Source organism: Fischerella muscicola PCC 7414, from assembly GCF_000317205.1.
In the GTDB taxonomy this organism is placed as follows: Bacteria; Cyanobacteriota; Cyanobacteriia; order Cyanobacteriales; family Nostocaceae; genus Fischerella; species Fischerella muscicola.
Genome location: NZ_AJLK01000030.1, coordinates 1 through 57,671 on the forward strand (window position 1 = coordinate 1; position 57,671 = coordinate 57,671).

A 57,671-nucleotide genomic window follows, 5' to 3' on the forward strand; every position below is an offset into this window, starting at 1 on the left:
CTAACCAATGTACCAGACGTACCATGGCACGTCTGGTACAACAATCAACAACCAACAACCAACAATCAACAATCAACAACCAACACCAATGAACCTTGTTCTTTTTCCATCCCACTTCTACAGAAAGTCTATTCCTAGATTGTTGGCGAATTTGTATAACAAAAAGACGGCAATTATGGCAGCATTGGTAGAGGGGAAACAAACAGAGGATAAGAGCAAAACAGGAAGGAATGGGCAAATTTTCCTTTCGTGTCTCTACTTCCCCAAACCCTCTGTGAACTTTACCCTAAAAGCTAATGCCATCTAGTTACGACGGCAATATGCCTTAGCTACGCATTACTATCGGTTTGAAAAAGGTTAAATCAGTGAACAGCGAACAGTGAACAGTTATCAGGCTTATGAGTGGGGGTATTACCCGCAGCCAACGCCTGACATCAATTGGTGGGGAATTTATATTCAGTAATGAATACTGATAACTGATGACTGATAACTGTTAAAGACTAAAGGGTAAAGGCATTTCAACTCCTTTCCCCCTTATCCCTTTCCTTTTACCCCTTTACCCTTAATTTATGGAAATGGAACCGTCAGCCTCACCAATCTTGGCATTCAACTGCAAAAACATACTATCTATTCTTACCTTCAAGTATTAAATGAACCCAGAAAGCTCAGAAACTTACATAAATCATCCAACTTGGGGTTTGCTCTATAGGATCTGTATGGTGGATGAAAACCAAGAGTTATTCACTACACTGTATGCTCAGCGCCTATTTTTTTTAGTAATATCCGATGCTAAAGGTGTCAAATTTCAGCCCATAGGACGTACTGAAGCGAGAATGCTGCTAGAAAATCGCCTGCGTAACCTACGTCGTGCTGGACAAGCCCAGGAGTACGATCAGTTGCAGAGTATCTTCCAACGCACCTTCCAATGAGTGGCTCGATTAGTGAACGTATTAATACTGTGCGCGCACAACTACCACCTTCAGTTCGGTTAATAGCTGTCACCAAGCAAGTCCCAACTGATGTAATTCGTACTGCCTATGCTGCGGGAATTCGAGATTTTGGTGAAAATCGCATTCAAGAAGCGATCGCAAAACAAGCTGAGTTACAAGACTTAGCTGATATCACTTGGCATTTTATCGGACACTTGCAAAGCAATAAAGCCAAAAAAGCCTTAGAAAATTTTCAGTGGATTCACTCAGTAGATAATTTGAAGCTGGCACAGCGCTTGAACGAGTTGGCCCAGCAAATAGGTGTCAGTCCCTATGTGTGTCTGCAAGTCAAAATCCTTCCTGATCCTAATAAATCGGGTTGGAGTGTACCTCAACTTTTAGCTGACCTACCAACATTGAATCAATACAAAAATTTACAAATTCAAGGTTTGATGACAATTCCGCCTTTAGGATTAAATGACCAGGAAATTATGGCAGTGTTTAATCGCACACGCGAACTAGCACAAGAAATTCGGGAACAAAACTGGCCCCATATTCAAATGCAACATTTGTCGATGGGAATGTCAGGTGATTACCAACTAGCCGTAGAAGCAGGTGCAACGATGGTGCGTTTGGGAACAATCTTGTTTGGAGAACGTGGTAACTAAATTGGGGTAGGGGATTGGGATCTATAGATTCAGTTCAGTGAACAGTTATTACACCTATGGTGGGGATCAAACAATTTTCGATTGATCCCACATATGAAGTTTGGGGCTTCCTCATCCAAATTATTAGTCAGAGTCCCCACCACCAACACCTTCTAATTAGTGGAGGACTTATACTTAGTAATAAAACTGCCAACTGCTCACTGGAAAATTCGTAGGGGTAGATTTTCAAGCCTATCTCTACGATTTTTTTCGACTTTCTCGCTTTCGTCCTATAGGATTCCTTTCCTATTTGATTTTGGAGCAGAACTCAGTATTGTTCCCCGTACCCCATTTCCTGTTCCCTGGCTCAACTAAGAGTGTTCCTCAACTAAACCAGATTCCTATAGTTGTAAATAAATAAAACTTTTAGCTTTATTTTCTTTAATTTCAAGAAGAGCAACTTTAGCATTTGCTCTTCTTGAAATTGTTGCAAAAAAAATTCTCAAAGATGCTGGTCTAGCAAGTAACCCAGGATATAGTATAAACAAAAGCAAACACATAAGAAATTTGGGGTTGCAGCAACTTTGCATTCAAAAATAGTTAGGCTATAATCTTGACTCATTATTGCGTACAAACTAAATACAGACGTTCTAGGGGGGCGTCCGTCAATAGTTTGTGCCGTAGTATATGCTACAAACAACTTATAGAATTGCAAAATAGTCCGCCCTACATATAGCGGCATAGATTGGCAGCATTAGTTGCTGCCACATCCTTTGAAGGTGATTTGCACCAGGAGCGTAACACTATGAACAATATCTTCTCCAAACTGAGAGACTTTGTTGGTTTAAATGAGCCAGTAGAATACGAGTATTATGAGGAAGAACCAGAAGCAGAAAGCTATCAGAATCTATATCAGGAACAAAATCAACAGTCCGTACCCCAAGAAACTACCTCTGCAAATCGACGTTGGCGTGAACCAATGCCTACAATGAATGCAAATCCAGATGTAGCAACTGCTTCTGCAAAAACAATGAATAATGTTATTGGTATGCCCGGTGCTATTAACGGTATTTCAGAAGTTTTAGTACTAGAACCACGTACTTTTGAAGAAATGCCACAAGCGATTCAAGCGTTACGAGAGCGAAAGTCTGTGGTATTAAACTTGACAATCATGGACCCGGATCAAGCACAGCGAGCTGTTGATTTTGTTGCAGGCGGCACTTACGCGTTGGATGGACACCAAGAACGTATTGGCGAAAGCATCTTTTTGTTTACACCCAGTTGTGTGCAAGTCAGCACTCAAGGCGGAGTTCTACACGAAGTACCCCAACCACCAGTCCGTACCCCCCGCCCCGCACCTGGCAATCAAACCTGGGGCAATGAACCCAATCGCATGGTACAATAAACTAAATTTAGTCTAAAGTCAATAGTCAAGAGTATACAGTTTGAAAGTTAACGCTCTTGATTATTGACTATTGACTAATGACGAATGACTAATGACAACTCATAAATTTGGATTAATTGGTGGCGGGGTAATGGGAGAAGCTTTATTATCCCGCCTTGTTGCTCGCTCGATTTATCACTCATCAGAAGTGATAGTTAGTGAACCACAGCCCACACGCCAAAAATTTTTAGCGCATCAGTACAATGTGGCTGTGACAGGTGATAACCGTGTAGTTTTCAGCCAAACAACCGAAGTGATATGCTTGGCTGTCAAACCGCAAGTTTTCAGTGCGATCGCTCAAGAATTGGCAGATGTTGTTGATAAAGGGCATTCACCACTAGTAATTTCTGTCTTGGCGGGTGTAACTTTATCTAAATTAGAAGCAGCTTTTCCCCAATTGCCAGTTATTCGAGCCATGCCCAATACCCCAGCAACCATAGGTGCAGGTATGACTGCGATCGCTCCAGGTGCTTATACCCATAGCAAACACCTGGAAACAGCAAGGCAGTTGTTTTCAGCGGTGGGGGAAGTAGTAGAAGTCCCGGAATCGCTGATGGATGCAGTAACTGGTTTATCAGGTAGTGGTCCAGCTTACGTAGCGTTAATGGTAGAAGCACTTGCAGATGGAGGAGTCGCTGCTGGTTTACCCAGAGCTATTGCCTATCAACTCGCTTTGCAAACAGTCTTGGGAACTGCTCAGTTATTACATGAAACCAAACTCCACCCCGCAGAACTCAAAGATCGTGTTACCAGTCCCGGCGGAACTACAATTACTGGCATTGCCCAATTAGAACGCTCAGGATTCCGTTCTGCTCTCATTGAGGCAGTTAAAGCTGCTACCATCCGTTCTCAGGAGTTGGGGAAGTGAGAGGTGGGGAACTCACCGGCCCCCACGACCGTAGGGAGTGGGGGCCGGTGAGTTCCCCAATCCCCAATCCCCGATCCCTAATGCCCTACTTGCCAAGGGTTCATATAATATAGTAAAAAGTCCGGTTGCAATTGTGATTGAGTGAATTATTCTGCACTGTCTTCAGAAGTAGACCCCAGTTCTGTATTTCCTTTTGAACTGGATAAATTCCAGCTAGATGCGATCGCCTCTCTAAATGCTGGACGCTCTGTAGTGGTTTGTGCGCCAACAGGTTCAGGTAAAACCTTGGTTGGAGAATATGGTATTTATCGTGCCTTGGCGCGAGGAAAAAGGGTATTTTACACTACCCCCCTGAAGGCACTTTCTAACCAAAAATTACGTGACTTTCGTGAACAATTCGGCTTTGACGCAGTTGGATTGTTAACAGGAGATGCTTCCATCAATCGGGATGCGCCTATTGTAGTTATGACTACAGAAATTTTCCGTAACATGCTTTACGGCACACCCATTGGGCAAGTTGGTATCTCCTTAACAGACGTAGAAGCAGTAGTGTTAGATGAGTGCCACTACATGAACGATCGTCAACGGGGAACTGTTTGGGAAGAATCGATTATTTATTGTCCCCGCGAAATTCAACTGATCGCTCTGTCAGCAACAGTTGCCAATAGTGAACAACTCACCGACTGGCTCAATCAAGTCCACGGCCCCACTGATCTCATCTACTCCGATTTTCGTCCTGTTCCTTTGGAATTTCACTTTGGTAATCTCAAAGGGGTATTTCCACTACTGAATGACGATAAAACCCAAATTAACCCTCGTCTGCTCAAGCGAGGCAAAAAAAAAGAGCTAGAAAAGGGCAAAGGCAATCGCAGACCAGAAGCACCTAGTATAAATTTTATTCTCAGTCATCTCCAGGAACGAGATATGCTGCCAGCAATCTACTTTATCTTCAGCCGTCGCGGCTGCGATAAAGCAGTGGCAGAAGTCGGTGATATATGGCTGGTGAACGAGCAAGAGGCACAGCAGTTACGGCGACAGATTGACGAATTTTTAACCCGTAACCCAGAGGCGGGGCGTTCCGGCCACATTGCTCCCCTTTACCGGGGTATCGCCGCCCACCACGCCGGGATTTTACCCGCCTGGAAAGTACTAGTAGAAGAACTATTTCAGCAAGGACTAATTAAAGTAGTATTTGCCACAGAAACGCTGGCAGCAGGAATTAACATGCCTGCTCGCACAACAGTTATTTCTACCATATCCAAACGTACCGACACCGGACACCGGATGTTGACAGCTTCTGAGTTTCTGCAAATGGCAGGAAGAGCTGGACGTCGAGGGATGGATAAAGTAGGTCATGTGGTGACATTACAAACTCCCTTTGAGGGAGCAGAACACGCAGCAGCTTTGGCAATCAAAAAACCAGACCCCTTGGTGAGCCATTTTACTCCCAGTTACGGCATGGTACTGAATTTGCTGCAAATCCACACTCTTGATGAAGCCAGAGAACTCATTGAGCGTAGCTTTGGTCAGTATCTAGCAAATGTGCATCTCCAACCAAGGCAACAATATATTGCTCAGTTGCAAGCAGAATTAGAGCAAATTAAAACGCAAATTGCTACGGTTGAAGAAAGCGAAATAGCTAGTTATGAAAAACTGCGACAACGCCTGAAAGTAGAACAAAAGATATTAAACACACTGCAAGAGCAAGCAGACGAAGGGCGACAAGAAGAATTAACAATGATGCTCAGTTTTGCTGTGTCAGGGACATTACTTTGCCTTAAGGGTAAATACTTAACAATGTCTCTACCAGTAACCGCAGTGTTAATAGGCAAAACCCAAGGTGCTAGCCAAACACCTTACTTAGTTTGTTTAGGTAGAGATAACCGTTGGTATGTGGCAACTACAGCAGATGTAGTCAACTTATATGCAGAATTACCACGAATTGATGTACCCCCTGACTTGTTACCACCTGCACAGATGTCTTTAAAGCCAGGACAGTCTTGTCGTGGTGACGAAGAAAGTATGGCCATTGCTAGTCAAATTCCCGAACCAGAGGAGTCTCTACATATGGCACCCGAAGTCGCAGAACAACTCCGGGTGGTTGCAGCCTTGCGGGAGCAAATAGAAGCTCACCCACTGCATAAAACTGGCAATGTCGGTACTATTTTCAAACGTAAGCTACGCGCTGCCGAACTAGAAGCAGAAATTCAAGAGTTGCAAGCACAGGTAGAGCAACAGTCCCAACGGCATTGGGAAGAGTTTCTTAACCTGATTGAAATTTTGCAATACTTTGAATGCTTAGATAACTTATTACCTACACAATTAGGACAAATTGCAGCAGCAATTCGGGGCGAAAACGAATTGTGGCTTGGTTTAGCCTTAGCCAGTGGAGAACTTGATAACCTTGATCCCCACTGTTTAGCTGCTGCTGCTGCTGCTTTAGTGACAGAAACCCCGCGTCCAGATAGTAAAGTGCGCTTTGATCTCAGTGATCAAGTTACAGAGGCCTTAGCGAAATTACGCGGAATTCGCCGTAAGATGTTCCAATTACAACGCCGATATAACGTCGCTTTACCCATCTGGTTAGAATTTGAGTTAATCGCCTTAGTTGAACAATGGGCACTAGGGATGGATTGGGTTGAACTGTGCGACAATACCACTTTAGATGAAGGTGATGTCGTGCGAATATTAAGGCGGACGCTGGATTTATTGTCACAAATTCCCCACGTACCTTATATGTCAGAATCTTTGCGGCGTAATGCTTTACGCGCTATTCAGTTGATTGATCGATTCCCAGTCAATGAGGTTGTGGAATAGTCAGACAATTTTGGATTTTAGATTTTGCGAAAAGTTTGTAGACACAAAGTGGCTTCCCATACGTTGTAAGGCGTTTGGGTAGGTGCAAAGGTTTATTTTTAAACGCACCAGTTAGCAGAGGTTGACGCAAAGGAGCGCAGAATGTTAAGCAGAGCTACTTTGTTTTTTGTGTTTTGAAAAATTTGGGATGATCCCACGTCATGCTGTGAGGAATGCTGAGTTGTCAAGGTTCGGTTGGGAATAATCCCTTCTATTTACCTTGCCTGTCATCCCTGAGTATTCCTACTCATTTCGACAGAACGAATCACACTAGCGAACTGCAAACATAAACGCTGCAAACAAGATAATTTTCGGCTCAAATTTGAATGGTTTTAACTATGAATTGTCGTTGCAAATAAATTGAATTAGAGGAGTTTCTATGACCGCCGTGAAGTCGCTCCCTAATATGCCGCCCTTACCCCGACAGGTTTGGGTACTGGGTTGGGTCAGCTTGTTGATGGATATTGGTTCCAAGATGATTCAGTCTGTCTTGCCACTATTTCTAGTGTCGATGCTAGGTGCAAGTTTAGTGACGGTGGGGGTGATTGAGGGCATCGCTGAAGTAACGGCGGCGGGGCTGAAAGTTGGGTCAGGGCTGATTAGCGATCGCGGTGGACAGCATCGCAAATGGTCAGCTGTGTTTGGCTATGGCTTTTCAGCACTGATGATTCCCCTGTATACCATTGCAACGAATCCAGGGTGGATTTTGGCAGCGCGAATGGGCGATCGAGTGGGGAAGGGAATTCGAGTGGCTCCCCGAAATGCGTTGGTGGCAGATGCCACCCCGGAACATCAACGCGGAGCCGCTTATGGCTTGCGCTATACACTGGATACGATCGGGGCATTGCTGGGACCGATCATTGCCACGATCCTATTAGCCAACTCTGGACAAAATACCCGACTGGTCTTTTGGGCTGCCATGATTCCAGCATTCCTGGCAGTTGGACTACTGATTTGGGGAATTCAAGCTCCACCGTTTGCCCAGCCTTCCTCAAAATCCAAGGCATCCGAGCAACCGTGGCAGTTACTCCAGCAGCTTGGAGTCGGTTACTGGCATTTGGTAGTAGTGGCATGTTTGTTTAACTTAGGGAACTCCAGTGATGCATTTCTGTTGCTCAAGGCGAAGGATGTGGGTATTTCATTTACGGCGGTGCCGATCGTGTTGACAGTGATCCATGCAGTTTCGGCAGTGAGCGCCTACCCAGTGGGTTGGCTGTCTGATCGCCTGAGTCGGCGTGGTGTATTTTTCATCGGGTTAGGGCTGTTTGCGCTGACCTATGGGGGGTTGGCGATCGCGGGGCAACCCTGGCAAGTCTGGCTTTTGTTGGGGCTGTATGGGCTATATCAAGGCATTACCCAGGGTGTTTTGCTGGCAATGGTAGCGGCAACAATCACTCCGGTGTTGCGGGGAACAGCTTTTGGTTTTTTGAGCCTAGTCACAGGTTTATCATTGCTGCTAGCGAGTGTGTTGGCAGGGTGGCTATGGCAACAGATGGGAAGTTGGGCAGCATTCGGCTTAGGCAGTGTGAGTGCGATCGCTGCCATCCTTTATCTTATCGCCTTTCCGTATCACCACCCATCCATTGTTGATCGGTAAAACAAGACTGCAACTTATTGAACTTCTTGAACTTCAATTATGTGAATGCATAAGTTCGTTGATGTGGCTATGGGAAGCCGCCCTTACGGGCGTCTACATCGGTGTTCGACTTGCAAAACTTGATTTTTTGCAAGGTGAAAAATCACATCAAGTGTAATACCATTTTGAATTTTAGATTTTGGATTGGGAATTGCTTTGTTTCACAGCTTATAACCAAACTTCCGCAACAATTCCTTACGTGCCTTCACATCCTCAGCACTTTCCACACCTTTGGGTGAAAATCCATCTACCACCCCCATAATGCCACGTCCTTGTTCTGTTTCAGCAACAATCACCTGCACCGGATTTGCTGTAGCGCAGTAAATATTGCACACTTCCGGACACTGTTTGATGGCATTCAAAAAGTTAATGGGGTAAGCCTCTTTTAAGAGAATAACAAAGCTGTGACCAGCTGCTAAATTTTGGGCATTTTTTGTTGCTACTTCTTCAAGATTGCGATCGTTGCCTGCCACTCGAATTAAACAAACTCCCGATGCTTCACAAAAAGCAATACCAAATTTCACCTGAGGTGAAGTTCCCACCATAATTTCATACAAATCTTCAACTGTTTTAATAAAGTGTGTTTGCCCAATGATAATATTACTTCCTTCAGGAATTTCCATTACCACTGATTTGAGTTCCATATTATTTGTCTCCTTGACTAAGTTAAGCTGACACAAATAAAGCTAACTAGTAGGGGTCGTCATTTGTCAAAAGTCATTCGTCATCGGGTAGGGACAAAGCATTTGTACTAGTGCATTCAGTTTTGATGTCAAGATATACATACAAATGCTTTGCCCTTACTTACTCTGGGTATTCGTGAGACACAAACGGAAGTTCTACTATTTCGCCTGTAACTTCTCCGACTTTGACTTGTAAACCTGCACCACCAGCTTTTGTACGGATGTAGCCTAAACCACGATAACCATCTACAGTTTCAATACAACTGGTTAATTTACCGACCTTTTCATCCCCTACTGTAATAGTTGTTCCTGGTTCCGCAGCAGCACTGAGATTTATACCCCAGAGGTGTTGTTTTACACCTTTATAAGTATTTAAACGGGCAATGGTTTCTTGACCTATATAACAACCTTTGTTAAATGAAACGGTCTGCCATAAGCCAACTTCCAAAGGATTGTAATCATCAGTCAGTTCTTGATCTGGAACAGGGCGACCTTGGGTAATTCGTAACATTTCCCAAGCGCGATCGCTCATTGGTACTGCGCCTAACTCGACTATTTTATGCCAGACGCTTTCTTTGATGGAAACTGGCAAAATCAGGGTGTATCCGGAGCAAGCAAGACCACTACCAACGGCTATATGTATATCATCAAAGACTTGGTGATTGCCGTAGGGTTGACCAATAATGGCACCAGCGCCCAACTTTTCCACAATGGTATCACTGTCTGGCCCGATGAGACTCAAAGTAGCAGTTTCATCAGTGACATCAGTCAGTTGTACTTTGTCAGCAAAAAAGATATAACGGTCTAGCCATTGCAATAGATATTCACGACGGTTAGGCGAAACCAAAAGCAGTACTGCATCCTCCATGACATAGCCTGTTGCTAAATCAATGGTGCGGGCGGTGGATGTCACAAAAACCGTATCACAACCTTGTCCTGGTTGCAGTTTTTGGAAATCGTTGGTGCTTTGATTGTGCAAAAAGCGGAGACGATCATCATCAGATACTTTAATACGTCCCCAGTGTGAGCGATCGCATATTGCAACTGTAGTTTGGGCTGCTTGGATAGCTGCTTTGTCTTGAGTGTCAATGGCAGATATAGGCATAGTGATAGCTAAGATGTTAAATTTTGGATTCAAGCTACCCTGTAATATATCAAGTTAAATTTCAGATTTACTTATAGGGTTCCTTCTGCCATCTGTCATCTGCCTTCTGCCTTGATTATCTGCAATCAACTGCCGAAAGCGCTTGTCTTTAGCTATTAACTCAAAATCTATGTCGGTTTCTGCTTGTTGTCTATACCTGGGATTAAGTTTTATTGCCTGTTGGAGATTTTCTAGGGCTAATTCTAGCTGGGATTGTAAAGCATAACAGGCGGCTTTGTTGTAATAGGCGTTGGCGTAATCTGGTTTAATTTTCAACGCCTGATCAAAGCTTTGAATTGCTTCATCGTCATCACCAAGCATCACGAGGGCGTAACCCCTGTTATTCCAAGCTTTGTAAGAGTCGGGGTTTAATTGGAGTGCTGTATCAAAAGATGCGATCGCTTCTTCGTATTCTTCCAATTCTTCTAAGGCTAGTCCCCGGTTTAACCAAGCTACAGCATCATCTGGTTTGATTTTGACGGCTTTATCAAAACATTGAAAAGCTTCTTTTTGTCGCTGTAAGAATCCCAGTGCTACGCCTTTGTCACACCAAGCTTGGTGATATTCAGGGTTGATTTGTAAGGCTTGATCGTAACAGGCGATCGCATCTTGGTATTGTTTTAATCTTGCCAGAGAAATTCCTCGCTTTAACCAGATTACTGGTTCATCTGGGTTAAGTTTAATTGCTTTTTTATAGAGAGCGATCGCGTCTTCATAACGTTTTTCTGCAAGCAGCACATCTCCTTGTTTGAGGTAATCATCAGCAGTCAATATATATTCTTGTTCACCAGTTTCTGAGTCTGGTGTTTGTTGCGGTTCGGGCTTTAATATTTCTTGAACTTCCGCAGTTACTACTTCTAAATTAGCTGGAGGTGTAATTTCCGCAAGTTGTTTGAGAGTTTCTTCTTTTTGTTGTTGCGCTTCTGTTTGTAACTGGGCAAGTTGCGAGAGAAAATCTGACTTGATTTTTTCTAGCTTTTCGATAATTTCCAACTTTTGTGATTGTGCATTTGACTGTAATTCTGAATACTGAGAGGCAAATTCTGAACCTGATTTTTCCAGATTTTCAATTACTAATTCCTTACTACGTTTCACATCTGCCAACAACTTAGAGATTTGCGAAGCAATTTCAGTCTGTAATTTCTCCAACCTTTTAATAATGCGCTGCTTTTGCTGTAAAGCTTCTGTTTGCACATCACTAAGTTGAAATTTAATCTCAGAAACTGTTTTATTTAATTCCGCCAAAGCTTGTTCTTTTTGTTGTTGAGTTCCGACTTGCCATAGCGTCAACTGGGCTGTAAAATCTGCTTGCGATTTCTCCAATCTTTTCAGGACTCGTTGCTTTTGTTCCTCAGTCTCTGACTGCACATTCTCCAATTGAGATGTTAACTCAGATATTGATCTATCTAATTGAACCAAAGCTTGTTCTTTGCTTTGTTGCGTCCCTGTTTGTAATTCTGACAATTGTGAGGTAAATTCTGACTGTAATGTTTGCAAACTTGCCAGAATTTGTTGCTTTTGTTGCTGTACTTCCAACTCCGAACCAGCCAATTGCGAGGCAAATTGCGATATTAATTCTTTCTTGGAAGCTTCTAAATTTGCTAAAGCTTGTTCTTTTTGTTGTTGAGTGATCAGATTTAAATTCGCAAGCTGTGTAGCGAATTCCGATTGCCAATTAGTTACAGTAGCCAACACTTGCTGCTGTTGTTGCTCAAGTTCCGATTGCCATTTTACTAATTGAGATGTAAATTCTTGGCGTGATTTTTCTAAATCGGCAGTTGTGTGTTCCTGATTTTGTTGATTTACTAACTGATATTCTGTTAATTTAGCAGCAAATTCTGTTTGTAAACTTTCCATATTTTCTATAATTCGCTGCTTCTGTTGTTGAGCATCAGACTCGATTTCAGCCAATTTTGATGTCAACTCTGTAATTGATTGTTCTAGTAGTGCAAAAGCTTGTTCTTTCTGCTGCTGAGTTTCTATTTGAATATCAGATAATTGAGCCGTAAATTCTAACTGTGTTTGATGTAAATTTTCGCGAATCTGTTCATTTTTTTGCTTTACTTCTGATTGCCAAGCAGTTATTTGAGAGGTAAATTCTTGTCGCGACGCCTCCAAATCAGCAAAAGTTTGTTCTCTTTGTTTTTGATGCTCGTACTGTAATTCAGAAATTTCTGATATTAGTTCTGATTTTAATTTACCCAAAGTATCAAGCGTGATATTTTTCTGATGTTGAGCGTCTATTTCTAATTCAGACAAACGAGAACCAAATTCTGTTTCTAAATTTTTTAATTCCTGTTTTGATGCGTTAATTTGTCTTTCTAATTCTGTTAATGCCTGTAATTTTGACTGAGATATTTCCGACGGAATTACAGATATAATCTGTTCTCGAACCGCTTGTGCTTCTTGTTCTAAGTCAGCAGTAATATTTTTAGCTTGTTGAATACTATCTTGGGCAGCTTGCTTAACACTGATTAGTTGATTTTGTAATTCTTCTAATTCCTTAAACTGCTGTGTAGTCCTATCTACGATTTCACGCACCACAGCCCGCCGCAATAGCCAAAAAGAAGCAATGACAGCGACAGGAAATACAGTCAGTATAACTACCCAAATGTTTAGTAAATTGCGTGTTCGACCAAAAGCCCGATCTACTTCTGTTTGGACTAGTTCTCTAACCTGTTGCTGTTGAGGCTGTTGAGTATCTGGGGGAGATGGTGTAACTTGAGCTATAACCTCACCAACGGATAGTAAGTTAGTAGAAAATACTACAGCGCCTTGCAACAGGAATGCGTAGACTAATTGATGCTTGCTTTTCATATAGCAGTCCTTATCCGTTTGGTCAGCTCTGAAGTTGCTTGCCTTTCTCCAATTTACCAGCCTTTGAGCCTTGATTCGAGAATACAGCAATCTCAAACAGAACCTATTTATTCTCCATGATAGAACTTAGCGTTGTTGGTTGTTGGTTGGTGGTTGTTGGTTGGTGGTTGTTGGTTGGTGGTTGTTGGTTGGTGGTTGTTGGTTGGTGGTTGTTGGTTGGTGGTTGTTGGTTGGTGGTTGTTGGTTGGTGGTTGTTGGTTGGTGGTTGGTGATTGTTAGTAGTTATTTACTCCTCACACTCCCCATTGCCCCCCAACCCCACAAAGTGGGGACCCCTAGCCCCCCATCTCCCCCTTCCTACCGTGGACTAACCGTAGGGTTGGTAGTTTTTTCCTTAGCCCGATTATCGGCAGCTTGTTTAAATAATGGTTCAATTTTATTTCGCCAGTATTCTATATTAGGTAATTTTTCTGGCTGATCTTTGTAAGCTAAAACTTTATCCCATTGCCCATTATCTAGTGCCTTATTAATTTCATTGAATAAAGCTTCTGACTTTGTCCAATCTTGTTGCCATTGGGTAATCATTTCTGTTGTTTCTTTAAAGTCAGATGCATTTAAAGGTATAGACTTCAGGAGTTCGATCGCCCTGTCTAAATCTCCGGTTTCATACTCCTGTTTCGCTTCTTCTAAAAGTTCGGTGGCACTTTTAGAAGAAGTTTTATTTTGTGGTTTCTCTGAGTCTGAGGTTTCTACTGGTGAAGTTTCTACATCAACAACAGGTTTTGATCTGGGAAGCGGACGACTAGCAATTACAGTATTATCATCTACTGTTTTGACTGCCAGACCTCTGTCTCGCAAACAAGAAACCCATTCTTCTTTATTTTTAATGACATCAGAATATATCCAAGCGGAATTTTTGGGGTCAATTTTTACTTCTACCCAGCCGCGTTTTGTCCGCTTGCCGGTGACTTCTAACTTCTTGCCACTGCTAACAGTTTCTATGATATTTCCATTGGCGATCGCATTTGGTTGATAACGGAGATTGGCTTTGTTAGCCCCAATCTCAACAAAGCAGTTATTGGCACTAGCGTCACTACTCGCAAAAAAACTAGTAGTGAAATTTTGGACATTTTTGACTACAGCTGGGGCGACAGCAGCAGCACTACCTGCTAAAACCACCAAAATACATAGCTGTAGTAAATCAGGGCTATGAGAACCTCTGGGAATAGGTGTAGGCTGGGGGGCTGCTGGTTTTTTTAAAACTGCATGATTTACAGGTGCAACAGCGAGAGTTTTCTGTTGAGACTGAACTGATGGAGATTTGATAGGTTGGTAGCTAGAATTTCTAGGGTTGGCTACAGGCTGAGAACGCATACCAAGAGAATGCAATGCTTGCAGTGCTTCTGTAGCGGTTTGGTAGCGGTCTTTAAAATGATAGCGTACCATCTTGTTTAACACTGCTGCCAAATTTTGGTTGACAGGTACTAAATCCTGCCAAAGAATTTCGCCTGTATGGGTATCTTCTTGCAAATCTATAGGTGCTACTCCCGTCAGCGCTTGAATAGCAATAATACCCAAAGCATAAATATCACTGTTGGGGCGAGGTTTGCCTTGTCCTTGTTCTGTGGGCATGTAACCAGGAGTGCCAATCGCGACTGTGGCTGAGAATCCCCCACCCAATCCTGGGGCATATCCAGAAGCGGAACGTAACTTTTTGACAGCGCCAAAGTCTACTAAAACTAGTTTATTGTCACAGGCACGACGGATGATATTATCTGGCTTGATATCACGGTGAATTACCCCTTGGCTGTGAACAAATTCCAGGATACTCAGAACTTCTATTAATAAATCAATAACTTCGCCCTCTGTCCAAGTTTCATCAGGGACGAGTTCATCATTAAGAGGATGTCCTTCAATAAATTCTTGTACCAAGTAAAATTCTTGATTTTCGTCAAAATAAGCCAATAACCTTGGTATTTGGTCATGATTACCGAGTTTTTCTAAGGTTTCGGCTTCACTATGAAACAGTCGCTTGGCGGTGTCAAATAATGAAGGATCGGTGCTGAGTGGCTTGAGATGCTTAACCACGCAAACAGGATTACCCGGACGCTTCGTATCTTCGGCAATGTAGGTTTCTCCAAATCCCCCTGTTGCCAAAACGCGGATAACTTGGTATCGGTGGTCTAGTAACTTGCCAATCATATTCCCTTTCCCTCCCCAGTGTTAACACCCAGTTTTGCTGAATGGTAATAAATATCTCCAACCTTTTATCGATAAAATCCGCTATCTTGAGAAAAGATTTGCACGTAAAAAACTGTTTTTGAATAGATACCCATTGTTAATTTATTTTTCAACAACATTTTTTAGTACCCATGCCGCCTAAAATAACCAACTCAGTTGCGTGGCAGCAGGCTGAACTCCTCATGCAACCTGCTTTCATTCGCGTTGTTGATAACATTCGCAAGCTGCTTGATCTATCTGATTGGAAAGGAACTTACCAGGATGTACTGATTTGGCCCCCAGAAACCACAGAAGACACAAAAGCAGTTGTTACGAAGCTTTTGCAAGAACTAGAAGCTGCAACACCGGACAAAGCTGTAGAAATTAGGGAGACACTAGCTCGTCTGCCAATTCCCCATCCAGGATATCATTTGTGTTTGCAGCGTCAAGAGCAAGAAGTCAGCGTAGATTTATGGGAATTATGTTATCAAGTTTGTTTCCTTGATTACAATTCGCCCAACAATGATGTAGTTGAGATTGATACTAGTTTAATTGATGAGGTGGGTGATGTGGATTGGCAACGTTTAGATAACAAAGCCAAGCAGTTAGTTGAACAGGTGTTTGCAAGTTTACCGGAAAATTAGGGGTGTGAGGGGGTAAGGGTGTGAGGGTGTGAGGGTGTGAGGGGATAAGGTTGTGAGGGTAAATATTCAATTGTTTTTCTTCCCCCTATTCTCCTACACCCCTATTCTCCTACACCCCTATTCTCCTACACCCCTATTCTCCTACACCCCTATTCTCCTATCCCCCTATCAAAACTGACGTGACCATTCACTCGGCCAGCGTTCCACCACGACTTTCGTCTGAGTAAAAAACTCGATCGCGTGGTTGCCTTGACCGTGTAAATCACCAAAAAAGCTTTCTTTCCAGCCACTAAAAGGGAAAAATGCCATCGGTGCGGCAACTCCGATGTTGATACCGATGTTACCAGCCTCCGCTTCATAGCGAAACTTCCGTGCGGCTGCACCACTGGTGGTAAACAAACAAGCCATGTTGCCATACTGACCACTGTTGACGAGAGCGATCGCTTCATCAATTGTATTCACATGGATTAAACTCAGTACTGGGCCAAAAATTTCGGTTTTGGCAATTTCACTAGCCGGATCGACATTTTGCAAAATTGTCGGACGCACAAAGTAACCTTTCTCATGCCCCAAAATATTTGGTTGTCGTCCATCTACTAGTAACGTCGCGCCACTGTCTGCACCTTTTTGAATTAATCCCTCAATTCTGTCCTTACTTTGGGCGGAAATTACTGGCCCCATCTCCACACCCTGTTCTAAACCATTACCTACCACCCGCTTTTTAGCAGTTTCCGCGATCGCTTCTGTAAAAGTATGTCGTGCTTCCCCTACCGTGACAGCGATCGATGCTGCTAAACAACGTTGTCCTGCACAACCAAAGGCACTATCAGCAGCAATGCGTCTCGTCATTTCCATATCTGCATCAGGCAAGACAATAATCGGATTCTTCGCGCCGCCTTGGCATTGGACACGCTTGCCGTTTGCGGCTGCCCGACTATAAATATATTTAGCTACAGGTGTAGAACCAACAAAACTGATCGCCCGAATTTGGGGATGATCCAAAATAGCATCTACAGCTTGTTTCGCCCCATTCACAAGATTAATCACACCTTTAGGTAAACCAGTTTTGTCTAATAACTGAAAAATTTTTTGCATCGTCAGTGGCACTTTTTCCGAAGGCTTGACAATATAAGTGTTACCGCAAGCGATCGCATAGGGCATAAACCAAAATGGAATCATCCCTGGAAAATTGAATGGCCCAATCACCGCACATACTCCCAGTGGTTGGCGAATCATGATCTCATCAATTCCCCGGGCGATATCTTCCAGGTTTGTCCCCTGCATCATCATGGGAATACCGCAAGCAACTTCGACATTTTCAATGGCGCGGCGCATTTCACCCTTCGACTCAGCCAAAGTCTTCCCACATTCTTGAGTAATAGTACGGGCTAAATCTTCAAAATTTTCTTCTAATAAATTCTTCAGTTTAAATAAATACTGTACCCGTTCCGTAGGTGGAGTCCGCCGCCATGTTACAAAAGCTGCGGCAGCAGCTGCCGTTGCTTGATTGACCTCCGATGTAGTTGATAGAGGAACTTTCGCCAATACTTCTGTTGTTGCTGGGTTAATTACATCGAGAAATTCTGTAGCATTAGATGCACACCATTGACCGTTGATGTAGTTAGGTAATGTGATAATTGTTGTCATTAGCTAGATATTTAATTCCCAAAATAAAAATCCAAGAATATGAATATCTTAATCTTTCAAAAATTCTCTTGTTTTTAGAGCCCATCATAATTAATGCGATGAACCAGTAGTAGCATGACCTGACTAAAATAGTGCAATAAATCTCTTCTTTTATCTGGTGTGTCCTCTCTTGCCTCATGCGGTTTATTAATACACAAATTTAGTCTTGCCACGCTACTACAAAATCCACGCTAATAATATTCTCTGTGTAACTGACCAAAACATTATTTTGATTAAATTTTTTGTGCGCCTGGTTGCCCGTTTTCAACTACATACGAAGCTAGGGTGCTGATAGAGGCGTTTTCATCAGTAATTGTTGAGACAACCCGGTAATCACTTTGCCAGCGATCGCGCGTCAGGTTGCAACGGACGTAACCCCGGTAAGCACCATCAAAAAATTTAGTGTGGGGATTGTCACTCAAAGCAGCTTTGATTGGAGAAATGAATTCGGTTGGAAAGTCTGATGAAATTGAAGTTCCCACAAACTCAGTACCGACTGTAGCTGAGTCTGGGTTTTGGAAATCTACTTTCAGGTCATGTACCCAACTAGAGTGGATATCTCCGGTAATCACCACTGGATTAGAAGGTTGGCGTTGAGCTAAAAAATTCAAAATCCGATTCCGCGCAGCTACGTAACCATCCCACTGATCCACGTTGAATAGTCCTGTTTCTGGGCGAGGATCAAAATCGTATTCAGCAAATATAGTCTGCTGAGCAATCACATTCCAGCGTGCTGATGACTTATCTAGACCTTTGAGCAACCACTGCTCTTGTTTTTGGCCTGTCATCGTAGCTTCTTCAGCCAAAGCTTGGGAGCAACGGGGCTTGAGTCCATCATCACAAGGTTGATCAGTACGGTACTGACGAGTATCCAACACGTTAAACTCAGCTAAATCACCAAAAGTAAACCGTCGATATAGCTGCATGTCAGGCCCTTTAGGCAACGAAAAGCGGCGCAGGGGCATATGTTCGTAGTAAGCTTGGTAAGCGTAAGCCCGCCGAGTCACAAACTCTTCCTGACTTTGATTCTCTTCTGGTATCAAACCAGCGTAGTTATTTTCTACCTCATGATCATCCCAGGTAACAATCCAAGGAAACTTGCCATGAACAGCTTGCAGATTTGGGTCAGTTTTGTATTGAGCGTGACGGTTACGATAGTCTTCTAGGGTAAAGATTTCAGAACCAATATGCTGGCGTAGCTTGTCAGGTTGGGCCTCGTACTCGTAAATGTAGTCACCCAAATGCACCACTAAATCGAGTTCTTCATCTGCCATGTGCTTGTAGGCTGTGTAATAGCCGTTTTGCCAATCTTGGCAAGAGGCAAAAGCAAAGTTTAGTTGTGGGATAGAGGAATTCCAGGCTGGGGCTGTGCGAGTCCGACCAATCGGGCTAACTTCCTTACCCACCCGGAACTGATACCAGTACCAACGGTTAGGTTCTAATCCGCGCACATCAATATGTACTGAGTGGGCTAGTTCAGGAGTTGCCAAGGTTTGACCACTTCTGACTATCTTGGTCATGTTTTTGTCAAGGGCAACCGACCACCGCACTACAATATTTTCTGGTGGCATTCCCCCACCATTAAGTGGGTCGATCGCTAGACGTGTCCATAACACCACACTATTGGGTAATGGATCACCAGAGGCCACACCAAGACTGAATGGATAGCTAGAAAACCTGGGCTGTGCCAATACTGGACGCCATTGACTAGTTACTGCTAACCCTGTGAAAAATCCCTGCACCCAGTAAAAAATTTCGCCGTCTGCACCGGATTGGTAGCAAGCGATCGCCATCCATCAGTTTCATATTGCCCCACTTGGTAGTATTAATTAATTCGTTTCTAAGTAATTTGACTATGCAAAACGAACATACCAATCCATAACCAAATGGGGATTAAGGTAATGTTAAAGTTGATCTATAAATTAATAATTCACCGTAACTTTACTAGTAGTGGGAAAAATTAATCATGAATTGCTTACTAAGTGGTGGCAGTTGCTCCAATCTTTTCCAGCAGAACAAAATGCTGCTGAAGAAGCCTTTTCGCAACTAGTTGCAGCTTATTCGACTCCAGGTCGCTATTATCACACCCTAGAACACATTTACCATGTACTCTCTACAATAGAGACATTACAAAACCAGGTTCAAGATTTACCTGCTATTCAATTTGCTGCCTGGTTTCATGATGTTGTATATGATACTCAGGCACAAAATAATGAACAACAGAGTGCTAGCTATGCTGGTGAAGTTTTAAGTTCGCTGCAAATTCCTCACAGTATTATTGCTAGAGTCGCAAGTCTAATTTTAGGCACAAAGCATCATCAAGTTGAACCAGATGATTTTGATGCTCAGGTGTTCTTGGATGCAGATTTAGAAATTCTAGGTAGCAATCCCCAACGCTACCATCAATATGCACGTTTGATTCGTCAGGAATATGTTTGGATGCCAGATGTAGAGTATGTTACAGGGAGAAAGCAAGTTTTGCACCAGTTTTTACACAGAGATCGCATTTACTTAACAAATTTGATGTTTCATAAATTTGAATCATCTGCTCGCCAAAACCTGCAAGCAGAAATTATGAGGCTCGAACAGATTTCTCCAGCAAATCAATCATAGTATTAATAATGCGATCGCCTTTCATTGGTATGATATTTTCACCATGCAGCACTTCCTGCGTAATATGGAAATGCACTAAAGATCCAAGTAAAATTCTCGCCATTGCCTCTGGATCTCTTATTTTCAGTTCTGGATGAGACGCTAAATATTTATTGAGAGCCACCAGGGTTGGTTTGATCATGGAATTCACACAAATTTGAGCTAACTCCGGGAAACGACCAGATTCCCCAATTAACACGCGCATAAATGCAGAATGTTCTTTATCAGTACTCATCTGTTCTAAAGCTCTAGTTCCTAGCTGGCGCAAAACTTGCAGTGGCTCTCCTTCCAAAGGTTCGCTACCAAATATCAGCTGAAACTTTTTGCGTGCTAGTCGCTCGATTAATGCTTTAAATAACCCCTCTTTATCTGCAAAGTGGCTGTAAACAGTAGCTTTAGAAACGCCTGCTGCTGCTGCTACCCTATCCATACTTGTACCAGCAAAGCCATGGGCCAGAAACTCCTGCATTGCTCCTTGGAGAATTTGTTCTACTTTCTCAGGTGAACTCTCACGCTCCATTTCATTTGTTTTTACACGTATCATTTTTGCTGATTCCTGCTATCTACCAGAAGTATTGGGGTAGGGGTAAAGGGTAGTCTAAAGGAAAATTTCATTCCTGTTAGCTGCATCCCGACTTCTGTAAGAGACACTATGAACGGAGTTCACAATCAAGAAGCAAGATTTCTCTTCCCCTACACCCTTACACTCTTTCTTCCTTATATCTTTACACCCTAAACCCTTCGTACCTTATTTTTTCTATAAGTTTTTGTCTATAGATTGTAATGCTCAAAGAGAGAAACACGCACACGACAATAGTATTTCTGGAGAAGCCAGAGGTTAGCCCTTAACTTTTCCCTAAATATTTGCCGTGCCGTGTTTGTCAAGAAACTGCAAGGAATATGACTAAACGATACAGTTTAGTTTACTTACATTATAGTACTTGCAAAACTAAACTGTTCGGTTTAGTGTAGTTATATGATAAAACTAAACAGTTTAGTTTTTGGGCAAGGATGCTATGCTGCAAAACTTCAAAGAGGGTTCTTTCTTCCCACAATCGATATTTCGTCCATCAATTGCGATCGCAGCAGTTGTAACTTTTACTGTGGGTGGGATCAGTGTTTACGCGCTTCAGCAGTCTCGGAGTGCTGAACAACAGACAGCACAACAACAGCTAGTGCAACTACCAGAAGTCAAAACAGTCACAGCCTTGGGTAGACTGGAGCCAAAAGGAGAAGTGATCAAACTGTCTGCACCTGCTTCCTCAGAAGGAAGTCGGGTAGAACAATTGTTGGTGAAAGAGGGAGATACAGTCAAAACAGGACAAGTAGTCGCAATTTTAGACAGTCGCGATCGCCTAGTAGCTGCCTTAGAAGAAGCCAAAGAAGCAGTACAAGTAGCCCAAGCAAAGCTACAGCAAGTTAAAGCAGGTGCAAAGCAAGGGGAAATAGCAGCCCAGACAGCAGATATTGATCGCCTGCAAGTAGAAAGACAAACCCAAATCACAGCCCAAAAAGCCATGATCGCGCGTCTGGAAGCAGAAAAAAACACACAAATCGAAGCCCAAAAAGCCACCATTGCTCAGTTGCAAGCACAGCTAGATAATGCCCAAGCTGAATATCAACGTTATCAAAGCTTGTATCAACAAGGAGCGATTTCGGCATCTTCCCAAGATAGCAAGCGCCTGACTTTGCAAACAGCACAGCAACAACTAGCAGAAGCTAAAGCCAACCTCAAGCGCATAGAAGAATCTTTACAAGAACAATTAGCAGAAGCAAGAGCAAACTTAACACGCATTCAAGCATCTGGACAAAAACAAATTGAATCAGGTAAAGCTACCCTCAATCGCATCGCCGAAGTTCGTCCTGTGGATATAGCAGCAGCCCAAGCGGAAGTCAACAAAGCGATCGCATCTGTGAAAAGAGCACAAGCCAACTTAAAACAAGCTTACGTGCGATCGCCCCAAGACGGTCAAGTTTTCAAAATATATACCCGTCCGGGTGAATTAGTATCTAATGACGGCATCGCCGAAATAGGACAAACAGGCCAGATGTATGCAGTAGTAGAAGTTTACCAAAGTGATATTAGTAAAGTGTATCCTGGGCAAAAAGTCCGCTTAGAGAGTGACTCCATCCCTGGTGAATTGTATGCAACCGTAGAAAGAATTGGTTGGCAAATCCAACGGCAAAACGTCATCAACAGCGATCCCTCCAGCAACATTGATTCCAGAGTCGTAGAAGTCCACGCGCAGCTAGATAAAGCCTCCAGTCAGAAAGCAGCAAAATTTACCAACCTGCAAGTGAAGGCAGTCATCGAACAATAACGTAAATGCACCTCGATAAACCCATCCGTGTTATCCGTGTTCATCTGTGTGCATCGGTGTTCGATTTTTAAAACATTAAGTAGACTTGGAGCGAAACTACAGTGATTGGATTTATTCAGCAATTACAGCGACGCACACCCTTAGGATGGCTGCAACTCAACCGTCATAAAAGTCGTTTTCTAGTAGCATTATCAGGCATTGCTTTCGCTGATCTGTTAATGTTCATGCAAACAGGCTTCCAAGCTGCCTTATACAACAGTAACACCAGAATGCATCGCAGCTTAGAAGCAGACATTGTTTTAATTAATCCGCAAGCGCGTAACATCGCCAACTTATCTACATTTACCCGGCGGCGACTATTCCAAACAATGGACGTACCAGGGGTGAAGTCAGCAGAACCGATGTACATCAACACCGTCTCTTGGAAGAATCCCCAAACCCGCAAAGAGACAATGGTTTTGGTGATCGGCTTTAATCCAGATAAACCAGCATTTAATTTACCAGAAGTCAATAGCCAACTGGATAAAATTAAACTACCAGATACCGTCTTATTTGATCGTGGTTCGAGGGGAGACTACCAAGAAGCGATCACGCAAATTGAGCAAGGTAAAACAGTCACTACTGAAATCGAACGCCGGACAATTACCGTCAGTGGGTTATTTAAAATCGGGGCTTCCTTTATCGCTGATGGTAGTTTAATTACTAGCGACCAGAACTATTTGCGGTTATTTCCGAGACGAGAACCAGGTAGCGTTAATTTAGGATTAATTCAAGTTCAACCAGGCTACGATCCGCAACAAGTAGCGACAGCTTTGCAAAAACATCTGGCAAATGAGCAAGATGTCAAAGTTTTAACTAAAGAAGAATTTGTCAAATTTGAGGAACATTACTGGCAAACCAACACTGCGATCGGCTTTATCTTCAGTTTGGGTGTATCAATGGGATTTATAGTCGGGGTGATTATCGTTTATCAAGTCCTCTCCACCGACGTCAACGCCCATATGAAAGAATACGCCACCTTCAGGGCTATGGGTTATCAAAATAGGTACTTATTGAGTGTGGTGTTTGAAGAAGCCATAATTATGGCTATGTTAGGTTTTTTACCTGGATTTGCCATATCTACAGGACTCTATGCCCTCACCCGGAGCGCGACAAATTTGCCGCTATACATGACCTTAGCCAGAGCTTTGCAAGTACTAATTATGACAATAATTATGTGTATGATTTCGGGGGCGATCGCTACTCGTAAAGTCTTAGCTGCTGACCCCGCAGATATGTTTTAACTTAATTTGTTGTTTGTTGTTTGTTGCTTGTTGTTTGGAGAAACTACCAACAATCAACCACCAACTACCAACCACCAACTACCAACAATCAACCACCAACTACCAACTACGAACAATTATGGTTATTTCTGTTAAAAATCTCAATCACTACTTTGGTAAAGGACAACTCCGCAAACAAGCGTTATTTGATATTAATTTAGAGATTAACGCTGGTGAAATTGTGATCATGACAGGCCCTTCTGGTTCTGGCAAAACTACCCTACTAACTTTAGTTGGTGGGTTGCGTTCTGCTCAAGAAGGGAGTTTGCGGGTGTTGGGAAGGGAACTGTGCGGTGCAAATGACAAAGCACTGACACTGGCACGACGTAATAATGGTTATATCTTCCAAGCACATAATTTGCATGGTAGTTTGACAGCTGTGCAGAACGTCAAGATGGGTTTAGAACTGCACAATGGACTTTCGCCAAAAGAAATGTACACTCGTGCTGCCGAGATGTTAGAGATGGTAGGGTTGGGTAATCGTCTGAATTATTACCCGGATGATTTATCGGGAGGACAAAAACAACGAGTAGCGATCGCTCGTGCTTTGGTGAGTCATCCAAAAATAGTCCTTGCCGATGAACCGACAGCGGCGTTAGATAGTAAATCTGGTCGAGATGTGGTTAATTTGATGCAGATGCTAGCCAAAGAGCAGGGTTGTACTATTCTTTTAGTAACTCACGACAACCGGATTTTAGACATAGCCGATCGCATTGTTTATATGGAAGATGGCAGGTTAGCAAATGCTCCTGTGGCAGCATGATTTAAAGAAATCTTGAAGAGCGATCGTAATGTTTAGATTGTAGAAGCTTTTGAACAAGAACAATTTCTAGTCCGATTCTTTTGTTTGCTCTTATCGATCAAAGTAACTGGTTTCATGATCAACTCTCCAAGCGTCCGGTTTGTAGATAGTTGAGAATATGATCGTTTTTCTCCCAAAAAGCAACTAGAGTGCTAACTCATTAGCTCTAGTCAGCAGTTTGTCACGGGGATGAACCTCATTAACCATGCCGATTTGCAACGCTTCCTTGGCTGTCAACTTCTGCATCGTTAAGAGAAAATAGTGTCCTCGAATATCACCCATTGCAGCCGGATAGAGAATTTGCACCCCGTCGGCTGGTACAACCCCGCCTCCGACCGATAGATGCTGGTTATCTTGAAAATAAGCCTCCTCAGCAGCTAAGATAATATCTGCCATGAGCGCATACTCACCATGAATGGGAGCAGGGCCATTAACGGCTGAGATCACAGGAACGCCAATATCGAGAAAATTGTAAAGAAGCTGACGAGCTTCGGTAAGAATGGCATACCAGCCAGCGGGTTTTGTAATGTCATCAACAGTGGAAAAGTCAATATGGCTGATCCATTGGTCGCCAGCACCTGTAAAAATAACAACCTCATTCTGGCGATCGCGAGCAATTTCACCAAACGCATCTGGAAACTCTCGATGTGCTTTACCTGTATGGATGTGCGAATCACCATTGGTATGCATTGTCACTGTTAAGATACCAGAGTCAGTGCGCTCCATGCGGAGATTTTCATACTTATCCTTGTAAGAATCAAAACTAGCCATGAGCATCCTTTCCTGCAAAGCCTAGTTGGAGTAAGCGATTCACGCTCTTTGTTATCTACTCCTACTGTAGGAGAACTTAAGTGCTGCGGTCTTGGACGCTCTTGCTGATCCAGAGGACGTTCTTGCTGTTTTGTTGAATGACTTTAGGTGAAACCCCTACAATCCGCTTGAAATGACGGCTGAGATGGCTTTGATCGTAGAAACCAACAGTAGTTGCAATATCAGCGATCGCCATCTCACCCTGTTGCAACAATTCCTTAGCACGTTCGACCCGACAGCGAATCTGATACTGATGGGGTGCTGAACCAGTTGATTGTTTGAATAAACGAGAGAAATGATATGAACTGAGATTTACCTCAGCCGCAATTTCATCCAAACTTAAGTCCTGATCTAAATGTTCTTGAATGTAGGCGATCGCTCTTGAGTATATGAGAAGTATATAGTCATAGTTTACCAAAACCGGATTTTAGACATAGGCGATCGCACTATTAAAGAGGGAAACCAAAAAAAATTGACTCCAGGGTTGGGGTGGGGTTGCGAGGGGTCAATGCAACAACTAACTTCAGTATTTCAAACAACACAGCAATTTAAATATGATGCCGTAATGGTAGGGTGGTAAATCAACTTGCTGCACTGCTACAAGTCTTTGAGTTGCTGCTTTTACAATTGACAGTAGTTTTTGTGGCGAAATTCGTAGCTCGGTTTTAGGTCCTCGTGGTTTGTCTAACCAAATAGTTTGTTCACGTGGAATTGGTTGCCAGTTAACTACTGAAAAATACCCTTCTGGTTTGAGTAAACTGACGATTTGACGGACAAACTCTACAGGATTTGGTAAACCGTGAAAAGTGCTATGAATCGTGATGTAGTCAAACTGATTTGTAATTATCTGTGGGATAGTAAGGATATCTTGGTTAAGCAATAGACAGTTGGGAACTTCTTTTGCTGCTTGTTGAGCTTGAGCAAGGATAGGAAAATCAATATCAACACCAACAACAAGTGCTGGTTTTACTATTCGTGCAGCAGGAATAGTAAAGTGTCCGTATCCACAACCCAGATCAAGCACAGACATACCAGCTTGCAAGCCCATAATTTTTAGAGTTTCCTCCGGCTGAGACCACAACTTTACCCACCATTCGCGATCTGGCATTGATGTCGCAGGTAAGCACCTTCCTTGCTGTCTACTCATTTGAGTTATCCTGATTTGATCATTTTCAGGTGCAGAAATGGGCAATGGACAACGTTGTTCTGTAGATATCATGTTCTCAAATCTCCAATAATCATAATCAGTGAATTGGCTTTTTCTTAGTTACTTCTCTTAGTTCTCTGAAGTCTTTACGCAACTATACTGGAGAATTGATTTTCATAAGAACATAAAATATCTTGGATATGCCTATAAACAAAAGATTTTGTAGGTTGGATTGAGTTTACGAAACCCAAAATCATCAGTCAAAATCACAAGTATAAACTTTAACTACCTCAATTGCGGAATCTGTAATAGAAACGGTGTAGTATTAATGCAAGTACAACTTTGAAATTTAAAATAAGCAACAAATGGAGGTTGCAACTGGTAGCATGTTTGTCATTCTCGCTTTGATAAAAGCTTTTGAAAAAACTATTGAGTCACATAAGCAAACTTTTAAACATTAACAAATTTATGAATTTGAGCAAGACAGATTCGACTAGGTATCTCTGTGCTGCTGCTTATCTTGACAAAAATTTACGTGAATTAGTTATCCAGAAGATTCTCAAAGAGGAGTATAATGCTATTGCTAAATGTTACGGAGTTGATTTGTCAATTGTAGTTCAACATTGTCTGGTAGCGAAAAAGCAAGAATTTGAACTAGATGTTCTATTGGCAATTCTATTTTTTCTGTTTTATTTTGTAAATATTATAGATAATTTAATTGCAAATAATAAATATTTCATATCTGCAAACTTGATAATTGCTGCTATTGGAATTGTTTTTGTTAAAAAATGGAATCTACGTTATAGAGTACTTGCACAAAAGCTATCAAAAAGTAATATTAGCAATTCTGTTGCTAAATTTAATTTCGGAAAAAGCTTAGAAACAAGACTTGAAAAGCTAACTCAAGAGCAAAATGGTAATGTCATCGTTTACGGAGGATTTTCTCCGTTTGTAGGTTCTGGATCTGATATTGGTGGATGGTCTTTCTCTCTGAATATTAGTAAGGGAAGAGAGGAGATAGGAAAAACACAACAACCAATTCCATTTGAAGTGGAAGAATTATATAAACATGTGTTTAATTCGATAAGAGATTTAGATTTATATGGATTAACCATTGAGGATAAGGTATGTGTAAACGGACAGGAAATCCAAAATAATAGCCTGTTTCTACCTAATCCTTTTAGCCATCCATCTTATCAGGTAGATTCTTCAGTCATCAAAAAATTTGTAAATACCGATACTAAGCATATTCGTGCCTACAAGCATATTAAAGTAATTACATGGAATGGAGAATTGGTATTTTCTGTATTTCTAAGATTTAGAAAATTTAAGAAAAATCTCTTTGTTGAAAATAGTTATTTTCTGCTTCCTCCTGTCAAGGATGATTATAAGGAAATTGATACAATTGCACCGGGTATAACCTTCACAAAAATTAGGAGAGTTTTACTAGACTCTATATTAGAAATAACTTTTTCTCGATTTTTTATATTATTTTTATTTTCTATTGAGTGGACAGAAGCAAATGGATTATTTGTAAAATTTGGGTTGAGCCTTGGATTGTTTGATCTAATTTGGGTACTACTTCCCATACTCTTGAAAACAATAATTGAAGCATGGCTAGATAGAAGCAGACGCAAAAGAAGTGAGCGTATGATCAAAGAAACTGCTAATTTCAATTATGGAGCGATTATGAGTTTGCGTGAAATAGCAAGTTCTTCAGAATTTAGTCAATATTTTCAGAGCCTAGACAAGGAAATGTACTTCAAAGTTATCGAGCGCGAAATTATAGATAGTCTATCTGATTTTTTGGAAAGTAAAAACATAGATACTTCAGATTTGAAAGAAAGACAAATGGCAATATTCAACAGTGGAATGATTGTTTCTGGTGGGAATATTAAGGTTAAAACACTCTCGGTAGGAGAACAAGCAAAAGCAGTAATTAGTAATGTGGTTAAGCTATCAAAGAGGTATAACAAAATACAAGTAAAATAGAACATATAGACTTAAGATTAGTTTTAGTCTTCTAGATGAAAACTTCCCAAAATAAATATAAATAAATAATGAACTGACTTAGAAATAATTTAGAGGGCAAGGTAGTAAATATCTACTCGACAGACAACAAATTGAAACAAGTTTATATAGCTAATTAAAAATAAGGAGATCATGATTTTGAACAATAACACTGAAAATCAAGGAATCCAAATGTATGGTGGTACAATCTCCGCTGAAAACATAGCTAGGAAAAAAGGCAAGGGCAATTAAAAATATAAGCAAGACAGAAGATATTGTGTCAGAAAAGAGTGAGTATGCTGTCAAAACTATTTTGATTTTGGCAGCAAATCCAAAAACAACCCCACCTTTGCGACTAGATGAAGAGGTGAGAGAAATTGATACAGGATTGCAGAGAGCTAAAAAACGTGAGCTTTTCGATTTGAAGCAAAGGTGGGCTGTGCGTGTTCGAGATGTTTACCAATCGCTATTAGACTTCAAGCCGCAAATAGTTCATTTTAGCAGTCATGGTGCAGGGAATGATGGTTTAGCACTAGAGGATGAAAATGGGAAAGTGCAGTTGGTAAGCACAGAGGGTTTAGCTGAATTATTCAAGTTATTTGCCAATCAGGTTGAGTGTGTTCTCCTCAATGCCTGTTACTCAGAAGTTCAAGCCAAAGTGATAGTCCAGCATATTCCCTATGTGATTGGTATGAATAAAGCGATTGGGGATAAAGCTGCTATCGAATTTGCAGTAGGTTTCTACAATGCGTTGGCAGCCGGAGAATCAATCGAGTTCGCTTATCAGCTTGGATGCACCGCTATTCGGTTAGCGGGTATTCCAGAACACTTCATTCCTGTACTACAAAAAAGGTAATGATTTGCAAATAAAACTTCACTTGATAAAACACATTAGCGCCAAGGTAGTCTGATAATAAAATGCAAGTGAACACAATTGATCATATTCTTTTAGTTCTACGTTACCAGGTCACTGAAGACAGGGTTGATAACTGTTAACTGTTAAAACACTATTCTTGCGCCTAATTCTTCCAACATCTGTTCTAACAAATCTTCCATAACTTCCTGGTTCATCTGTTGCAAAATAGTTGGCCCACAGAGAAACTCTTTAATTGTGATTTTCTGCTCTCGAAAATCTTTTACAAAATCGCGGATATGAGAGATAACTTGAATTTCCGATTCAACTTGTCCTAACATCTGATCTATAGGATCAATTCCCTCTTTGGCGATTTTGCGACAATCAGCAACTATCATCCCTTCTGGGGTATTTTTGACTAAACGCAGTTCCCTTTTGATCGTCTCATATTGGGTTTTGAGGAATTCAGTTTCTTGTTCTAAACGATGACATTTGCGGGTTAAATCATCTTCATTGTTACTATCTACAGATTCTCCTGCTTGATGTTGTCGTTCAATTTCTAAAAGTCGAGCTAAATCCCCTTCTTGGTAAGCTTTATTAATTTCCTTCATGATTTCTGTATGACGCATTTGCGTTTCATCATCAGTCACTTTATCAGGGTGAAATATTTCCGCTAACCTCAAAAATGTGTTTCTAATCTTTCTCGATTCATCAGATTTACTTGTAGCGATAAATTCTGACTGTTGTTGATGCTGATAATTGTTTTGTTGAGAAGAACCAAAAAATTCTTGCTCTTGCTCATCTGTTTCAAACAGTTCATCTAATTCTGTGTCTGAATCATCGCGATCGCGTTTTGGACTAATGATTCCCGCCATTTGGAGATTTCGGTAAATTCCCTCAATACTTTTCTTGGTTTGTTTACCAAAATTTCTGGTGGCAAATATTTCATCAAATAATCTATGAATCTCTTCGTCAATTTCTGCAAGTTTTTTAAAGCTGGGAGTACCTCTATGAAATATTTCTGTAGCGAAGGAGCGCATCTGCTCAACAAAATTATTCAGTTCTTTTTGTTTTCTCTTAATCTGTTTCAGCAGCCATTGGTGTTCTTTTTCTAGCGCTTCGAGACGAATATGAACAGATGAAAGAGCTAGTGTAGTTGTGGCAGTCACAGGAGATGGGGAAGAGGTACGTCTAGCCATAGAGTAAATAGGTTAAATTCAAGTTAAAGACTACAATCAAAAGTTATATTTAATAGTTATTAACTCATAATTCATAATTATTAAACTCGTTTTTCTACCTTACTACTTTATGGCACTATGTAATTCCTGAAAAGTACAATCTTTTATTTTTATTTCAGAATCAGGCTAATGGCACGACGAATATAGGCTGAAATTGGTTCACTTGTGGGTGTAAATACCATTGCATAAAGCATGATACCGCTAATTAAATCAAAGACTAAATCACTATCTATATCAGTTTGAATTTCTTGTCTGGCTTTAGCGCGCTCAATTACAATATGAAAACCTGCTCGTCGTGGTTGTAAGTATTTTTGCCAATAGACTTGAGCAAATTTAGGATTGCTGGAAGCAGCGCTGATAATCATAGCCAAAATTTGCCGACCAATAGGCGTTAGGCTAGTTTGCACAGCGTTCTCTATGATAGAGTCCAAGTCACCCCACACTGTTCCTGTATCAGGAATTTTTATCTCTTCACGAATACTTTCAATTGCATCTGCAACTAGTTCTTCTTTAGAGCGATAGCGTCGATAGATTGTAGTTTTGCCAACACCAGCATGAGCAGCGATCGCATCTATACTCAAGCGATCGTAACCCATCTGAGCTAACAAATCGAGGGTAGCTTGCAAAATGGCTTGATGAGATTGGGGACTGCGTGGTCTTCCGGCTGATTTTTTGATGGGTTCATTTGACATTTCCAAAATAAATTACGATACTATTTCGTATCGATACTAATGAGTACAGTTATGATTAAGCCTCAATATACCGATAAAAACAGTACTCAAACCCCACGGCAAGGACTAGAAGAGTATTACGCGCTGAATCCTGGTGTTAGCGATCCACATCAAATGCCTGCTGACTTCGCTAAAATCATGATGGCTCATGATGTTACCCATGTCGTGTTTGGTTGCGATACCAACATGTATGATGAGCTAAGATTACTACCTCTAACTTTTATTGTTAGTGATTACAAATTTCGAGATTATCTACGCGATCGCCAACATCCAGCAGTAGAGGTGATGTACAACGACTTGGTGGAGCATCAAGGTTTACTATGGTTGTATACTTCGATATTGGCAGTATTGCCAAGATTCTTACCAGCGCTAGTTGTCATGTGGTTTAAAAACCGTGGTAGAAAGAAATTCTGGCCCTATTTTGACTACGAACCATTATTTGAGCGTTCTTTATTAGACATTCGCCGAGAATTTGATATATTGCAGAACTGAACAAACTCATGAAAGGCAAGCACATTTTACTTACAGGCGGTACTGGTGGATTAGGTTTAGGCTTAACACCAGCAGTTTTAGCACAAGGTGCAGCAGCAATCACAATTCCTTATTACAACCCTCAAGAAGTCGAACGTCTCAAGGGAATTCTCTCACCTGCTGAAATTGCCAGAATTAAGTTTGTCTCTGCAAATTTAGCAGAAGAAGCTTCAGTAGAAAATGTCATCAACCAGATGCAAAAAGTAGATGTGTTAATTCATCTGGTGGGTGGATTTGCGATGGGAAAAACCCATGAATACAGCTTGGAAAATTGGCAACGGGATTTTGATTTAAACCTGACTACAACTTTTTTGGTTTGTAAACATAGCCTGAGGAGAATGTTAGAAAATGGCTATGGACGGATTGTAACTGTTGGTTCTAGAGGTGCTGTGGAACCATCTGGACAACTAGCGGCGTATTGTGCTTCTAAAGCTGGTGTGGTTGCGCTGACGAAAGCGATCGCAGACGAAACCAAAGGAACTAATATTACTGCTAATGTAGTTCTTCCTAGTGTTATTGATACTCCTAGTAACCGGGAAGCGATGGGTGTGGAAAATGCTGATAAATGGGTAAAAGCTGAGTCTTTGGCGCAGGTGATTTGCTTTTTAGCGTCGGAAGCAGCTAAGGATATTCGAGGTGCTGCGGTTCCTGTTTATGGAAGTGTTTAATTTCTGATGGATTGTCGTGATGAGGAAGATCATGTTTGATGGAACGAACACAGATGCACACTGATGCACACTGATGGATTGTCGTGATGAGGAAGATCATGTTTGATGGAACGAACACAGATGCACACTGATGCACACTGATGGATTTTGGTTGTGTGTTTATGTTGTTTGTGTTTACACTGAAGTTTTATAGTTTTACAACTACTTTGCCGCAATTTTCACCACTGAGTAAATATTCAACTGCTGTGGGGATGGATTCTATACCGTGAAATTGGGTTGGATCTATGGCTACTTTGAGTTGATTGGTATAGAACAGATTTAACAAGCGATCGCGTGCTTCGGCAGCATATTCTTGATAGAGAGGCATAAGAAAACCGCGTACAGAGGCAGCTTTCCAAAAGAGTTTATGATAAATACGAGGCTGTGTGACTTGTTCTAAATCTTTGCCATATTCGGAAATAAAACCAACTACAACTAAACGTCCTCGGATTGCGAGATTTTCTACACAAGTATCAAAAACTTGTTTGCCAATACAATCGAAAACTAGGTTAATGCCATTGGGATATTCATTTTTGAGGACTTGATTGAGATTTTCGCTGCGGTAGTTGATGATGCGATCGCAACCCAATTTTTGTAACAATTCTGCTTTCGCTTGTGAACCACAAGTACCAATCACATGATTACCAGCTAACTTTGCCAACTGTACCGCAATATGTCCTGTTCCCCCTGCTGCTGCTGTCACTAAAACTACTTCATTACTTTTCATCTCTCCTACTTTTTCTAATGCCAGCAAAGCTGATATTCCGGTAGGCATGAGAGTTAGTACTTCTGGTGTTGATTGGCGAACTTTGACTGCAAGATTGGCATCTATAACTTGGTACTCGCGATAACCTCCTCCCCGTACAGTAGTGACAACAGCATCACCTACTTGAAAATCTTCAACATTATCTCCTACAGCTACGACTTCGCCGACAGCTTCTACACCTAAATCAAAAGGAGGAGTTAAGTTAACATAGGGAACTTTACCTTGGCAAAGTAAGGCATCAAAACCAGCATTGATACCAGCAAATTTATTTTGAATTAAAAGTTGATTAGTATCAGGTTTGGGAATAGGAATTTCGACAATTTCAACAGTGGATTTAAAATCTTGACTAATTTGCTTTGCTATTAACCTTTTGTAGGTTTTTACCTTCATTTCCAAATCTTAAGTTTAGCTTTTATTTCTGAAGACGCCAATTAGGTAAATTTTAGTGGGCTGACAAGACTAAATTTGTGCATTAATAAACCGCACCAGGCAAGAGAGAACACACCAGATAGAAGAAGAGATTTATTACACTATTTTAACCTTGTCACGCCACTACTTACTGTTAACTGTTCACTGATAAGGCTTTGTCCCACTCTAATTGATGAGCTAAACCATACTTAATAAAATCTTCTTCTTTGGCTTTATCACTTTTACCAAAAACACCTAAACTGTAAGGATTATCTTGCATTCTTTCTGTCACCTGCTCTTTTTCAAACTGAATCGCTTCTTCTGTTGGCCAATCCGGTTTAAAAAAGTCTACAACTAAGACTGTTCTATCATAATTAGTGTAATTATGCGGACAGTGGGGATAGCTGTGATCTAAAACCATGAATTCCCCTTCATGCCAATAAAGCTTTTCGTGACATATTTTCATCGCCACATCCCCTTCTGGCACAATCAATCCTAAATAACCACGATTCATGTGAGGGTTATAGTTTACATGCAGCTTAATATCTAAGCCTGGATGGAATGTACCAAAATACACATTTCTGAGAATATTATCTTCGCTAAAGTTTACTTTTTCGATTACCTTAGCCAAATTTGGGAAATATTTTTCTCTTAATGCCAGTGCTTTTTCTGATGCCTCAGATGAGCCATAATCAGGATATTTTATTTGATGTACTTGAATATATTCTTCAATAAACAAACCTTGAAATAAAATTCCAAAAGCATTATATTTTGCACTACCTTTGGTTTTAATCGTTTTACTCTTAGGCCCCAGAACATCATAAGTGAACTTTAATTCTTCATCAGATGCATTGTTAATAAAGTGTGTAAATTCATCTCTAATCACTTGCCAATTCTCTTGAAGGCTGTTGATAAAAGGAAATTGCTTTGGATCAAGATGATACTCATTAAAACTTTCCATTATCTTTTCTCCTGAATATGCTTAAATAAGAGAGTACCTATATAGTAAGTATAAAAAATATTTTTCAAAGTGAAGTTTTACAGCGTCAAGTAATTTTTGATACTCACTAATAACCTCTGTTAAGTCTGTAGTCATGCAGTGTTAGCCGTCGTTGTCTCGCCCTACTTCTCGTTCAATAATTTCCTTTACAAATTCAGGGATTTCTTTTTCTAGATTGACAGCTTGTTGTTTCAACCTTTCATAGATTTCAACATCATCTCCTTCCCACAAAAGGTCTATTCTCCTTATCTGCTGCATTGCAATATGGGTATAATTTTCTGGATATGCCCAGTAACATGATAAGCAAATAGACTTATCTTTAATGCTATTCCAATTTTCGCAATGTTCACATGACCAAGATTTAGCTCGATTAGCAGAACCACAAAGCAGCATAAAGTTATCTGGTTCTAGATCTGGTTCGCCATCAACTTCAAAAGGAATGGGATGATCAATTTGCAACTCGCGCTTATCAACTTCCTCTAGATAAATAAAGCACTTACAACCGTATCTTCTGATTAACTCATCTTTAATCTGTTTTGATAAAGCAGTTCTACCAGATAATCTAGAAAACCTTGCCTTGCTAACATCGCCAAATCTGTAGGCTGCTATTTTTCTTCCGTCACTTCCTGTGACACGGAAAGTTTCCAAAGGAATTCCATGTTCTCGAACATCTCTAGCTGCTCTTGGAGGATGATTGTAGCCATACCTTTGCTTCAAATCCTCTGTGGTAATAAAACCATATTGCAAGATATGATCAATAACTGCTTTTGGTCTTTTAGCAGTTACAGATTGGCAAAATTGTATAAAATCATCGGGTAGCTGTTGAGAAGTGTCCGTGCTTTTCCAAGAGAGTCAGTTGTCTCGATGTTTCGCTAATATAGCCTGCTAACTCTGCAAGCTGACCACTTGGTAAATTTGGTGATAAGTATAGAGACTCTACTGTTATTTCCTCTCTACCCAGTAGTGTTGCTTGTGATGATCGCCCTACTTTTATTTCAATCCTTTTGAGTCCTAATTCTTTAGGTAGTGTATGACCAAAGGTTTTACTACCTCGCTTACCGTCATAGCTAATTGCAAACGCTACTCCCCTTCGATTTAGTTGTTCAAGGGCTAGAACAAAATCATCAAAATGAATTCCAGAGAAATATCTTGAATCTCTATCTCCACATACACCTTGGTAAGGAGGATCCATGTAAACAAAATCACTATTGTTCACGTCGGATAAAACTTCTCTGTAATCTAAGCATGTGAATTTACATTTACCCTTTAAGAGTGCAGAAACACCTTCTATATTTTTCCGCATCTTTTCAGGTTGAGTTCCTTTGCGCCTCTTATCAGGGCTTTGATTGAAGAATCCTTCAGAGTTATATCGAACTGCCCCTTTTACACATCGAGCCAATAAATATAGAAAAAGCGTTGGATCATTAGTTTTATTAAATACTTCTCTAACTTCAAAATAGTGACTTACAGAATCATGATGTTGCTTGTTCCATATATCTGCATATGCATCCGCTATTTCATGTGGTTCTTCTATAATTAGCTGCAATAGTTCAATAAGTGGCTTGTTTAGGTCATTCAGCCAGAAGTTTTGAGAAATGCGTTTGGCAGCAGCAGCAATACTGATAGCTGCGGTTCCTGTAAAAGGCTCTACCAACCTTTCTACTCTATTAGGTAGGAACTTAAGAATATCTGATGCAAGATTTCTTTTACTACCCTGATACTGTATCGGATGCGGTAGGCTAGTCATCTTCAGAGAAGAACAAATGATCTTATTCAGATTATCACAAGGGATAACGTAGCTTTCCACTATGAGGATATTTTTTGTGAACAAGGATTAAGACGGCTAACATTCCGATTGAGCATAGAATAGCGATCGCGCATTTTCTAAATTTTCTCGCCCTTATCAAAAATCGTTACATATTGATGGAATTGACCATACGTTTCGATAGGATGTTGGAAGTCCTAGCTAAACCAGGATATTTATCCATTACTATTTAAAACACCAGCAGCCGAAGTTCTGGATCTGAATTTTTACAAGGATTGAGAAGTCTACTGTGTCTGAAGCCCCCCTATTAGATAAAATTATTAAAAATGTGCGGGTAGTGCGTCCCCATGTGGATGCAGTCGAAGTGCTTGATTTAGGAATTAAGGATGGGAAATTTACCCAGGTTGCTCCTCATATTAACCCAGACGAAGGCAAAGAAATATTTGATGCCCAAAACTTGCTGGGTTTTCCTGGAGTTGTGGATGCACACATGCATATCGGTATTTATCAACCCCTGGATCAAGATGCGGTGACGGAAACCAAAGCAGCAGCAACCGGAGGCGTGACTAGCAGTCTGAATTACATCCGTACAGGGCAGTATTATCTCAACAAAGGCGGCTCTTACAGAGATTTTTTTCCAGAAGTTTTGGCACTATCACAGGGGAATTTTTTTGTTGATTACGGTTATCATATTGCCCCAATTAGCGCGATTCATATCGATGAGATGCAAATGCTATTTGAGGAATATGGGATTGGGTCATTTAAAATCTTTATGTTTTATGGTGGCTATGGTTTGCATGGTCTTTCTGATCAACAAAATCTGTTTTTGATGATTAATAAAGAGGAAAGGTATGACTTTGCTCACTTTGAATTTATCATGCGTGGTCTGACCAAGCTGAGAGAATTGTATCCCCAAGCAAGCGATCGCCTGAGTCTCAGTCTCCATTGCGAAGTAGCCGAAATCCTCAACGCCTACACCAAAATTGTCCAGCAAGACTCCAGCCTCACTGGTTTAAAAGCATATAGTGCAGCGCGTCCGCCTCATTCTGAAGGGTTAGCCATTTGCATTGCTTCCTACTTAGCACACGAAACTAATTGTCTCAATATCAATCTGTTACACCTCAGTTCCCGCAAAGCAGTGGAAGCTGCTTTGATGATGCAAACAATCTTTCCTCACATCAATTTCCGTCGGGAAGTAACAGTTGGACATCTTTTATTAGATGTAGATGCACCTACGGGCAAATGGGCAAAGGTGAACCCCCCCATCCGTCACCGTGCAGATGTAGAATACCTGTGGCAAGCTGTACTCAATCGTCAAGTTGATTGGATCGTCAGCGATCATGCCTGTTGTTCCGCTGAGAAAAAAGCTAGTTTGAAAGATCCCAATAATATTTGGCTGGCTAAATCCGGCTTTGGTGGCACAGAATACCTACTTTCCGGTGTTTTTAGTGAAGGTAGCAAGCGCGGCATGTCCTACAATCATATGGCTGAGTTATTAAGCTGGAATCCTGCCCAAAGATTTGGATTAAATTCAAAAGGTGATATTGCAGTTGGTTACGATGCCGATTTGGTGCTGTTAGATCCAAGTGAAACCTTTGTTGTCCGTGCTGCTGACTCGGAGTCGCAGCAAGGTTATACCCCCTTTGAAGGATTGGAGTTAACTGGACGGGTGAAAAGTACCTTTTTGCGAGGAAATATAATTTATGAGCAAGGACAAGTAATAGGTGCGCCCAGAGGACATTATTTATCAAGAAAGGGTGTCTAGGGTAGACACAAAATATGTCGCCCTAAGGAGATTATTCGTCTTTCATGTAACTCAAATTCCATAGTTTAAAGCCAAAATTTCGAGAATATTTAAACATTTCCAGTATTAATAAATTCAATCACTACCTTTGATATTTCTTCGGGTATTTGGTTCATCATACATATTGTTCCATTTTGAAATTCAATAATCTTAGCATGAGGAATTATTTTTGAAATAAAAAATCTATTTTCTGCTTTTGCTAAGCCTAACTTCTCAAATTCTTCTACATCATGGATACCCCACAATAATAGAGTTGGACATTTAATGGAACAAAATCTTTCTTCTGCATCCAGACAATAATTGCCTACAGCCCAGACTGCATACAAAGGATAACCAAAGCACTTCAAATCGTCTAAAACCCAACGGTGATTTAACTCTGCCGAACCTACATAACTCGCACGGGCTAACCATCTCTCCATAAGATGAGAACCATCTTCTTTGATTTTGAATCCTTTATTAAATCTCCTGGTTAGCTCTGCTTTTCCTTCTTCACCAAATCCCGCTACATTGCACAATATAATTTTGCTTACGCGTTCAGGATAAGCTACTGTCAATTCTCCTGCAATAAAAGCACCAAAGTGATGTCCGAGAATGCTTGTTTTTTGAATTTTTAAATCATCCAAAAGTTTAATAACCGTTTTTGCATAGTCTGAAATGGTATACATTCTAGGTGGCTTATCGGAATCACCAAACCCCATCATATCCATCGCAATAACGCGATATTTTTGTGCCAATATGGGCATTAATTCACGGTATTCGTCACTGCTGCGAGGGTTCATATGCAGTAGTAAAACTGCTTCTCCCTCACCACCAATCCTGTAATGTATCTGCCCATCTTCTGTATCTAAAAAAGCTCGCTTTATTGGTTTATTCATAACAACCTGATTAATTTTGGATTTACATCAGCCTTTTTCAACTTTGTGAATTCCTTCACGCGTAAGCCGTGGATGCGCTTCAAGTATTTGCTCTGGAGTCTCACCAGCAGCAAGTTTTTCCAGAATCATTTCAACTGTGATGCGAGTTCCTGCAATCACTGGTTTTCCCATCATTACTTTTGGATCGGATACAATAGGTTGGTTTTGCATTGCTTCGGCGGGATAGCTTCTCTTTTATTATCATGCCAGCAAAGCTGAAGTTTTATCTCCTATCCTAAACATCAGTGTTTCTTCGTGTCTTTGTGCCTTGGTGGTGAAAATATCTTTTTTGAAACACTAAGACACTAAGACACAAAGAGAAAAATAGCCTTCTCTACTAAGATTAGTAATTCCTGTAAAGTTATCTTTCAAATTGCAGTCTCTGCTTTACTTCCTCTGCCAAATTAGCCAGCGAAACTTCTACTTGTTCCCCTGTTTTTAAATCTTTGAGAGAAGATTTTTGTGCTGCTGCTTCATCAGCACCAATAATTACACAAAATTGGATTCCCTGTTTATCAGCTAGTTGGAATTGTTTACCTAATCCCCGCTTATCAAAGCTGGTGATTACATTAATTCCTGCTTTCCGTAAATCTTGTGATACTTTTAAGTAAAGTGGCATTAATTCTTCTTGCAAATTTACCACCATTACCTGTGCTGGAGTCGGAGCTAAAGTATTTAAAATCCCAGCTTTGATTAAGCGACTCATTAAGCGGGTTAAGCCGATAGAAATGCCTACGCCAGGCATTTTTTCGCCTAAAAATACTCCGACTAGTTCTTCGTATCTTCCGCCAGAACAAATACTTCCCAAAGCTTCATGTCCTAGCAGAGTTGTTTCGTAAACTGTTCCGGTGTAGTAATCTAAACCACGAGCAATTGATAAGTCAATACAGAAACGATTTTCAGGAACTCCTAAGTTACGAACACCTGTAATTACTGTTTCTAGTTCAGTCACTCCCAAATTAAATTGCTCGGCTTCTGGCATGGTTTGAGCTAGATGCTTGAGTTTATCTAGCATATCGTCCACTGTGCCTTTAATGTTAATGAATTCAATGATTTTTTGGGTTTGTTCTGGTAAAATTCCTTCTTTTTCTAATTCCTGTTTGACTTTGGCTTCACCGATTTTTTCTAGGTTATCGATGATGCCGATGCAGGATTTAATTTTGCTTTCTTCAATTCCTAATGATTGAAAGAAACCTGTGAGAATTTTACGATTATTGATGCGAATTAAAAAATCACCGATGTTGATGGCTGTAAATATTTCAGCGATAATAGCAGGCATTTGAGCATCATAAAGTAAGCTCAATTCCCGACGACCGACAACATCAATATCACACTGACGAAATTGACGGAAGCGTCCATCTTTTGCCCGTTCGCCACGAAACACTACATCCATTTGGTAACGTGCAAAAGGAAAATTTAAATCATTGAGGTGACGAGCAATATAGGCTGCTAAGGGAACTGTTTGATCAAATTTTAATGCCCGTGCTTCTGAACCACTTTCCCCTGCTTTCTCTTTTTCTGCTTGGCGATTGGGTGGCAATATTGGATCAATACCATAAATAATATTGTCGCCTTGATTACCTTTAGCTTGCAGAACTTCTAACCTTTCGACTGCGGGAGTTTCAATAGGAGTAAATCCGTAACTTTCAAAAACTCTACGGATATTATCAAGTAAATACACTTCTAGGCGCTTTTCGCCGGGAAGAAATTCTGGAAAACCACTAGGAGTAGAAAAGTTAATTTTTTCGCTTTTTGCCATGCCTAGAATTGATAATAGTTAGTAGTTAGTAGTTAGTAGTTAATAGTTAGTGGGTACAGACGCGAGGAACATCGCGTCTGTACATTAGTAGTAGGGTAGCACTGCTGTGCGCCCGTACAGTAGTTAGTAGTGAATTATTTCCCACTAACTACTATTCAATGTAGAGACGTGCCATGGCACGTCTGGTACAACCATCAACAGTTACTTTATCGCATCCGTTCCTCTTGAATCAGGGTGCGTTGAAATACTCGATTATCTTTAAACCATTGCCAAGTACGAGCGCGGTAATTATTACAAGGACTAATTTGAATCATTTCGTATAAGTATGTTCCTGGCATTCCCTTATATGAAAACCACAAAATAATCGTATGATCATCTACTTCCCAAGCTTTGCCTGCAATGCGTTCTGTATCAAACCAAATTGCTTTATCCTGGTAAGTTGCAGGAAATTTGTGTTCTTCTTTTCTACCATCAGCCCAGTTATAGCGATTAGTTTGGTAGTAGGAATAAGGGCTATCTACTGGAAATTCACATGTTAAGTGAGATTGATGCTGATCAAGAATTTTTCCTTGTGTATCAACTAGTATATACGTACCTGTCCAATCTCCTTCATGACGGGCTAAAACGGGCATTTCTTCTCGGATGGAAGACACGATCACCCTCCTTTTACTTTTAGCGATTTGGCAATAACCATACAAGCATGATACCTGTCACTAACCCACTTCCAGTCCAACCACTACCATAGGCGATCGCACCTGCCATTTGTGCATTTACTTTCATTGCTATAGTTTGACATGCAGCAGCACATACAGCTGCACTCACAGCCCCATTCACAAATCCTCCAAGGCTACTAGCCAGAATCCACCACCATGCTTGTTGGAAATGACGGCGCAAAACTAACCATTGGGCTACTCCCAATACAGCGAAGGTAATAGACTGATTTACAATATTTAACCAGAATGCTTCCCAAAATTTGTTTGCCGCCAATAACATCTCAAAAAGGATGGGATTGAGAATTTCTCTTGTCACAAGTGTTACTGGAATACCCACGTACCAACCCAAAATAGTGGCTATTACCCACCAATTCGTGTGTCTGATGTAACGTCTTAACACCAACCATTGGGCAACTCCGAGAATCGGGCCAGTTAAAACTAAGGTTGCGAAAAACTGGAATCCACCCTCCTCAAAAGCACCAACAACAGCGCCACCCACAGCATTAGCCAGTACCCACAACAACAATAGTTTTCTCTTGTTAACCATCAAACCACCAAGGATCAGGAGCGGAATTTGTTTTAATTAAGAAGGCTTTTTTCCGCACAAACCGCATCAATGCAGCAGCCCCCATGCGCGAACCACCTAAACCGGAGTATTTGAAAGAATTTTTTTCTCCCTCATATATAAGTGCAGTCAGACCTGCATCATTAATACAAATAGCACCTGCATCTATATATTCGGCAACTGCTAACGCTTCTGCTTCATCTGCTGCAAAGACTGCTGCACTCAGCCCGTAAATAGTATCGTTTGCCAAGTTAATTGCTTGTGCTGGTGTCGAAAAAGCCATGACTGGCATTATCGGGCCAAATGTCTCTTGTGTCATTACTTTCATTGTGTGATTAACTTGCGTGAGAACTGTCGGACGACACCACCATCCTCCCCCACTGTCTTCTACTTTACCCCCGCAGTGTACAACTGCTCCTTTTTCTATTGCGTCTAGCAAATGCTCACTAATAATTGCGGCTTGTCTCTCGGCAATAATGGGGCCAATTTCGCCACTTTCAGGTTTAGGGTAGGCTAATTCCAAACGTTGGGCTTTAGTGACAAGTTGTTCAACAAAAGGTTTAAAGATAGATTCTGCAACATAGATGCGTTCAATGGAAAGGCATGACTGGCCGCTATTGACAACCGAACCCCACAAAAGCGCTGAGGTAGCTAATTCTAAATCAGCCGATTCCAACACGATCGCTGCATCTTTGCCTCCTAATTCTAAAAAAGCCGGGATAAAGCGTCTGGCGGCAGCTTCTGCAACTTTTCGCCCTGTGGCTACACTGCCTGTAAAGCAAACTAAGTCTACATTTTCGATCAGGTTAGCACCTGTTTGACCTGCTCCTTCTACAAAAGTGAATATTTCCCGCAATGCAGGAACAGCATTAATCGCATTTAACAGTGGTGTCATAAACCGGGGCGCAATTTCGCTGGGTTTGACAACTACAGCACAACCAGCTAGCAGTGCTGGAATCACATCCATAGTTGACAGCAACAATGGCAAGTTCCACGGACTAATTACTCCCACTAGAGGATAAGGAACTGCTGTTTGTTGCAGTTTGATAAATGGTACTGCTGTTTGTTTTTCTGTTTCTTCTAGTAACTTTGGTGCTAATTTACACCACTTATCAATATTAGAAAGGAACGAGTCAATTTCTAATACCGAAATTGATAATCTACCTGTATCAGCAACTAAGGCTTCAGTGAGTTTATCGCGCCCTGCGATAACAGCTTGTTTCCACTGTTGCAAAGCAGTAATTCGCCCTTCTACACCAAGTTGTTGCCAACCTTTTTGCGCTCTCCGCAAACGATTGCACAATTGTGCTAAAAGTTTTGGCGGTGGCGGTATGATTACGTAATCATATTTCCCCGTACGGGGATTACGGACATCTATTGGTTTGGTCATTTGTCATTTGTCATTGGTTAGTTGTTAGTGGTTAGTGGTTAGTGGTTAGTGGTTAGTTGTTACCCATTCTTTAAACTACTTACTCCCCATCTCCTCATCTCCCCATCCCCCCACCCTCAAATCACTCCCAATTTGGCTAAACGCTCTATAGTTTGTTGTTGAGTTTGGATAAAGTGTTTGCGGTCTACTTCTTTATTCAGCATAGTGTTTGCAGGATAAAAATTTGACTGGCGGTAGCTGTCTGCATATAGTTCAAAACGCTGGCGGGAAAGTAAATTATTTAACCCTGGACGACGGCGATCGCTACGCAAGGCTGCTAGGTTTATTTCTGCAAAAGCTGCCATGCTTTCCCCTGTTGCTGTTTCCGCTAGAACTAATCCTCGATAATCGATGATTTTAGAACCACCATCTGTGGAAGCTTGCGGAATCGGAGTATTAACTATACCAGCAGTATTTGCTGAGACGACGTATGCCATGTTTTCCACTGCCCGGCAAATTTTAGCAGCTTCTTTGGGTGCGCGCTCTTTGCCATAGACTTCTGATGTTGAATGCAGAAAAATCTCTGCACCCCGCATTGCCAAACACCGTGCTACCTCCGGGTACAAAATTTCTTCTGATGCTAAAGCTGCCAAATTACCTATTTCTGTTTTCGCTACAGGAAAAACACCATCCAAACCGTAACAATCGAGATACTTATCCCAAACATCATGAGGTGTCGGTGCAAACATGGAATTTAAGCGCCGATAACGCAAAACCACTTCACCGAATGGGTTAATTACAAAGCATGTCTGAAAGTATAAGTCTGGAAAATTAGGATCAAGTTCGTAGGCATTACCAGGAAGAAAAATTTTCAACTTCTGAGCAATATTACTGAGGTGATCGTATTCTGCACCCCTCATTTCTAAACAAGCTTTTTCTGCCCAAACAGCAAATGTCTCTCCCATCGGAAAACCTGTGAGAAAGTACTCTGGTAGGACAATTAAACGACAATCAGAACCAATAAAAGCGATACTAGCAGTAATTTGCTGTTCTAAGCGTTCAATAGTTTTTTGCATGAAACTACGAGCTTCTTGGCGATCGCGTGCTTGGTTAACTGCGTAACATGTCACTTGGAGTGCCAAAGCGCGGTATGAGTCAATGGTTTTAGCTTCCATGCTGCTTGCCACCTAATGTCTAAGTATTTATTATCAGTGCGATCGCTTTTTTGTCGCCGAGTTTGCTGCAAAAGTTTATTAACTCATATATTGCAACAATCTCAAGAATGCCCAACATGCTGCCCTCAAATAAATTTCGGGCGAATATTTTCAACAGTTTTCAACTAATTAATATCAACATCAAAATATGCCTTTAGGTGAAAGCAATCTCTGCTTTGGGTAAGGTATGGTCTATCTCTTTTGCAGGAGATAATCAAACATGAATTTTTTCGGTTTCTTCCCATGCAAGACTACAGTCAACTACTTATCGATAAAACTGATGAGATCACAAAGCAATGGCTGGATAGTGTCATCAAAGACGAAGAAATTCAAAGTTCGGATCACCTCTCCACTGAAGCAATTAAAGACCATGTTAATGATGTTATGGCTGCATTAGTAACTGTGTTGGCTGAGCATCAAAAAAGTGACGTTGAAACCATCACCACAGCAAGTGTTCATCATGGTTTTTTAAGGGCAGAACAAAACTTTAACCCAGAAGAAGTAGTACGAGAATATCATTTACTACGCTCCATCATCCTCAAAAATCTCAAAGAAGGTATGATGCAGGGTACTGTGGAAGAAGCGTTTCGGGCAATATCACTGATTAATCAAATGATAGATACAGCGATCGCTCAGTGTTTCAAAAGCTATGTTGAGACGCGGTTACAAGAACTGGATACGGTAATTTTGCCTTTGACAGTGCAGGTTCAGGAAAAGAAAGTATAACTTCAAACTAACTATTCTCATTTATGTCAAGAGATTTATGTCAAGAGAAAAATAAAATTGAATATAAAGTCATCTACCTTTGACTGTGATTTTTTCTGTTTCCTTCTTGCTTCTTCTTCGTTATTGTTAATGAGGGTGAATTAATTAAGGTAGAGCCTGTCTCTTCTTTTTGGTAATTGTAAGTAATATTTATGACAGAAACTCTGTTTCATGCTTATACGCCCCTGATTTTATGGACAAGTCTGGGGCTATTTATATGTAGATTTTTACCACAATGGCTGCCTCGGTTCTTGGGTCGGGGTCTTTATTGGATTGGTGTGCCACTAGAACTGTTTGCCTTGGCTCGTCAAAGCCAATTAGGTAATTTCAATAATGAGATAGGCTTGCCCCTAATAGTACCAATAATTACAGTCGGGACATTACTTTTGGGCTTGATGGTGGTGTTTCTAATTTTATGGAAATTTAAAGAATACTATCATGCTTGTGCTAGTTTTATACTTGCTTCTGTCCTGGGAAATACTGGTTTCGTCGGTTTAGCGATCGCCCCATTTTTAATTAATTCTGATGCTTTGGGCTGGGCTGTACTTTACAGTATTACTCACAATGTCATTGGCCCCTACGGTCTTGGAGTAGTGGTTGCTAGTTACTTTAGTCAATCAAAAGCCACTAATTCCTGGTGGATGCAACTGCGTGAGGTGTTGACTGTACCTTGTCTGTGGGCTTTTCTAGTTGGTATTCTCACTCAAAAAGTTCAGTTTCCGCAAATTATTGAATCGGGGTTGCAAGAGTCCATCAGCATCGTCATTGCTTGCGCTTTTTTACTTACCGGTATCCGTTTGGCACAATTGCACGGATGGAAAAGTCTGAAACTGGCTTTTTTACCCGCTGCTATCAAAGTTTGTGTTATACCCCTACTTGTTGGCATTGTTACTACATGCTTACTGGGATTGTCAGGCGATCGCCGTTTAGCAATGGTCTTGATGTCTGGTATGCCCTCGGCTTTTGCTGGTCTTATTTTGGCAGAGGAATATAATCTTGATCGCGATTTAATCGCTAGCAGTATCATCATCTCTACACTGTTGCTACTTATAATGTTGCCTTTATGGATGTTGGTATTCAGGTAAAGAAGGCAGGAGGCAGAGGGCAGAAGGAATAAAAATTTTTATACTTTGTTGTGTGATTTATCACATGGCCTCTAGCTTAGAAGAGGAGTGTAAGGGGGTAGGGTGTAAGGGAAAATACCTTTTTCACGCTTGATGGTGAAATTTTTTCATTGGGACTGCCTTCTGCCCTCTGCCTTTTTTCCATAAACTGAACAAAAAATCAATATTTCATAACAATAAGCCAATGTTTTTGGTGACATAGCATGAACTTATGACTCGTTTGTCATAAAAACTTGACTTAATTGTTCTTTTCCTGGCTGTTATGTCATAGAATAATGACATAAAGATCCCCAAACAGCTAAAAAATTCGTATAAATACCAAAAACAGGCATGGCAACCTCTTGATCCCAGGGGGAGGTGAACAGTTAGTATTTTTTAACATAAAGACTCCTCAACTCCCAAAATAAAAAAATGCTGATTTTGGCATGACAGGAAATTGAAAGGGAGTGACCCGCAATATAAAAAAACACTAAAAAACCTAATTGATTTAGGCAAAACAGGAGTCGAGAAGCAAAAGTTAATCTAGGGTGGATGAGCTTGAATTGTCCACTCAATAAACAAGGGTACATTAATTAACCTTTCAAACGACTGGAGGCCAAAATTCATGGCAAAAGAAAGACCACCGCTAGAAGAGATGACATTGCGGCAGCTACGTAAAGTAGCAAGCGTTTATGGTGTCTCTCGATATAGCAGAATGCGTAAATCGCAGCTGTTGGCAGCGATACAAGAAATCGAGCGCAGCAAAGTATCCCCCAGCCAATCTTTCTCATTGGAGGCACAGGAAACCGTGGAAGCAGCAAAATTTGAATTGGGTCAAGAAGATCGTACTGGTGGCACTCTAGTTGATGTAGACGAAGGAATTGGCGACTTACCAGATGGTTATGGTGAAAGCCGCATTGTTCTGATGCCTCGAGATCCGCAGTGGGCTTACGCTTATTGGGATGTTCCTAACGAGCATAAAGAAGAATTGCGACGCCAAGGCGGACAACAACTGGCGCTGCGGATTTATGATGTTACCGACATCAGCTTGGAGTACCAAAGTCCCCACAGCATTCAGGAGTATCCTTGCGATGAACTGGCACGGGAATGGTATTTGCCAGTTCCAGTGAGCGATCGCGATTATGTTATCGATATCGGCTACCGTTGTGCTGATGGTCGCTGGTTAGTCTTGGCTCGTTCTGCTCCTGTCCACGTTCCTCCTGTTTATCCATCAGACTGGATTGAAGACGTCTTCATCACAGTCAACTTTGAAGAAGATTTGCGGAGCAAGACTTTCTACGAGTTGGTTCCTCCTGCCAAGAAGGCTGCTGCTGCCGCAAATGGCAACCCTATTTACGACCAAATCTTTGGCTTGGCAGAATCTGCCGAAGCACAACGAGTTGCAGGTTCTCTATTCGGTTCCATGCAACATGTTCCTGGTTCAGTAACTCCAGAACAGGCGATCAGTTCCTACGTCTTCCCCTCTGGTGTAGGTATGTGGGCAGTTCCAACTGTATCTGGTTTAACCATGTCTGGTGTGGGTATGTCCGGTGTCGGCTTCTCTGCTTCCGCCGTACCTATGCGTCCACGCAAGTTCTGGTTAATTGCGGATGCTGAGTTAATTGTCTACGGTGCAACCGAACCTGATGCAACTGTCACCATTGGTGGTCGTCCTATTAAGTTAAATCCAGATGGTACATTCCGCTTCCAGATGTCCTTCCAGGATGGCTTAATTGACTACCCAATCATGGCTGTTGCAGCTGATGGTGAGCAAACCCGCTCAATTCACATGAAGTTTAATCGTGAAACCCCATCACGTAATACCAACACTAAGGAAGAAGCGGTTTTAGAATGGCTCGGTTAATTTAAGATTAGCCACAATCAAAAATCAGCTTTACTCCTGTTACAGCTATGCTGTGACAGGTTTTTTGATGTTGAAGAATGTGGGCGATCTTAAATTTTAATTTTGCACTAGCTTTTCATCCCGCCAAGAAATAAATTTCTTGGCTTATAGCTAAACTCATACTAAATCGGGATAGGAAATATTGTTTAGATTTTTGTAGAGACGTGCCATGGCACGTCTCTACAGATTCAAAAAATACTAGCAATGGCAATTTGGTATCAGATACATCTGACTGCAACAAGATTTGAGTCCGTTTTAACGGACTTACGCGCTCGAGACAGAGAATAAATTCTCTGGTAGTAAATTGGGTAGGTGCAAGATATGAGCCTTACACTAGCGGCGAATGCCACTAGCAACAAATGAAAGAAACACAATTTTTCTCCTACACCCTTATACCCCTATACCCCCTGTGTTTCTTGAAAGCGATCGCTAGTTGTCATTCTTCACCACGGCACTACTACCCCGCTTCACCAAAAAAGGTGATAAAACTAGGTTTTCTATGGTTTTTTCCTCTAATAAATCGAGTAGCATTTGCATGGCAGAGCGACCAATTTCCAACATTGGTTGGCAGACTGTCGTCAGTGGCGGTGTAACATAACGGGAAAGAGCAATACCATCAAATCCGACTAGACTTAAATCTTGTGGTACGGAAATACCTAGTTCCTGACAAGCCAACAGGGCGCCAATCGCTACCATATCGTTGTAACAAAAGATGCCAGTTACCCCAGCCGCTAATAGTTGAGATAACATCTTTTGTCCGGTATCAACATCGCTGATTCTTTTATTATCTTCATCATTAATTGCTATCCAGTCATCAATTTGTGGTAAACCAGCTTCACGCAGAGTCATCCGATATCCTTCTAGACGCTGCTGGTTGGAACTGCTGCGATCGCCTACACCTAGATAACCAATACAAGTGTGTCCAAGACTGATGAGATGTTCTACAGCCAACTTAGCACCGAGATAATCGTCTATTGATACTGAGTGAAATATTTCCGGTCGATCTTTAGCTTGGCTATTAATAAAAACTGTTGGTACAGTAATTTGTGCTACTTGCTTAGTGTTGTGTTTACTAATTCGCGAATCGGTTAATAAAATACCGTCTACTCGCCGACGATGAAAATTATCAATATGTGAAAAAAATTGCGATCGCAGCTGGCATATTAAGTATTGTCAGTGGTATTCTTGTCAGTTGCACAAATACTTCTTCCGATAGCAACACTGCTACTAACACTGATACCAACACCGCCACCTACACAAGTACACAGAGCAAAGATGGCGATGTGAAATTACAATCAGTTGGTGTTACCGTTGGCGATCTCAGTAACCCTTTCTTCGTCGTGATGGCACAGGGAGCCGAGAAAGAAGCGAAGAAAATCGGGGGTAATGATGTCAGAGTGACTGTAGTTTCGAGTGGCTATGATCTCAACCAGCAATTTAATCAAATCGAAAATTTTGTTGCTGCTAATACTGACATCATTATCCTGAATGCCGCTGACAGTAAAGGAATTAGACCAGCGGTTGAGAAAGCAAGGCAAACAGGTACAGTCGTAGTTGCAGTAGACACAGCCGTTGAAGCAGATGTAGATGCTACCGTCACCACCAATAATTTGCAAGCTGGGGAAGTTAGTTGTCAATATATTGCCGATCGCCTCCAAGGCAAAGGCAATATGGTAATTGTAAACGGGCCTCCAGTAACTTCAGTCATCCAGCGAGTGGATGGCTGCTTGAAAGTGTTATCCAAATATCCTGGTATCAAAATCCTCTCTAAAGACCAAAACGCAGAAGGAAGCCGGGATGGAGGACTCAGAGTCATGAGTGATCTACTGACAACCTTTCCCAAAATAGATGCTGTCTTTGCCATCAACGATCCGAGTGGTGTAGGAGTAGACCTCGCCGCTAGCCAAGCAAAACGCAAAGACTTTTTCATAGTTGGAGTTGACGGTGCGCCAGAAGCGATCGAAGCGATCTACCCGGAGGGCGGTTTAATCAGTTAAAGTTTTTAGTTCTTAGAAAAAAAGTGTAGGGGTGTAGGAGTATTTAGTAAATGTGGGTCAAAAATTTTTCTTTCTTATTATTAGTATGTCCATTAATCTGGGCAACACTTTTAAAAGATAATTCTATTGCCGCAGATACTAATAACAGCTTGCAGGGACAGGTTACTTCTGTTTCTCAGCTTTCTGATGTCAAACCCACCGATTGGGCTTTTCAATCATTACAAACTTTGGTCGAACGCTACGGCTGTATTGCAGGTTATCCCGATGCAACCTATCGTGGCAACCGTGCTTTGAGCCGCTATGAATTTGCGGCAGGTTTAAATGCCTGTATGAACCGGATTAGTGAGTTAATTGCAACAGGTACTAATGAGCTAGTTAATAGGGAAGACCTAGCCGTGTTGCAAAAGTTGCAGACAGAGTTTGTTACAGAACTGGCTACTATACGCGGACGGGTAGGTGTGCTAGAGGGACGTACAGCCACACTAGAAGCACAGCAGTTTTCCACAACTACCAAGCTGAATGCTCAAATTATCACTGCCGTGAGTGATTCTTTTGGCAATAGCGTGGGTGACGATCGCGATCGCTCCCAAACCTACTTTGCAGATCGCAGTCGTCTCAATTTGGAAAGCAGCTTTACAGGCAAAGATTTATTGCGAGTCCGTCTGGAATTCGGCAATTTTTTGGATTCCAATGGTAATAGTCAGATTGCGTCGGTGACAGGAACCGGAATGACACGGTTAAACTTTGATACCAATAGCAGCAATGACGTCAGTATTCCCCACATCCGTTATTACTTTCCGGTCAGTGATTCTCTTGCTTTTATAGTAGGGCCTACAGGCATTGGTTATACCGACGCACGACCTTCGATTTTTAAATCTACTTGGGAGATTGCGATCGCTCAAGTGTTAGACTTGCATAGGTCAGTATTCCAGACAAACAGGACAAGAACATCTTTCTACCGTCGCTTCTTCCCTTTTTGCCAACTTTGACTATTGGGTTTTTTGCTAAATTCTCCTTTCGGAAATAACCGTTGTTCTAATTCTTCATAGCTACCTTCAAAGTCACAATGGCCGTAAAGAGGACATTGGCGACAATAAACACCTTCAGTATAGCGTTCCAAGTTTTCGCGATTGAAGTAATACGGTTTATGGCTGAAGGTGCTGGCTACCCATTGCCATGACATATTATTACTAGCTGGGTCGCCATCTAAAAGATGTTCAAGAAACCATTTTGCTCCAGCTTGCCATTGGATACGTCGCCAATGGATAATATAAGCTGCCATCCACATCCGGGCGTGGTTGTGAAGATAGCCTGTTTCTTGTAGTTCTTTGCTGAAACTATCGATACATACTCTGCCTGTTGTAGCTTGTGTGATATCCTCTGGCAATTCCGGTGCGTATTCACTCTGGTTATAGCCTGTTTTGTATTCTTCTTGGTCTTGCCAAATGTTGTTTCCCAGCTTGGCATACAACCTTTGCCAATAGTCACGCCAACCTAATTCGTTGATTAGTTTAGTGGCTTCATCTTGATTTTGCACACGGTCAAGCACGTAATCTCGGATTTCGCGTAAACTGAGAACGCCGTAGCGAATATAGGGAGAAAGTCGGGTGACTGCACCTGTAAAAAAATTACGTGTTTTTGCGTATTTGGCTGGGTCTACTTTTTGCAGTACTTTCTCAGCAGCTTGACGTCCACCAACTGTTTGACTGATATGATCATCGCGTTTTGCGGCTTGAGAAAATTGTTCGCGCAGGTAAGCTACCAACTCATCACGGTTGGCAAATTCACGTTGCATGTCTTGAGTCATTTGTCACCGTAACAAGAGCTAGAGAAGGTTTGATTAGCTCAATTAGTATAACGTGGGCAAACAAAAGCGATCGCCTTCCTTGAGTGCGATCGCTTGCGGTCAAGTTTTCACACAAACGCAGAGAATCGCAGAGTCAGCGCAAAGCGCGTCTACAAAGCAGCGTCCCGGAGGGAACCTCAAAGCTTCGGTAGGGACGCACAGTTGTACTTATCTCAAGGTAATTGCTGTGGAATTTGGTGCTAGTCTGATATCTCTAGCAATAATTACAGGCTTGTTAATGTAATCTCTGTAATATTCATCTTGTAGACTCAGATTGTATTGCTGCTCAATTTGTGGAATTGCTAAGTTACGAACTTCACCTGTGACTTGAATAATGTTTTCGCGATCACTAGGTAAATCGAAAGGCCGACCAGAAGCATTCACAACTAAAATGGGTTCACCACCAAAAAATCTGCGATCGCTGACTGTAAAAGAACTTAAACCTACTCTTTGCAGTGGTCTGCTTCTGACTGTTACAGTTTTGCCAATCAATTCATCGGGGTAGTTGACTACTGCCGATGTGGTGACAAGTTGGGCTGTAGGAACTGTCGCAGGTTGTTCATTTGTGTAGGAAAGTCTGACAAATACAGCTATAAATGCTATAGCAATCACTACTTTTGCTTCCCAAAGACCTTTAAATACGTCTTGGTTTGGATTTCTTTGATTGCGGTTATCGTCACGGTCAGCCATCATCAAAAACTCTTTTTTAATCTAAGTGGTGACTTTTTCAGAACTAAAGAATAAATAGCTTTTAAGTAAGCAATTATTTATATTTTTTGAAAAAATGATTTTGAACAATATCAAAATTTTCTGAGCTATCATCAACTTTATATTATTAATTTCAACTAATAAACTCTTCTCACCCAAGTAATACTGCTTACCTTTCTATAGACAGAGTTGAATGTATCTACTAATCGGAGGATGGAATATATACAGCATATTGTAGGTAAATGAAGTACACTCCTCCCCAACCCTCCCCTTAGTAAGGGGAGGGTGCGCGACTTTCAAGGGTGGGGTCTTTTTGTACCTCACAAACTTGAAATATGCTGTAACGCTTTGCATTTGGGTAGAATAGACCTCACCCTTGCCAAGGAGAGGATCAGGGTTGAGGTTTTGTACTTTACGCTCGTCGAAAATTGATATATTTCTCCTCTATGTTTAATGGTTTGTGTAATTAACTAGAACAAATTTCTATTTAGCGAGATAAAATTCCTATTTAATTTTGGAAAAAACTTAGTACATATATAATAGACTTCTTTCTTTTTACCTATTGGCTATTGCCTATTACCTATTAACAAAATATTAAAATTATTGACAAATACTGCAAAAATTAATACACCTAATTTAATGATGCTTGGAGATGTTTTTTATGCAATATCAAGTTAAGATTCTAGAACCAACGGATTTATGGTATTTACAGAACAACATTAATAAAGAAACTAACAAATATTACCATCCCACAAAAGATATTCCATTTGCTCAGCAATTAGAAATTAGACTTGAAAACTCCGGAGTGATCATTCAAAAAGGATCATTACACAGATGCATCGGTAAATTAAATTATGGTATTTACAAAACCGATAACCGTTTGAAAGATATGTGGGTAGCCTTGCGAACGGAGATTGACTACAACGCACCTGTGTATCAAGGTACTGGTATGGTTTATCTTGAGCCTAGACAAAAAGGCTATTTTTTGCATTACACCTATATCGACCTCTCAGAGCGGGAGCAATGGGAATTTGATGATGGGGTCTTTCAGTTTTGTTCTAATAATGTAGTGATTGGAGCAAAAAGATTGAAGTTCCGACAAATCGCAGGCTCTAATGATGGAAAATGGAGACTGGCGATCAAAGCTTTACCCGGACAAATTTCTCGTGTAGTGGCAGGCACTACCACACCTGCAAGAGTAATTGAACTCAGCAGAGGAGAAATTTTGATTGCTGACTATGACATGGTGAAAGGATACACAAACGGTATTGAAGAAGATTACCGCAAATTAGGTCATTTTGGCAAAGGTGGTGGAGAGGGTTTTGTCTGGATGTATAGCGGTGAAGGGAAACTATTGGTGACTGAAAATGACGGTATAGGACTAGATTAGGCCAATTCTATAGGTCTGAGTAATTTTTAGATGCACTAATGAAAATAGCAAAATTCCTGTAACCAAACTCTGCGTCCCTTTGCGTTCTCCTCTGCGATCCTCTGCGTTTAAAAACAATACGAATGAATGCAAACCAGTACAAAGTTTCATAATACAGGCTTGGCAAGAATATTTATGTTCCTTGCCAATCCCCGAATTCTACCAAACATTCCGTATTGGCGATCGCGCGAGGCAAGTGCCGATCATGCATGGGGCGAACCATCAACTTTGTCCAAATAACCTTGAAAGCACAGTTACGATCAAAAAAGATATACTTCTATTTTTTGTGTCGGAAATTGGCTGCGAGGCAATATTAAATGCCCAAATGGAAACTAGTAACTGAATTCTCCTTTAACAGCGCCCATTACATTAAAGATTATGATGGTCCCTGCGGTCGGATGCATGGGCATAATTATATGGTGCGAATCGAAGCAACTTCATCCAAACTACATTCTTCCCAATATTGTCCACACCCAGTCATGGTGGCTGATTTTAGAACCTTGCGCTGGGCCAAACAAGACGTATCCAAAGGCGGACTTGACCACTGTATCCTTAACGAAGTCTTACCACCAGAGTACGAAACAACTGCTGAGATGATTGCTAAATATATTTATGACGAAACCAAAAAACGAGTCCCAGCCGATGTGCAACTGAAAGTAGCGGTGTCGGAAACCCCAAATAGTTGGGCTGAGTATGAGGAATAACCCAAATCTTGCTCATATTGTGGAAAGACATAAAAATTTACGGGTGTCAATGGCACAATAGTTGATTCGATTGGTCAAATTGGTTTTGATCCTGGTACTGAGTGGGGAAGTGGACTGACTAGTACAGCAGACAATACTTTGCGTCGCAAAAGTGGTTTCATTAATGGTGATGCTAACCCCTCTGATTTTTATGACCCTACTGTGGAATGGGATGGTTTCGCTACAGATACCTTCGACAATTTAGGAGTCTACACACACAACAAATGGTGGTGAAACACCATCTCTGAGTTTGAGTGTTTCTCCTACTAGCTTTTCAGAAGCAGCAGGAAGCAATGCTGCTATTGGTACAGTCACTCGTACAGGAAGTACAACCAACGCCCTGACAGTTACTTTAGCTAGTAACGATACAACTGAAGCAACTGTGCCTACAACAGTAGAAATTTCGGCTATTGTCGTTATACCAATTCGCCAAAAGAATGCGACAGATAGGCCATCTTGTAGAGACGCGATTCATCGCGTCTTTATCCAAGGATGTGTTGCAATCATTAATTGAATTGGTATTAGATGAACTAATAGATATTTGTTCCAGAGTCAAACCCCCTGTGAGGCCGATAAAGTCTTCACCAACGTTGAAGTCAAAAATGGTATCCGAACCTTCACCCAAGGTATCGCGATCGCTTCCTCCCACGAGGAGTAGGGTGCGTTATGGACATTAGTCCTAATACCGTTTCACTATAAATCTGATACATCTGGCGACTAGGGAGACAAGGAGGACGACTTGGAAGACAAGGGAGACGATTTGTATCAAGAATTTTGTGAAATGGTATAACGCACTACCAGATAAAATTTGTCGCGATCGCTTTCACGTTTGTCGTAAATGGATTCACGTTAATAAACAACGTCAAGACGTTGGTCACAAATGTCTTCTCTGATGCTTTGGTAAATCTGTAATGCCTGCTACTAAGAACGCAATGCTGCTGCAAATTGACTGCTTCTACACTGAAGGGCACATTGTGCGCCCATTACTGTGTAATAATTATAATTATAAATACCCTTCTTTTTCAGCAAAATAACGTAAACGTGGTAGACACTGACGTTGATAAAAACTGCTCAGAGTAGAGACTGGTAAGTTATATTCTACTGATAACTCCTTCCACCCTACCTCTGGTGGTAAACGTTTCAAAATTAACACCTGACAATTTACATGTGGATGTCCTTTAATGTAGGTGTTGCGTAGTTCTCCATTAATATCTTCTTCCGCCCATGACTTTACCGTTTCCAAAATGGGAGGCACATCGGGGGAAGCGGGCAACTTGTCTTCAGGATATATAGTTTCAATGCGATCGCCAGAAGCAGACTGATTTACACTGGGAAGGGCTTTTTTAGCATTTTCCTCCCGTTGTTGAGTGTAAAAATCTTGCAGTCTCCATCTCAGGTAAGCATTCAACCAGGTAATCACAGAACCCCGTGCTGGATCGTATGCGCCACAAACATTGGCACAGAAATACAACCACGTCTGTTGCAGGGCATCTTGATAGTAAGGCGTACTCTCTTTCCAAAGTTTGCCAGCAGCCAAGCGAATAATTTGTGTCAGTCGCTTCTGGCGCTGTGGACTTCCAGCAGGATATCCACAAGCTTCATTTACTAAACGCCGTAAGTTTTCCTCCAATGTTTGCATAGATAGTTTTCGCCAACACAGCAAGCCTTTTCTAAGTATTGCGTAGAATTGGCATTTGCGATCAGGGATTGGGAGGTGGAGAACTCACCGGTCCCCTCTGGGGATTAGGGGCTGTGGGGAGATGGGGAGATAGGGAGGTGGGGAGTGTGGGGAGTGTGGGGAGTGTGGGGAGTGTGTGAGGGGTGTGAGGGGTGTGAGGAGTGTGATTTCCCTTGTCTCCCGTGTCTCCTTTGTCCCCCCTTGTCCCCGATCCCCGATCCCCAACCAAACTACAACCCGATCAAAGAAAGAAGCACTCGCCACCAAGAAACACTCACCTGACCGTTGAGGTTCATTTTTTTACGGATATCTTGAATATTCCAATTGGTTAGTTTCGCAAGCGTTTGTGCTTCTTGTTCAAAGCGTTTTCCTAAAGACCGCTTGTATTCTCTACCTGCTTGACACTTAGCTTCACCTGTGAACGGATGTCGCAAAATATAACGTCCTTGGAAGTTTTCCCGGTTAGATGTTTCTTGGAAAATTAAATCTTCTGGAAATTTGTCACGAGTGTAGCGGACGTGGAG

At 41.4% G+C, this 57,671-nt stretch carries 53 protein-coding genes and 2 pseudogenes (1 of these 55 running past the window's edge); 27 read left to right on the top strand and 28 right to left on the bottom strand.

Annotated features, from left to right (window positions below; all coding sequences use genetic code 11):
• Nucleotides 1-650: 650 nt before the first annotated feature.
• The 6 genes from pipX (at nucleotide 651) to UYI_RS0104155 (ending at nucleotide 8,341) form a co-directional block, all read left to right on the top strand.
• Nucleotides 651-929, top strand: coding sequence for a transcriptional coactivator PipX (pipX, locus tag UYI_RS0104125; RefSeq protein WP_016865403.1), 279 nt, complete (start codon nucleotides 651-653; stop codon nucleotides 927-929).
• Nucleotides 926-1,597, top strand: a complete 672-nt coding sequence (locus tag UYI_RS0104130) for a YggS family pyridoxal phosphate-dependent enzyme (protein WP_016865404.1) — start codon at nucleotides 926-928, stop codon at nucleotides 1,595-1,597. The genes pipX and UYI_RS0104130 overlap by 4 nt, the downstream gene beginning before the upstream one ends.
• A gap of 784 nt (nucleotides 1,598-2,381) precedes the next feature.
• On the top strand, nucleotides 2,382-2,981 hold the full coding sequence (locus UYI_RS0104140) for a cell division protein SepF (protein ID WP_026085727.1): 600 nt from the start codon (nucleotides 2,382-2,384) through the stop codon (nucleotides 2,979-2,981).
• A 91-nt stretch (nucleotides 2,982-3,072) separates the two neighbouring features.
• Nucleotides 3,073-3,888, top strand: coding sequence for a pyrroline-5-carboxylate reductase (gene proC / locus UYI_RS0104145; RefSeq protein ID WP_016865407.1), 816 nt, complete (start codon nucleotides 3,073-3,075; stop codon nucleotides 3,886-3,888).
• 141 nt (nucleotides 3,889-4,029) lie between these two features.
• Entirely contained in the window at nucleotides 4,030-6,705 is a 2,676-nt protein-coding gene (locus UYI_RS0104150; protein WP_016865408.1) for a DEAD/DEAH box helicase, read from the top strand.
• 418 nt (nucleotides 6,706-7,123) lie between these two features.
• On the top strand, nucleotides 7,124-8,341 hold the full coding sequence (locus UYI_RS0104155; RefSeq protein WP_035138088.1) for an MFS transporter: 1,218 nt from the start codon (nucleotides 7,124-7,126) through the stop codon (nucleotides 8,339-8,341).
• A gap of 200 nt (nucleotides 8,342-8,541) precedes the next feature.
• Here the strand turns inward: UYI_RS0104155 and UYI_RS0104160 are convergent, their stop codons facing one another.
• The 3 genes from UYI_RS0104160 to UYI_RS0104170 form a co-directional block, all read right to left on the bottom strand.
• Nucleotides 8,542-9,024 (bottom strand): adenosine-specific kinase, encoded by a 483-nt coding sequence (locus UYI_RS0104160; RefSeq protein ID WP_016865410.1) that lies wholly within the window; start codon nucleotides 9,022-9,024, stop codon nucleotides 8,542-8,544.
• Nucleotides 9,025-9,184: 160 nt separating this feature from the next.
• Nucleotides 9,185-10,168: a CAF17-like 4Fe-4S cluster assembly/insertion protein YgfZ gene (gene ygfZ, locus UYI_RS0104165; RefSeq protein WP_016865411.1), complete on the bottom strand. Its 984-nt coding sequence runs from the start codon at nucleotides 10,166-10,168 to the stop codon at nucleotides 9,185-9,187.
• 54 nt (nucleotides 10,169-10,222) lie between these two features.
• Nucleotides 10,223-13,024 (bottom strand): tetratricopeptide repeat protein, encoded by a 2,802-nt coding sequence (locus UYI_RS0104170; RefSeq protein WP_016865412.1) that lies wholly within the window; start codon nucleotides 13,022-13,024, stop codon nucleotides 10,223-10,225.
• A gap of 116 nt (nucleotides 13,025-13,140) precedes the next feature.
• Here UYI_RS0104170 and UYI_RS36460 point away from each other — a divergent pair, with 116 nt between their 5' ends.
• The gene (locus tag UYI_RS36460) at nucleotides 13,141-13,296 is read left to right on the top strand and encodes a hypothetical protein (protein ID WP_016865414.1); all 156 of its coding nucleotides are present in this window, start codon (nucleotides 13,141-13,143) and stop codon (nucleotides 13,294-13,296) included.
• Between the two features lie 85 nt (nucleotides 13,297-13,381).
• Here UYI_RS36460 and UYI_RS0104180 read toward each other — a convergent pair whose 3' ends face one another.
• Nucleotides 13,382-15,226 carry a serine/threonine protein kinase gene (locus UYI_RS0104180; protein ID WP_016865415.1) on the bottom strand — a complete coding sequence of 615 codons (1,845 nt, stop codon included), beginning with the start codon at nucleotides 15,224-15,226 and terminating at the stop codon, nucleotides 13,382-13,384.
• A 170-nt stretch (nucleotides 15,227-15,396) separates the two neighbouring features.
• Between UYI_RS0104180 and UYI_RS0104185 the strand changes: the two genes are divergently transcribed.
• Nucleotides 15,397-15,888 (top strand): hypothetical protein, encoded by a 492-nt coding sequence (locus tag UYI_RS0104185; protein ID WP_016865416.1) that lies wholly within the window; start codon nucleotides 15,397-15,399, stop codon nucleotides 15,886-15,888.
• A gap of 168 nt (nucleotides 15,889-16,056) precedes the next feature.
• Here the strand turns inward: UYI_RS0104185 and UYI_RS0104190 are convergent, their stop codons facing one another.
• Together UYI_RS0104190 and UYI_RS31915 are read right to left on the bottom strand one after the other, a co-directional pair.
• The gene (locus UYI_RS0104190; protein ID WP_016865417.1) at nucleotides 16,057-17,535 is read right to left on the bottom strand and encodes a CoA-acylating methylmalonate-semialdehyde dehydrogenase; all 1,479 of its coding nucleotides are present in this window, start codon (nucleotides 17,533-17,535) and stop codon (nucleotides 16,057-16,059) included.
• Nucleotides 17,536-17,807: 272 nt separating this feature from the next.
• Nucleotides 17,808-19,380, bottom strand: a pseudogene (locus UYI_RS31915) (alkaline phosphatase D family protein).
• 144 nt (nucleotides 19,381-19,524) lie between these two features.
• Here UYI_RS31915 and UYI_RS0104200 point away from each other — a divergent pair.
• Complete coding sequence (locus tag UYI_RS0104200) at nucleotides 19,525-20,187, top strand: HD domain-containing protein (protein WP_016865418.1); 663 nt, start codon at nucleotides 19,525-19,527, stop codon at nucleotides 20,185-20,187.
• Here UYI_RS0104200 and UYI_RS0104205 read toward each other — a convergent pair.
• Nucleotides 20,147-20,770 (bottom strand): TetR/AcrR family transcriptional regulator, encoded by a 624-nt coding sequence (locus tag UYI_RS0104205; RefSeq protein WP_016865419.1) that lies wholly within the window; start codon nucleotides 20,768-20,770, stop codon nucleotides 20,147-20,149. The two genes, UYI_RS0104200 and UYI_RS0104205, sit on opposite strands and share 41 nt — an antisense overlap.
• Nucleotides 20,771-21,242: 472 nt before the next feature.
• Here UYI_RS0104205 and UYI_RS0104210 point away from each other — a divergent pair, with 472 nt between their 5' ends.
• The 3 genes from UYI_RS0104210 to UYI_RS0104220 all read left to right on the top strand — a co-directional run bounded on the left by UYI_RS0104210 (nucleotide 21,243) and on the right by UYI_RS0104220 (nucleotide 24,632).
• On the top strand, nucleotides 21,243-22,547 hold the full coding sequence (locus UYI_RS0104210; RefSeq protein WP_016865420.1) for an ABC exporter membrane fusion protein: 1,305 nt from the start codon (nucleotides 21,243-21,245) through the stop codon (nucleotides 22,545-22,547).
• A gap of 101 nt (nucleotides 22,548-22,648) precedes the next feature.
• Entirely contained in the window at nucleotides 22,649-23,830 is a 1,182-nt protein-coding gene (gene devC / locus UYI_RS0104215; RefSeq protein WP_016865421.1) for an ABC transporter permease DevC, read from the top strand.
• Between the two features lie 118 nt (nucleotides 23,831-23,948).
• Nucleotides 23,949-24,632, top strand: a complete 684-nt coding sequence (locus UYI_RS0104220) for a DevA family ABC transporter ATP-binding protein (RefSeq protein WP_026085728.1) — start codon at nucleotides 23,949-23,951, stop codon at nucleotides 24,630-24,632.
• A 183-nt stretch (nucleotides 24,633-24,815) separates the two neighbouring features.
• Here UYI_RS0104220 and UYI_RS31920 read toward each other — a convergent pair whose 3' ends face one another.
• The 3 genes and pseudogenes from UYI_RS31920 to UYI_RS0104235 form a co-directional block, all read right to left on the bottom strand.
• On the bottom strand, nucleotides 24,816-25,442 hold the full coding sequence (locus UYI_RS31920) for an enoyl-CoA hydratase/isomerase family protein (RefSeq protein ID WP_016865423.1): 627 nt from the start codon (nucleotides 25,440-25,442) through the stop codon (nucleotides 24,816-24,818).
• Between the two features lie 76 nt (nucleotides 25,443-25,518).
• Nucleotides 25,519-25,863: pseudogene (locus UYI_RS0104230) on the bottom strand (AraC family transcriptional regulator); the annotation flags it as partial.
• 141 nt (nucleotides 25,864-26,004) lie between these two features.
• Nucleotides 26,005-26,700: a class I SAM-dependent methyltransferase gene (locus UYI_RS0104235; protein ID WP_016865425.1), complete on the bottom strand. Its 696-nt coding sequence runs from the start codon at nucleotides 26,698-26,700 to the stop codon at nucleotides 26,005-26,007.
• A gap of 396 nt (nucleotides 26,701-27,096) precedes the next feature.
• Between UYI_RS0104235 and UYI_RS0104240 the strand changes: the two genes are divergently transcribed.
• A complete protein-coding gene (locus tag UYI_RS0104240) occupies nucleotides 27,097-28,620 on the top strand; it encodes a hypothetical protein (RefSeq protein ID WP_016865426.1) in 1,524 nt (507 codons plus the stop codon).
• Nucleotides 28,621-28,915: 295 nt separating this feature from the next.
• Entirely contained in the window at nucleotides 28,916-29,494 is a 579-nt protein-coding gene (locus UYI_RS0104250) for a CHAT domain-containing protein (protein ID WP_016865428.1), read from the top strand.
• A gap of 143 nt (nucleotides 29,495-29,637) precedes the next feature.
• Here the strand turns inward: UYI_RS0104250 and UYI_RS0104255 are convergent, their stop codons facing one another.
• Both UYI_RS0104255 and UYI_RS0104260 read right to left on the bottom strand, forming a co-directional pair.
• Nucleotides 29,638-30,690: a J domain-containing protein gene (locus UYI_RS0104255; protein WP_016865429.1), complete on the bottom strand. Its 1,053-nt coding sequence runs from the start codon at nucleotides 30,688-30,690 to the stop codon at nucleotides 29,638-29,640.
• A 149-nt stretch (nucleotides 30,691-30,839) separates the two neighbouring features.
• Nucleotides 30,840-31,421 carry a TetR/AcrR family transcriptional regulator gene (locus UYI_RS0104260; protein WP_016865430.1) on the bottom strand — a complete coding sequence of 194 codons (582 nt, stop codon included), beginning with the start codon at nucleotides 31,419-31,421 and terminating at the stop codon, nucleotides 30,840-30,842.
• Between the two features lie 51 nt (nucleotides 31,422-31,472).
• Here UYI_RS0104260 and UYI_RS0104265 point away from each other — a divergent pair, with 51 nt between their 5' ends.
• Both UYI_RS0104265 and fabG read left to right on the top strand, forming a co-directional pair.
• Nucleotides 31,473-31,952 carry a hypothetical protein gene (locus tag UYI_RS0104265; protein WP_199332253.1) on the top strand — a complete coding sequence of 160 codons (480 nt, stop codon included), beginning with the start codon at nucleotides 31,473-31,475 and terminating at the stop codon, nucleotides 31,950-31,952.
• 8 nt (nucleotides 31,953-31,960) lie between these two features.
• Nucleotides 31,961-32,659, top strand: coding sequence for a 3-oxoacyl-ACP reductase FabG (fabG, locus tag UYI_RS0104270; protein WP_016865432.1), 699 nt, complete (start codon nucleotides 31,961-31,963; stop codon nucleotides 32,657-32,659).
• A 187-nt stretch (nucleotides 32,660-32,846) separates the two neighbouring features.
• On the opposite strand, the gene UYI_RS0104275 is transcribed toward fabG, so the two are convergent.
• The 4 genes from UYI_RS0104275 to UYI_RS0104290 form a co-directional block, all read right to left on the bottom strand.
• Nucleotides 32,847-33,854, bottom strand: coding sequence for a zinc-binding dehydrogenase (locus UYI_RS0104275; RefSeq protein ID WP_016865433.1), 1,008 nt, complete (start codon nucleotides 33,852-33,854; stop codon nucleotides 32,847-32,849).
• 172 nt (nucleotides 33,855-34,026) lie between these two features.
• Entirely contained in the window at nucleotides 34,027-34,833 is an 807-nt protein-coding gene (locus UYI_RS0104280; protein WP_016865434.1) for an aspartyl/asparaginyl beta-hydroxylase domain-containing protein, read from the bottom strand.
• A 141-nt stretch (nucleotides 34,834-34,974) separates the two neighbouring features.
• Nucleotides 34,975-35,619 carry a hypothetical protein gene (locus UYI_RS0104285; protein WP_016865435.1) on the bottom strand — a complete coding sequence of 215 codons (645 nt, stop codon included), beginning with the start codon at nucleotides 35,617-35,619 and terminating at the stop codon, nucleotides 34,975-34,977.
• A gap of 61 nt (nucleotides 35,620-35,680) precedes the next feature.
• Entirely contained in the window at nucleotides 35,681-36,619 is a 939-nt protein-coding gene (locus UYI_RS0104290) for a Dam family site-specific DNA-(adenine-N6)-methyltransferase (protein WP_016865436.1), read from the bottom strand.
• 307 nt (nucleotides 36,620-36,926) lie between these two features.
• Here UYI_RS0104290 and UYI_RS0104295 point away from each other — a divergent pair, with 307 nt between their 5' ends.
• Nucleotides 36,927-38,402, top strand: coding sequence for a dihydroorotase (locus UYI_RS0104295; RefSeq protein WP_016865437.1), 1,476 nt, complete (start codon nucleotides 36,927-36,929; stop codon nucleotides 38,400-38,402).
• A gap of 89 nt (nucleotides 38,403-38,491) precedes the next feature.
• On the opposite strand, the gene UYI_RS0104300 is transcribed toward UYI_RS0104295, so the two are convergent.
• The 7 genes from UYI_RS0104300 to UYI_RS0104330 form a co-directional block, all read right to left on the bottom strand.
• Nucleotides 38,492-39,316, bottom strand: a complete 825-nt coding sequence (locus UYI_RS0104300) for an alpha/beta fold hydrolase (protein WP_016865438.1) — start codon at nucleotides 39,314-39,316, stop codon at nucleotides 38,492-38,494.
• A 27-nt stretch (nucleotides 39,317-39,343) separates the two neighbouring features.
• Nucleotides 39,344-39,526 carry a DUF433 domain-containing protein gene (locus UYI_RS0104305; RefSeq protein WP_016865439.1) on the bottom strand — a complete coding sequence of 61 codons (183 nt, stop codon included), beginning with the start codon at nucleotides 39,524-39,526 and terminating at the stop codon, nucleotides 39,344-39,346.
• Between the two features lie 190 nt (nucleotides 39,527-39,716).
• The gene (hisS, locus tag UYI_RS0104310; RefSeq protein WP_016865440.1) at nucleotides 39,717-41,114 is read right to left on the bottom strand and encodes a histidine--tRNA ligase; all 1,398 of its coding nucleotides are present in this window, start codon (nucleotides 41,112-41,114) and stop codon (nucleotides 39,717-39,719) included.
• A gap of 206 nt (nucleotides 41,115-41,320) precedes the next feature.
• Complete coding sequence (locus UYI_RS0104315; RefSeq protein WP_026085731.1) at nucleotides 41,321-41,767, bottom strand: DUF3598 family protein; 447 nt, start codon at nucleotides 41,765-41,767, stop codon at nucleotides 41,321-41,323.
• Nucleotides 41,768-41,786: 19 nt separating this feature from the next.
• Complete coding sequence (locus tag UYI_RS0104320) at nucleotides 41,787-42,374, bottom strand: hypothetical protein (protein WP_016865442.1); 588 nt, start codon at nucleotides 42,372-42,374, stop codon at nucleotides 41,787-41,789.
• Nucleotides 42,367-43,782, bottom strand: a complete 1,416-nt coding sequence (locus UYI_RS0104325) for an aldehyde dehydrogenase family protein (RefSeq protein WP_016865443.1) — start codon at nucleotides 43,780-43,782, stop codon at nucleotides 42,367-42,369. Before UYI_RS0104325 ends, UYI_RS0104320 begins: the two co-directional genes overlap by 8 nt.
• A gap of 116 nt (nucleotides 43,783-43,898) precedes the next feature.
• Nucleotides 43,899-44,936 carry a nitrilase-related carbon-nitrogen hydrolase gene (locus UYI_RS0104330; protein WP_016865444.1) on the bottom strand — a complete coding sequence of 346 codons (1,038 nt, stop codon included), beginning with the start codon at nucleotides 44,934-44,936 and terminating at the stop codon, nucleotides 43,899-43,901.
• Between the two features lie 282 nt (nucleotides 44,937-45,218).
• Here UYI_RS0104330 and UYI_RS31925 point away from each other — a divergent pair, with 282 nt between their 5' ends.
• The 3 genes from UYI_RS31925 to UYI_RS0104345 all read left to right on the top strand — a co-directional run bounded on the left by UYI_RS31925 (nucleotide 45,219) and on the right by UYI_RS0104345 (nucleotide 48,707).
• Complete coding sequence (locus UYI_RS31925) at nucleotides 45,219-45,701, top strand: RsbRD N-terminal domain-containing protein (RefSeq protein ID WP_016865445.1); 483 nt, start codon at nucleotides 45,219-45,221, stop codon at nucleotides 45,699-45,701.
• A gap of 191 nt (nucleotides 45,702-45,892) precedes the next feature.
• Nucleotides 45,893-46,825 (top strand): AEC family transporter, encoded by a 933-nt coding sequence (locus tag UYI_RS0104340; protein ID WP_016865446.1) that lies wholly within the window; start codon nucleotides 45,893-45,895, stop codon nucleotides 46,823-46,825.
• 643 nt (nucleotides 46,826-47,468) lie between these two features.
• On the top strand, nucleotides 47,469-48,707 hold the full coding sequence (locus tag UYI_RS0104345) for a DUF4912 domain-containing protein (RefSeq protein WP_016865447.1): 1,239 nt from the start codon (nucleotides 47,469-47,471) through the stop codon (nucleotides 48,705-48,707).
• Between the two features lie 468 nt (nucleotides 48,708-49,175).
• Here the strand turns inward: UYI_RS0104345 and UYI_RS34515 are convergent, their stop codons facing one another.
• The gene (locus UYI_RS34515; RefSeq protein ID WP_308410460.1) at nucleotides 49,176-49,910 is read right to left on the bottom strand and encodes a LacI family DNA-binding transcriptional regulator; all 735 of its coding nucleotides are present in this window, start codon (nucleotides 49,908-49,910) and stop codon (nucleotides 49,176-49,178) included.
• Here UYI_RS34515 and UYI_RS31930 point away from each other — a divergent pair.
• The gene (locus tag UYI_RS31930; RefSeq protein ID WP_016865449.1) at nucleotides 49,880-50,743 is read left to right on the top strand and encodes a substrate-binding domain-containing protein; all 864 of its coding nucleotides are present in this window, start codon (nucleotides 49,880-49,882) and stop codon (nucleotides 50,741-50,743) included. The genes UYI_RS34515 and UYI_RS31930 overlap by 31 nt on opposite strands.
• A 50-nt stretch (nucleotides 50,744-50,793) precedes the next feature.
• Entirely contained in the window at nucleotides 50,794-51,732 is a 939-nt protein-coding gene (locus tag UYI_RS31935) for an iron uptake porin (RefSeq protein ID WP_016865450.1), read from the top strand.
• Here UYI_RS31935 and UYI_RS0104365 read toward each other — a convergent pair.
• Both UYI_RS0104365 and UYI_RS0104370 read right to left on the bottom strand, forming a co-directional pair.
• On the bottom strand, nucleotides 51,699-52,550 hold the full coding sequence (locus tag UYI_RS0104365) for an FAD-binding domain-containing protein (protein ID WP_016865451.1): 852 nt from the start codon (nucleotides 52,548-52,550) through the stop codon (nucleotides 51,699-51,701). The two genes, UYI_RS31935 and UYI_RS0104365, sit on opposite strands and share 34 nt — an antisense overlap.
• A gap of 207 nt (nucleotides 52,551-52,757) precedes the next feature.
• Complete coding sequence (locus UYI_RS0104370; protein ID WP_235147906.1) at nucleotides 52,758-53,282, bottom strand: hypothetical protein; 525 nt, start codon at nucleotides 53,280-53,282, stop codon at nucleotides 52,758-52,760.
• Nucleotides 53,283-53,958: 676 nt separating this feature from the next.
• Between UYI_RS0104370 and UYI_RS0104375 the strand changes: the two genes are divergently transcribed.
• The 4 genes from UYI_RS0104375 (at nucleotide 53,959) to UYI_RS38665 (ending at nucleotide 55,983) form a co-directional block, all read left to right on the top strand.
• Entirely contained in the window at nucleotides 53,959-54,687 is a 729-nt protein-coding gene (locus tag UYI_RS0104375) for an AIM24 family protein (RefSeq protein WP_016865453.1), read from the top strand.
• Nucleotides 54,688-54,813: 126 nt separating this feature from the next.
• On the top strand, nucleotides 54,814-54,966 hold the full coding sequence (locus UYI_RS36465) for a hypothetical protein (RefSeq protein ID WP_157226293.1): 153 nt from the start codon (nucleotides 54,814-54,816) through the stop codon (nucleotides 54,964-54,966).
• A gap of 77 nt (nucleotides 54,967-55,043) precedes the next feature.
• Nucleotides 55,044-55,430: a 6-pyruvoyl trahydropterin synthase family protein gene (locus UYI_RS0104380; RefSeq protein ID WP_016865454.1), complete on the top strand. Its 387-nt coding sequence runs from the start codon at nucleotides 55,044-55,046 to the stop codon at nucleotides 55,428-55,430.
• Nucleotides 55,431-55,719: 289 nt separating this feature from the next.
• A complete protein-coding gene (locus UYI_RS38665; protein ID WP_016865456.1) occupies nucleotides 55,720-55,983 on the top strand; it encodes a hypothetical protein in 264 nt (87 codons plus the stop codon).
• A gap of 489 nt (nucleotides 55,984-56,472) precedes the next feature.
• On the opposite strand, the gene UYI_RS0104395 is transcribed toward UYI_RS38665, so the two are convergent.
• Nucleotides 56,473-57,108 carry a hypothetical protein gene (locus UYI_RS0104395; protein WP_016865457.1) on the bottom strand — a complete coding sequence of 212 codons (636 nt, stop codon included), beginning with the start codon at nucleotides 57,106-57,108 and terminating at the stop codon, nucleotides 56,473-56,475.
• A gap of 38 nt (nucleotides 57,109-57,146) precedes the next feature.
• Between UYI_RS0104395 and UYI_RS36475 the strand changes: the two genes are divergently transcribed.
• The gene (locus tag UYI_RS36475) at nucleotides 57,147-57,287 is read left to right on the top strand and encodes a hypothetical protein (RefSeq protein ID WP_157226294.1); all 141 of its coding nucleotides are present in this window, start codon (nucleotides 57,147-57,149) and stop codon (nucleotides 57,285-57,287) included.
• Nucleotides 57,288-57,377: 90 nt separating this feature from the next.
• Here UYI_RS36475 and UYI_RS0104400 read toward each other — a convergent pair whose 3' ends face one another.
• Nucleotides 57,378-57,671 carry the end of a DUF2330 domain-containing protein gene (locus UYI_RS0104400; protein WP_016865458.1) on the bottom strand. Its footprint extends 1,077 nt past the window's final position, so only the last 294 of its 1,371 coding nucleotides appear in the window; its start codon lies off the right edge, out of view; the stop codon is at nucleotides 57,378-57,380.

Bases quoted from the DNA above. Each gene is read 5' to 3' on its own strand.
- UYI_RS0104365 (WP_016865451.1), bottom strand. From the start codon at position 52,550: ATGACTCAAGACATGCAACGTGAATTTGCCAACCGTGATGAGTTGGTA.
- UYI_RS0104185 (WP_016865416.1), top strand. From the start codon at position 15,397: ATGCCGCCTAAAATAACCAACTCAGTTGCGTGGCAGCAGGCTGAACTC.
- UYI_RS0104160 (WP_016865410.1), bottom strand. From the start codon at position 9,024: ATGGAACTCAAATCAGTGGTAATGGAAATTCCTGAAGGAAGTAATATT.
- UYI_RS0104180 (WP_016865415.1), bottom strand. From the start codon at position 15,226: ATGATTGGCAAGTTACTAGACCACCGATACCAAGTTATCCGCGTTTTG.
- hisS (WP_016865440.1), bottom strand. From the start codon at position 41,114: ATGGCAAAAAGCGAAAAAATTAACTTTTCTACTCCTAGTGGTTTTCCA.
- UYI_RS0104205 (WP_016865419.1), bottom strand. From the start codon at position 20,770: ATGATACGTGTAAAAACAAATGAAATGGAGCGTGAGAGTTCACCTGAG.
- UYI_RS31935 (WP_016865450.1), top strand. From the start codon at position 50,794: ATGTGGGTCAAAAATTTTTCTTTCTTATTATTAGTATGTCCATTAATC.
- UYI_RS0104325 (WP_016865443.1), bottom strand. From the start codon at position 43,782: ATGACCAAACCAATAGATGTCCGTAATCCCCGTACGGGGAAATATGAT.
- UYI_RS0104260 (WP_016865430.1), bottom strand. From the start codon at position 31,421: ATGTCAAATGAACCCATCAAAAAATCAGCCGGAAGACCACGCAGTCCC.
- UYI_RS0104170 (WP_016865412.1), bottom strand. From the start codon at position 13,024: ATGAAAAGCAAGCATCAATTAGTCTACGCATTCCTGTTGCAAGGCGCT.
- UYI_RS0104280 (WP_016865434.1), bottom strand. From the start codon at position 34,833: ATGGAAAGTTTTAATGAGTATCATCTTGATCCAAAGCAATTTCCTTTT.
- UYI_RS0104395 (WP_016865457.1), bottom strand. From the start codon at position 57,108: ATGCAAACATTGGAGGAAAACTTACGGCGTTTAGTAAATGAAGCTTGT.
- UYI_RS0104255 (WP_016865429.1), bottom strand. From the start codon at position 30,690: ATGGCTAGACGTACCTCTTCCCCATCTCCTGTGACTGCCACAACTACA.
- UYI_RS0104290 (WP_016865436.1), bottom strand. From the start codon at position 36,619: ATGACTAGCCTACCGCATCCGATACAGTATCAGGGTAGTAAAAGAAAT.
- UYI_RS0104380 (WP_016865454.1), top strand. From the start codon at position 55,044: ATGCCCAAATGGAAACTAGTAACTGAATTCTCCTTTAACAGCGCCCAT.
- UYI_RS0104370 (WP_235147906.1), bottom strand. From the start codon at position 53,282: ATGATGGCTGACCGTGACGATAACCGCAATCAAAGAAATCCAAACCAA.
- UYI_RS0104155 (WP_035138088.1), top strand. From the start codon at position 7,124: ATGACCGCCGTGAAGTCGCTCCCTAATATGCCGCCCTTACCCCGACAG.
- UYI_RS0104240 (WP_016865426.1), top strand. From the start codon at position 27,097: ATGAATTTGAGCAAGACAGATTCGACTAGGTATCTCTGTGCTGCTGCT.
- UYI_RS36465 (WP_157226293.1), top strand. From the start codon at position 54,814: ATGCAAACCAGTACAAAGTTTCATAATACAGGCTTGGCAAGAATATTT.
- UYI_RS0104320 (WP_016865442.1), bottom strand. From the start codon at position 42,374: ATGGTTAACAAGAGAAAACTATTGTTGTTGTGGGTACTGGCTAATGCT.
- proC (WP_016865407.1), top strand. From the start codon at position 3,073: ATGACAACTCATAAATTTGGATTAATTGGTGGCGGGGTAATGGGAGAA.
- UYI_RS0104340 (WP_016865446.1), top strand. From the start codon at position 45,893: ATGACAGAAACTCTGTTTCATGCTTATACGCCCCTGATTTTATGGACA.
- UYI_RS36460 (WP_016865414.1), top strand. From the start codon at position 13,141: ATGATAGAACTTAGCGTTGTTGGTTGTTGGTTGGTGGTTGTTGGTTGG.
- UYI_RS0104300 (WP_016865438.1), bottom strand. From the start codon at position 39,316: ATGAATAAACCAATAAAGCGAGCTTTTTTAGATACAGAAGATGGGCAG.
- UYI_RS0104330 (WP_016865444.1), bottom strand. From the start codon at position 44,936: ATGGAAGCTAAAACCATTGACTCATACCGCGCTTTGGCACTCCAAGTG.
- UYI_RS0104220 (WP_026085728.1), top strand. From the start codon at position 23,949: ATGGTTATTTCTGTTAAAAATCTCAATCACTACTTTGGTAAAGGACAA.
- UYI_RS0104375 (WP_016865453.1), top strand. From the start codon at position 53,959: ATGCAATATCAAGTTAAGATTCTAGAACCAACGGATTTATGGTATTTA.
- UYI_RS31925 (WP_016865445.1), top strand. From the start codon at position 45,219: ATGCAAGACTACAGTCAACTACTTATCGATAAAACTGATGAGATCACA.
- fabG (WP_016865432.1), top strand. From the start codon at position 31,961: ATGAAAGGCAAGCACATTTTACTTACAGGCGGTACTGGTGGATTAGGT.
- UYI_RS0104265 (WP_199332253.1), top strand. From the start codon at position 31,473: ATGATTAAGCCTCAATATACCGATAAAAACAGTACTCAAACCCCACGG.
- UYI_RS0104190 (WP_016865417.1), bottom strand. From the start codon at position 17,535: ATGACAACAATTATCACATTACCTAACTACATCAACGGTCAATGGTGT.
- ygfZ (WP_016865411.1), bottom strand. From the start codon at position 10,168: ATGCCTATATCTGCCATTGACACTCAAGACAAAGCAGCTATCCAAGCA.
- UYI_RS0104345 (WP_016865447.1), top strand. From the start codon at position 47,469: ATGGCAAAAGAAAGACCACCGCTAGAAGAGATGACATTGCGGCAGCTA.
- UYI_RS0104210 (WP_016865420.1), top strand. From the start codon at position 21,243: ATGCTGCAAAACTTCAAAGAGGGTTCTTTCTTCCCACAATCGATATTT.
- UYI_RS31920 (WP_016865423.1), bottom strand. From the start codon at position 25,442: ATGGCTAGTTTTGATTCTTACAAGGATAAGTATGAAAATCTCCGCATG.
- UYI_RS0104305 (WP_016865439.1), bottom strand. From the start codon at position 39,526: ATGCAAAACCAACCTATTGTATCCGATCCAAAAGTAATGATGGGAAAA.
- pipX (WP_016865403.1), top strand. From the start codon at position 651: ATGAACCCAGAAAGCTCAGAAACTTACATAAATCATCCAACTTGGGGT.
- UYI_RS0104235 (WP_016865425.1), bottom strand. From the start codon at position 26,700: ATGATATCTACAGAACAACGTTGTCCATTGCCCATTTCTGCACCTGAA.
- UYI_RS0104140 (WP_026085727.1), top strand. From the start codon at position 2,382: ATGAACAATATCTTCTCCAAACTGAGAGACTTTGTTGGTTTAAATGAG.
- UYI_RS0104275 (WP_016865433.1), bottom strand. From the start codon at position 33,854: ATGAAGGTAAAAACCTACAAAAGGTTAATAGCAAAGCAAATTAGTCAA.
- UYI_RS0104130 (WP_016865404.1), top strand. From the start codon at position 926: ATGAGTGGCTCGATTAGTGAACGTATTAATACTGTGCGCGCACAACTA.